Source organism: Streptomyces sp. NPDC089424 (assembly GCF_044749345.1).
Taxonomy (GTDB): Bacteria; Actinomycetota; Actinomycetes; order Streptomycetales; family Streptomycetaceae; genus Streptomyces.
In genome coordinates, this window is record NZ_JBIVHU010000006.1 from 314,156 (window position 1) to 369,455 (window position 55,300).

Here is a 55,300-nt window from a genome sequence, read left to right on the forward strand (position 1 = left end):
TACGCGCCCGGCCGTCGTCCCACCGTCATGTCCGCTCCACCCCGTCCTCCCGCTGCCTGCACGCTTCCCCCCAGGTAACCACCCACTCGCAAGTACGTACTTGAGCAGGCCGTTTCCCCTCACCGAGGCTGAACGCCATGACCGAAGACACCTCTTCCCCGACCCCGCTCACCCTCCTCGGCACGGGCGCCATGGGCACCGCCCTCGCCCGCGCGTGGCTCGCCGCCGGCCACCCCGTCACCGTCTGGAACCGTACCCCCGCCCGCGCCGAGCCCCTCGCCGCCGAGGGCGCCGCCGTCGCCGGCAGCGCGGCCGCCGCGGTGGCCGCGAACAAGCTGGTGATCGCCTGTCTGCTGGACGACGCCTCGGTCGGCGAGGTCCTGGCGGGCGCCGAGCTGTCCGGCCGCGACCTCGTCGACCTCACCACCGGCACGCCGGGCCAGGGCCGCGCCCGCGCCGCCTGGGCGACGGAGCGCGGCGCCCGGTTCCTGGACGCGGGTGTCATGGCCGTTCCGCCGATGGTCGGCGACCCGGCGTCCGGGGCCTACGTGCTGTACAGCGGCTCGTCCGGGCTGTTCGAGGAGCACCGCGACACCCTGGCGGTCCCGGCCGGCGTCCGCTACGTCGGCCCGGACCCGGGCTTCGCCGCGCTGCACGACGTGGCGCTGCTCAGCGCGATGGACGGCATGTTCGCGGGCATCACCCACGCCTTCGCGCTGATCCGCGGGGAGGACATCGCGCCGCGCGAGTTCGCCCCGCTGCTCGTGTCCTGGCTGACCGCGATGGCGCCGGCCGCGCTGGACACCGCCGACAGGCTGGCGGGCGGCGACTACACCAAGGACGTGGTGTCCGGCCTCGCCATGCAGGTGGCCGCCAACGCCACGCTGCTGCGCACCGCCGAGGAGCAGGGCGTCAGCACGGAGCTGCTCACGCCGTTCATGGGACTCATGGAGCGCCGGCTGGCCGCCGGTCACGGCGCCGAGGACACCACGGGGGTGATCGAACTACTACTCACCGGCGACGCGCAGGGCCTGTCCGACAAGCCCTAGGCCAGCCACTGTTCGTAGGCCAGGTTCGCCACCAGGGCGAACACCACCGTCAGCAGCACCACCCGGACGAATCCGCTGCCCTTCTTCAGCGCGGTGCGCGCGCCCAGGGTGCCGCCCGCGAGGTTGAACACGGCCATCACCGCGGCCAGCTGCCACAGCACGGTGCCCTGCCAGGCGAAGGTCGCCAGGGCGCCGGCGTTGGTGCAGCAGTTGACGATCTTCGCCGTGGCGGAGGCGGTGACCAGGTCGAGGTGGAGCACGGCGGTCAGGGCCAGGACCAGGAAGGTACCGGTCCCGGGGCCGACCAGGCCGTCGTAGAAGCCGATGCCCAGGCCCGCGAGGCCGATCGCGGCGAGGACGCGGCGCCGGGTGACCGGGCCCGGCGCCGGGGCGGTGCCGAAGGCGGGCTTGAGGATCACGAAGGCGGCCACGGCGAGCAGCACCACCATGATCAGCGGCTTGAGCACCTCCGTGCTCATCCCGGCCGCGAAGAAGGCCCCGCCGCAGGAGCCCGCGAGCGCGGCCAGGCCGATACGGATCGCCATCGGGACGTCCACGCGGGCCTTGCGGGCGTACGTCACGGCGGCCCCGGTCGTGCCGACGATGGCGACGGCCTTGTTGGTGCCGAGCGCGTACGCGGCCGGGGTGCCGGCGGGGAGCCCCAGCAGCAGGACGGGCAGGAGCACCAGGCCTCCCCCGCCGACCACGGCGTCGATCCAGCCGGCCGCGAGGGCGGCCAGGCACAGGGCGGCGACCATGGCAAGGGGTATGTCGGGCATGATCGCGACCCTATCCCGGGGCTCCCGCCCCACCGGCGGGGCCCTCACAGCCGGGCCCCGCCCCCGCTGAGGGCAGCGTTCCCGGTGGGAAACAGAGGTGATGCCGCCGGGTAACACCCGCCCCGCACGCTGCGAGGCATGACCTCGGATACGCGTGTGGTGGTGATCGGCTCCGGCCTCGCGGGTGCACGGCTCGCCCGGCGGCTCGGTGAGCTCGGCACGCCCGCGCTGCTCGTCGGCGAGGAGGAGCACCGCCCGTACAACCGGGTCCTGCTCGCCGAGGTGCTCGCCGGCCGCTACGAGCCGGACGTGATCGCCCTGCCGGGCCTCACCGCCCCGGCGGAGCCGCTGCGCGCACGGGTGACCGGCATCGACCGCGAGGCGCGGACCGTGCGCTGCGCGGACGGCTCGGTGGTTCCCTACGGCACGCTGGTGCTGGCCACCGGCTCGAACCCGGTGCTGCCGCCGCTACGCGGCCTGTTCACCCCCGGCGGCCGGGAGCTGCCCGAGGGCGTCCACGCGTTCCGCACCATGGACGACTGCCTGGGCCTGTCCAAGGCGGTCCGCCCCTCGGCGCGCGCCGTCGTCATCGGCGGCGGGCTGCTCGGGGTCTCCGCCGCCCGGGCGCTCGCGGTGCGCGGGGCGCAGGTCGTGCTCGCCCAGCAGGCCGAGCGGCTCATGGAGCGGCAGCTCGACCCGGCCGCCTCCCGGCTGGTCGGACGCCATCTGAGGGATCTCGGCGTCGAGGTGCACACCGAGTGCCGGGTGCGCGGCGTGCGGGTCGTCGCCGGTGCCGTCCGCTCCGTCGAGCTGGCCGACGGCTACACCCTCGACGCCGACCTGCTGGTCCTGGCCTGCGGTGTCCGCCCCCGTGTGGGGCTGGCCCGGACGGCGGGGCTCACCGTCGGCGAGGGCGTCCTCGTCGACGACGAGTTGCGCACCTCCGACCCGCACATCCACGCGATCGGCGACTGCGCCCAGCACGACGGCACCCTCTACGGCCTCGCCGCCCCCGCGCTCGACCAGGCCGACACCCTCGCCGCCCTGCTGTCCGGCAGCACCACCGCGCGCTACACCGGCACCCGCGCCCTCACCCGCCTCACCCTCGCCGGCCGGGCCCCCGCGGGCCTGGCCCCCTTCGACCTCGCCGCGTTCGGCGAGACCCAGCCCCGCCCGGGGGACGACGTCGTGCAGCTCGCCGACGCCACCCGGGGCACCTACCGGAAGGTCGTCGTCCGCGACGACCGGCTGGTCGGCGGGGTGCTCGTCGGCGAGCTCGGCACCGTCGGCGCCCTCGCCCGCGCCTGGGAGGGGGCGGAGCCGCTCCCCGCCGACGGCCCCCTGCTCCACCTGCTCACCCACGACGGAGGCTCCTGAATGTCCGCAGACACCCCCACGATCGTGCTCGTCGGCCATGGCATGGTCGGCCAGCGCTTCCTCGAAGCGCTCGCCGAGCGCGGCCTGACCAGGACGCACCGCGTGGTCGTGCTCTGCGAGGAGCCGCGTCCCGCCTACGACCGCGTCCAGCTCACCTCGTACTTCTCCGGCCGCACCCCCGAGGACCTCTCCCTGACCGACGAGGCGTTCCTCGCCGAGCACGGCATCGACCTGCGCCTCGGTGACCCGGCGGAGCGGATCGACCGGGCGGCCCGCACGGTCACGGCGCGCTCCGGCGAGGTCGTCGCCTACGACGTCCTGGTCCTCGCCACCGGCTCCTACCCCTTCGTCCCACCGGTCCCCGGCAAGGACGCGGACGGCTGCTTCGTGTACCGCACGATCGAGGACCTGCTCGCCATCGAGGCCCGCGCCGCGGAGGGGGCCCGGGTGGGCGCGGTGGTCGGCGGCGGCCTGCTCGGCCTGGAGGCGGCGGGCGCCCTCAAGGGCCTCGGCCTGTCCACCCACATCGTGGAGTTCGCCCCGCGCCTGATGCCGGTGCAGGTCGACGACGGCGGCGGCGCGGCGCTGCTGCGCACCGTCGAGGGCATGGGGCTGAGCGTCCACACCGGCACGGGCACGCAGGAGATCGTCACGGACGCCGCGGGCCGCGTCAGCGGCATGAGGCTCTCCGACGGCGGTGAACTCGCCGTCGACCTGGTGGTGTTCAGCGCCGGCGTCCGTCCCCGCGACCAGCTGGCGCGCGACTGCGGGCTGGCGGTCGGCGAGCGCGGCGGCATCACCGTCGACGAGCGGTGCCGGACGGTCAGCGACCCGCGCGTGTTCGCGATCGGCGAGTGCGCCCAGGCGGTGGACGGCCGGGTGTACGGCCTGGTCGCCCCGGGGTACGAGCAGGCCGCGACGGCGGCGGCGACGATCGCCGCCGACGAGGCGTCCTTCGTCGGCGCCGACCTCTCCACCAAGCTCAAGCTGCTCGGCGTGGACGTGGCCTCCTTCGGCGACGCGCACGGCACCACGGCCGACTGTCTCGACGTCGTCTACTCCGACTCCCGCAGCGGCCTGTACAAGAAGCTCGTCATCGGCCGCGACGGCACGCTGCTCGGCGGTGTCCTCGTGGGTGACGCGGAGGCGTACGGCACCCTGCGCGCCCTCACCGGCTCCGTCCCGCCCGTCGCCCCCGAGTCCCTGGTGCTGCCGGCCGGTTCCGGCGGCGGTGCCCAGCTCGGCCCGTCCGCGCTCCCCGACGACGCGGTGATCTGCTCCTGCCACAACGTCACCAAGGGCGCCGTGCGGGGCGCGGTGACGGACCACCGGTGCGTGACGGTCCCCGAGGTGAAGAAGTGCACCAAGGCCGGGACAGGTTGCGGCAGTTGCGTCAAGGTGCTCGGCCAGCTGGTCACCGCCGAGCTGGAGGCGAGCGGCGTCGAGGTCGACAAGGGGCTGTGCGGCTGCTTCGCGCAGACCCGCGAGGAGCTGTACGAGATCGTGCTCGCGCTGCGCGTCACGTCGTACCAGGACCTCCTCGACCGCCACGGCAGGCAGGGCGCCCGGGGTGGCGACGGCTGCGAGGTCTGCAAGCCCGCGGTCGCCTCGATCATCGCCTCGCTCGCCCCGGCGATCGGCGCGAGCGGCCATGTCCTGGACGGCGAGCAGGCGGCCCTTCAGGACACCAACGACCACTTCCTCGCCAACCTCCAGCGGAACGGCTCGTACTCCGTCGTGCCCCGGATCCCCGGCGGTGAGATCGCCCCGGAGAAGCTGATCGTCATCGGGGAGATCGCCCGGGACTTCGGGCTCTACACCAAGATCACCGGCGGCCAGCGCATCGACATGTTCGGCGCGCGCGTCGAGCAGCTGCCGCTGATCTGGACACGCCTGGTGGACGCGGGCTTCGAGTCGGGCCACGCGTACGGTAAGTCGCTGCGCACGGTGAAGTCCTGCGTGGGGCAGACCTGGTGCCGCTACGGCGTGCAGGACTCGGTCCGGATGGCGATCGACCTGGAGCTGCGCTACCGGGGCCTGCGCTCCCCGCACAAGCTCAAGTCGGCGGTCTCGGGCTGCGCCCGGGAGTGCGCCGAGGCCCAGTCGAAGGACTTCGGCGTGATCGCCACGTCGAACGGCTGGAACCTCTACGTCGGCGGCAACGGCGGGGCGACGCCGCGCCACGCGGACCTGCTGGCGCAGGACCTGTCGGACGCCGAGCTGATCCGCCTGATCGACCGCTTCCTGATGTTCTACATCCGCACGGCGGACCGCCTGGAGCGCACCTCGACATGGCTGGAGCGCGTCCCCGGCGGCCTCGGCCACGTGCGGGAGGTGGTGGTCGAGGACTCCCTGGGCATCTGCGAGGAACTGGAGCGCCTGATGGCGGCGCACGTCGCGCACTACCGCGACGAGTGGGCCGAGACCATCGCCGATCCCGAGAAGCTGGCCCGCTTCGTCTCCTTCGTGAACGCGCCCGACACCCCCGACCCGGTCGTCGCCTTCGTTCCCGAACGCGACCAGATCAAGCCCGACCTGCCGCTGTTGTCGATCGGCCTGCCCCGTGCGGCAGACGTCCTGGAAGGAACCGCTCAGCGATGACCCTGGCACCCGAGACGACCGACCTCGTGATCCAGCTCCAGCTGGCCGACGGCTGGTTCGCGGTCTGCGACCTGCGCCGGCTCCTGCCCGGCCGGGGAGTGGCGGCGCTGCTGCCGGACGGGGACCAGGCCGCCGTCTTCCGCGACCGGGCGGGCGGCCTGTACGCCCTCGGCAACCGCGATCCGTTCACCGGCGCGGCGGTCCTCTCCCGCGGCCTGACCGGCACCCACCAGGGGCGCCCGTTCGTCGCCTCCCCTCTGCTCAAGCAGCGCTTCGACCTGCTGTCGGGGCAGTGCCTGGACGACGAGACCGTACAGGTGCGCACGTACGAGGTGCGCGCGGCCTGAGCGCAGGGGGCGGGGCCGCTCCCGCCCGCCGCCTCACCGCTCCAGCCACGCCTCGGTGACCGCAAGGGCGGCGGCCATGATGCTCAGCTGCGGGTTCACCTCGGGGCAGCTCGGCAGCACGGACGCGTCGGTGATCAGCACTCCCGTCACGCCCCGGAGCCGTCCCACCGGGTCGGCCGGGGCCCGCCGCGCGTCGGCGCCCGCGGCCACCGTGCCGGTGGGGTGGTAGGCCGACAGATGCAGGCTGCGCGCGCTCACCCGGGCGAGGACGGCGTCCAGTTCGGCGAGGGTGCGGGCGCGCGGAGCGGCGGGGATGCCGGTGAGGACCTCGCGCGCGCCCGCGGCGAGCAGCAGCTCGCCCATGGCGCGCACGGCCCGGGTCAGCCGGCCCGCGTCACGGGGGTCCAGGTCGTAGCGGAGCAGCGTGCGCTCGCGGCCCATGACCCGGCCGGAGGGGCGGTCGGCGATCATCGCGCCGAGCGTGGCGAGGTGCCCCGCGTCGGCCAGCTCACCGCGCAACCGCCTGCCCAGGCCCGGCAGGACGAAGGACCCCATGCCCGGCGGGGTGGCCGTGGCCTCGATCAGGATGCCCTCGCCGTGGTGCTCCTCGACGCCGGCGCTCTGCAGTACGCCCTCCCAGGCGAGGACCGGCTCGGCGAACCGCCCGGCGACGCTGGTGGCCGGGTGGACGCTGAGGTTGCGGCCGAGCCGTGGGTGGCCGCCGAGGCCGGAGCGCCGCAGCAGCGGCGGCGACTGGAGGGCGCCGGCGGCCACCACCACGAGCGGCGCCAGGATCTCGAACTCCCCGCCGCCGTCCCGTCGCACCCGCACGCCCGCCGCACGCGGCCCGCCGGGCCGGTCGCCGTCCACGAGGACCCGGCGTACCCGGGCGCCGGTCACGATGCGTGCCCCGGCGGCACAGGCGTCGGGCAGGACGGAGAGCTGGACGCTCTGCTTGGCCCCGGTGGGACAGCCCACCACGCACTGGCAGGACCCCTTGCAGCCGGGCGCGTTGCGCCGCAGCGGCGCGGCCCGCCAGCCGAGCCTCTCGGCACCGGCCAGCGCGAGCCGCCCGTTGGTGCCGAGCACGTCGAGGGGCTGACGGGCGACGCGCAGGGTGCGTTCGGCCTCGTCGAGGCAGGGCCCGAGGCGCTCGGCGAGCGCGAAGCCGAAGTCGTCGCGCCAGCGGGCCACTACGTGGCCGGGGGTGCGGTAGCAGGTGCCGGAGTTGACCACGGTGGTGCCGCCGACCGCCCGGCCGACGGGCAGCAGCAGCGGCGGGTCACCGAGGGCGACGGTGGCGCCGCCGTCGCGGTACAGCTCGGCGAACCGGTCCAGCGGGGCCCGTCCGCCGAACGAGGCGGTGGAGTGGTGGTGCCCCTCCTCCAGTACGACGACGTCGAGTCCGGCGCGGGCCAGGGTGCGGGCCGCGACGGCGCCGCCCGCGCCGGAGCCTACGACTACGGCGTCCGCGGTGGAGCGGGCGGGCCAGGCACCGGCGGGCGTGCAGTCGAGCGGGGGGTCGGGGGGCGCCGGCGCGACGGGCTTCGCCCCGTCCTGGAGCAGGCGTTCGGTACCGGCCGCCAGCAGGACGGGCACCTTGAGCACGTCCAGGAGCGGGAGCAGCGCACGGTGCCCGCCCAGGCCCGCGAGGACCGACTCCCGCTCGGCGGGGGTGAGGCGGGCGAGTCCGCGTCCCGTGCGGGCCACGGCGTAGGCGTCGACGGCGAGCGCGGCGGCCCGTACGCCGGAGCGGGCGGGCAGCGGCATCGCGTCGAGGACGCGGTCGAGGCGGGCGGGCACCCGGGCGGGCCAGGGCTCGGTGCCGTCGTCGGCGAGCAGCGCGGCCACGAATCCGGTCAGGCTCATCGGGTGCCCACCTCCGCGTGGGCCGTGCCGTCCAGGTGCCACTCGGCCTCGGTGCGCCAGCCCCCGGGCCACCACTTGCGCTCCAGCAGGACGTGGGCGTCGGCGCGTTCGCTGTTGCGGCACAGTGCGGGGGTGCCGTCCGGGTCGGTGTAGTCGAGGGCGAGGGTGCGCTCCGCGGGCTGGGTGACCTGGACCCGGATGCGGCGCAGTCCCGCGCGGCCGGTCACGGTCCAGGTGGGCAGTGCGACGTCGGCGCGGAACCGGCCGAGGCCCGCCCAGCCGATCGCGCCGCGCTCCGCACGCCGCGGCCAGGTCTCGCCGCCGCGGCGCAGCCGCAGGAACACCAGCGGGGGCAGCCGGCGCAGCACGGGCCGCATGGACACCGCGGCGACCACCTCCAGGACGTCTCCGTCGCCGAGGTCGGCGTGCAGCCAGGCCCAGCGGCGGGCGTTGCCGTGCCCGTAGATGCGGGCCGAGCCGCCGGGGGCGCCGTCGAGGGTCAGGGTGGTGCCCTCGTAGGTGAAGGTCCCGTCGTAGGCGGCGCGCGCGGCGGGCAGGATCTGGGCGGCGGGGAGCAGAGGGCGGCGCCATGACCAGCGGGGGAAGGTGAACAGCGGCTCGTCGGCGGCCCGTTCGGTGAGGTCCCAGTGGAAGGTGTCCGCCGCTCCGGTGAGCCGGCCGGGGCCGGCCGCGACGCCCGCCGCCGCGAATCCGTCGCCGGGCCGGTCCCACGGCGCCGGGCCGAAGCGGGCGTGCCGCACGGGTCCCCGCGCGGGAAAGGCGGCGGCCCAGCCGTGCGCGTACGGCGGGGATCCGTCGGCGGGCGCGGTGAGTTCGTGGTGGAGCCAGACTCCGGTGCCGGTGGCCGGGTCGGTGAGGGTGGTGTACCAGACCTCGGTGCGTCCGGGCTCTCCGTTCCAGCGGGGCGCCATGAGCGCGTGCGCGTCCTGACGGCGGGGGAAGCGGAAGCTCGCGAGGAACGGCGCGAGGCCGGTGGTGAGGGGGAACCGCAGGGTGCCGGTGCCCGCCCGCGTCCCGTTCTCGTACAGGGTGAACGGCAGCACGGTCATCGAGGTGAGCGGGTGGCGCGGGGTCAGCGACTTCCAGCCGTCGAGGGTGAGGTGGCGGCCGTCGGCGGTGAAGCTCAGGCGGTAGCGGATCCGGCGCCTGGCGAGGGGGGAGATCTCCAGCTCGCCCCGGGTCCCGGGGTCGTCGGCGAGGCCCGCGATCCGCAGGCGTCCGGTGGCGGCCGCCCGGGTCGTGGCGAGGAGCCGCAGCACCCGGTCCGCCGTCACGCGCAGGTCCAGGCGGATCCGGCGGGTGCGGTCCTCGCCGTCGAGCCGGACCGTGCCGAGCATCGTCTCGCGGAACGCCGTGCCCCGTGTCCCCGGTGTCCGCCGCGCGCCGGCGCCCGGCCCGGCGGGGGTGTCCGTCCCGGCCGTCACGCGAGTCCCTCCAGCATGATCCGCTCGGTCGCGGTGAGATAGGCCTCGGCCGCCTGCCGCGCGCCGTCCTCGTCACCGGCCATCACGGCGTCCACCACCGGTGCGAGCCGCGCGTGGGCGGCCTCCGGGTCGGTGAAGGGCCCCACCAGGGCGGCGCGCACCGGCAGATAGGCGTTGAAGAGGGTGTTGGTCAGCAGGACGTAGACGCGGTTGCCGGTCGCGCGGGCCAGGGCCCGGTGCACCTCGATGTCCGCGAGCTGGACGTCCGCGCCCCCGTCGGCCTCGCGCACGGCGCCGAGCAGGGCGCGCAGGTCGGCGCGGTCGCGCGCGGTGGCCCGCGCCGCGGCCCGGCCGGCGATCAACCCGCCGACGGCGCGGCGCACTTCGAAGACCTCGCCCACCCAGTCCGGGCTGTGCCGCACCAGCATGGGCAGCAGGTCGGCGCCGCCGAGGCGCGCGAAGTCCCGTACCCGGGTGCCCACTCCGTGCTTGGTCTCCAGCAGGCCCGCCTGGACGAGCCGGCCGAAGGCGTGCTTGAGGGTGGTGCGGTTGACGCCGTAGCCGTCGGCGAGCCGGCGTTCCGGTGGCAGATAGCTGCCGACCGGGTGCCGCCCGGCGAGGATGTCCTCGCGCAACCGCCCTTCCAGGACGTCGACGACGGTGTCGCGGGGCAGTGCCTCCATGCGGTTCCTCCGTGGTGCGCCTCGGTGACCCGGTGACTCAGTGGATGAGCCACCCAACCAACGCGACAGCGGGAAGTCAACAGGTCGTGCACACACGGCACTTGAAGAAGGACCGGGCGGACGGGCGCCGCGCCGCCTGCCCGTGTGCACGCCGCCGACGCGTCACGGGCCGTCCACGGCGTGTCCACCCCGCTCGCCTAGCGTCCCTGACCGCACGACCCCGCCGCCGACCGGCGGCGGGGCCGGTCACGGCACCTCTTGGAGTGACAGTGGAACGTCGTAACCTCCTGCGTGCGGCCGTCCTCGGCGGCTCGACGGCAGCGCTCGGCGGCAGCCTGTGGCGCGGCGCCGCGTACGCGGCCCCCGCCCAGCCGGGCACAGGCCCCTACGGTGCGCTCGGTTCCCCCGACGCCAACGGCATCAGACTCCCCAGCGGCTTCACCAGCAGGGTGATCGCCCGTTCCGGACAGCGTGTCTCCGGCACGTCCTACACCTGGCACAACGCCCCTGACGGCGGCGCCTGTTACGCCGACGGCAGCGGCTGGATCTACGTGTCCAACTCGGAGATCAACCCCTCCGGCGGCGCGAGCGCGGTCAAGTTCTCCTCGACGGGCGCGGTCACCGGGGCGTACCGCATCCTCTCCGGCACCCGCACCAACTGCGCGGGCGGCAAGACCCCGTGGAACACCTGGCTGTCCTGCGAGGAGGTGTCCCTCGGCTACGTCTTCGAGACCGACCCGTGGGGCGTGAAGGCGGCGGTGCGCCGTGACGCCATGGGCCGCTTCAAGCACGAGGCGGCGGCCGCCGACCCCGTCCGCAAGGTGGTCTACCTGACCGAGGACGAGACCAACGGCCGCTTCTACCGGTTCGTCCCGGCGACCTGGGGCGACCTGTCCTCGGGCACGCTCCAGGTGATGGTCGCGGGCTCCGCCACGTCCGGCTCCTTCACCTGGGCGAACGTGCCCGACCCGGACGGCTCCCCGACCGCCACCCGCTCCCAGGTGTCCGGCTCGAAGTCCTTCAACGGCGGCGAGGGCTGCCACTACGCCGACGACACGGTCTGGTTCACCACCAAGGGCGACAACCGCGTCTGGCAGGTCAACCTGACCAACAACACCTACGAACTCGCCTACGACGACTCCCTCGTCAGCTCCGGCACGGCCCCGCTCACCGGCGTCGACAACATCACCGGCAGCTCCTCCGGCGACCTGTTCGTCGCGGAGGACGGCGGCAACATGGAGATCTGCGTGATCACGCCCAACGACGTGATCGCCCCGTTCCTGCGGATCGACGGCCAGTCCGGCTCGGAGATCACGGGACCGGCGTTCTCCCCCGACGGGCGGCGCCTGTACTTCTCCAGCCAGCGCGGCACGAGCGGCAGCTCCTCCGGCGGCATCACGTACGAGGTGACGGGTCCCTTCCGCGCCTGACGCGCCCTGACGGGCTGGTGAGAGGTCGGTGGGGCACGGTCACGCCCCGGGAGGGCGGCCCGTCGGGTCGCTGTCGAGTTCCTGTCGAGTTCGCCGAGGCGGTCGAGCCCGGCCGGAACGAGAGGTTTCATCGAGTCCCACCGACTCTTCCTGCCCCACCCTCACGGAGGCGCGATCCATGACTCGGAACCATCCCCAGCCGTCCCGGCGCGCCGTGCTCGGCGGCGTGGCCGCCGCGCTCACGGTGGCCACCGCGGCCGGCCCGGCACGGGCGAGCACGAAGGGCAGGTGGCCGACGGAGTTCCCGCTCCCCGACGGCTTCCTCCCCGAGGGCATCACCATCGGCGACAGGCCGTACGCGTACATGGGCTCCCGCGCCGACGGCGCCGTCCTGCGCACGGACCTGCGCACCGGCGCCTACGAGACCGTCCACCCCGGCGCGGCAGGCACCGCGTCCATCGGCCTGAAGCTGGACCGCGACGGCCTGCTGTACGTGGCCGGGGGCGGCGGCGGGACGGCTCGCGTGCTGCACGCGCACACCGGCGAACTCCTGCGGACCTACCAACTGACCGCCACCTCGGGTCAGTTCGTCAACGACGTCGTCCTGACCGGCGACCGGGCCTGGTTCACGGACTCCCGCGCGGCGGTCCTTCACGGCGTCCCGCGCGGCGGCCGCGGTGGGGTGCGCGGAGGGGGCCGCGAAGAGGTCCGCGCCCTGCCCCTGACGGGCGACTGGACGCAGACGCCCGACGTCAACAACGCCAACGGCCTCGTGGCGACCCCCGACGGGCGTGGCCTGATCGTCGTGAAGAGCACCCCGGGCGAGCTGTACCACGTGTCGCTGCGCACCGGGTACGCCACGAGGATCCGCCTGCGCGGCGCGGAATCGGTCGTGAACGGCGACGGCCTGGTCCGCGTCGGCCACACCCTGTACGTCGTCCAGAACCGCCTCAACCTGATCAGCGTCTGGTCGCTCTCCCGCGACCTGCGCAGCGCCTCCCTGACCCGCACGATCACCGACCCCCGGTTCGACGTGCCCACCACCGCGGCCCGCCACGGCGACCGCCTCTACCTGGTCAACGCCCGCTTCACCAGCCCGCAGACGCCGCAGACGACGTTCAACGGGGTGGCCGTTCGGCTCTGACGCCGGGCCACCCGGGTCCGCCGCGTGGCACGGTGGACGTATGAGGCTCTCCCCCGCCGACGCCAGGCGGCGATTCGTCACCGCGCCCGTGGCGCGGCTGGCGACGGCCGGCGCCGGCGGGGTGCCGCACCTGGTGCCGGTGACGTTCGTCGTCGTCGCCGAGGTCGTGTACTTCGCCGTGGACCACAAGCCCAAGAGCACCTGGGACCTGCGCCGGTTGCGCAACATCCGGGAGAACCCTGCTGTAGCGGTGCTGGCCGACCACTACGACGAGGACTGGTCGGCACTGTGGTGGGCCCGCGCCGACGGCCGGGGGGAGATCCTTCAGGACGGGGCGGAACGCCGGCACGCCCTCGCGTCGCTGCGCGGCAAGTACGCCCGGGACGACCAGTACGGCGACTCCCCTCCCCCAGGGCCCGTGGTCGCCGTCCGGGTCACCCGGTGGAGCGGCTGGACCTCCACCTGACGCCCACAAGTGTCACGAAATGGCCACATCGCCCGTGTGCCACGCGACCCGGCATTACGTTCATCCCCTCACGTAACACGTCTGGGGGGACGAGATGACCAACCCGTACATCCCACCGCCACCACCCGCCGTTCGCCCCGCCCCCGGGTGGGCCCGCAAACGGTACGTAATGCCCGCGCTGGCCCTGGCCCTCTTCCTCGGCGCCGGCATCGGAGCGGGCGGCGGCGACGGCGAGAAGACGACCGACGCGAAGCCGGCGGCCGCCGCGCCGGCACCGACGCAGACCGTCACCGCGACGGCGACCGCGACGGTGACGCGGACCCCCGAGGCCGCACCGGCGCCCACGGTGACCGTCACGAAGACGGTCACCGCGACCCGGACGGTCACCGCCGAGCCCGCGGCCGGCGGCGGCTCGGACGACTCGTCCGGCGCCGGCACGGTCTACTACGGCAACTGCACCGAGGCACGGGCGGCCGGTGCCGCCCCGATCCATCGCGGTGAACCCGGCTACGCCTCGCACCTGGACCGGGACGGCGACGGCGTCGCCTGCGACGCGTGACTCAGTGGCCGGTGAGGCCGTTGGGGAGGATCGTGTTCAGGGAGGTGACCGGGTGTCCCACCTCCAGCGCGCCGAGCACACCGCTCAGCAGGGCGGTGGCGGGCACCTCCTGGGTCGGGTCGGGAGCCGGGGCGGCCTGGGCGGCGGGGGCGGCGGCCACGAGCGCGGTGGCCATGACGGAGACACAGACGAGCTTCTTGATCATGTCCCGCCTAACGACGCACGCCGGTCCCGGGCAACAACCGTCACCCGGTTGCCCCTCGCCCGGACCCGGGCCGCGAGCGGCGTTCCTCCACGCCACGGGCATGCGCAGTCCCTCGGCGGTACACGTCCGGGTGGAAGACTCACCGCCACCACATCCCGTTCCTCGACACCCACTTCCGCCTCTGGGGGCTCCATGGCCACGACCATCCGCAGGGCAGTCATTCCCGCCGCCGGCCTCGGTTCCAGGCTTCTGCCGCTGACCAAGGCCACGCCCAAGGAGATGCTGCCCGTCGGCGACAAACCCGTCATCGAGCACACCGTCCGGGAACTCGTGGCGTCCGGCATCACCGACATCACCATCGTCGTCTCGGGCGGCAAGGGCCTGATCCAGGACCACTTCCGGCCCAACCCCGCGCTGGTCGCGCAGCTGCGGGCCGACGGCAAGGCGGCGTACGCGGACGCCGTGGAGGAGGTCGGCGAGCTGTCCCGGCTCGGCCACATCACCTACCTCGACCAGCACGGCCCGTACGGCAACGGCACGCCCGTGCTCAACGCCGCCCGCAACTTCGGCGACGAGCCGATGCTCGTGCTGTGGCCGGACGACGTGTTCGTCGCCGAGGTGCCGCGGGCCCAGCAGCTGATCCGGGCCTACGAGGCCACCAGCTGCCCGGTCCTCGCGCTGATGCCGATGGACCCGGGCGACTCCCAGCGCTACGGCGTGCCCGTGGTCAGGGAGGATCTGGACGAAGGGCTGCTGCGCATCACCGGCCTGGTGGAGAAGCCCAAGCCGCAGGACGCGCCCTCGGCCTACGCGGCCATCGGCGGGTACGTCGTCACCCCGGGGATCGTGGACGAGCTGCGGGAGCAGACCAAGCGCTGGTACGAGCACCGGACCGGCGAGATCTACCTGACCGACGCCATCAACGCCTACGCCGGCAGCCGCGCGGTGTACGGGCAGGTCATCCAGGGCCGCTGGTACGACACCGGCAACCCGCTCGCCTACCTCACCGCCCAGTTCGCCGCCGCCCTGGCCGACCCCGAGTACGGCCCCCCGCTGCGCCGCCTCGCCGCGGACCTGGACGACCCCGCCGAGGTCCGGTAGCGCGCGCGGCCCGGAGTCCCCGGCACGCCGAAGAGGGCGGCACCCCCGCACAAGGGTGCCGCCCTCTCCCGGTACGCCGGAGCCGCCGCCGGATCGTGAGGGTCGGGGATCAACGGCGGTTCCGGGGCCCTGGGTCAGCGGTGGTCGCTGCCCGTCGACTGCGAGGCCGCGCGGCCCGCCTCCAGCCGCGCCACCGGGATGCGGAACGGCGAGCAGGAGACGTAGTCCAGGCCGACCTCGTGGAAGAAGTGCACCGACTCCGGGTCACCGCCGTGCTCGCCGCAGACGCCGAGCTTGAGGCCGGGGCGGGTCTCGCGGCCGGCCTTCGCGGCGGCGGCGACCAGCGAGCCCACGCCGTCCTTGTCGATCGTCTCGAACGGGGAGACGCCGAAGATGCCCTTCTCCAGGTACGCGGTGAAGAACGAGGCCTCCACGTCGTCCCGGCTGAAGCCCCACACCGTCTGCGTCAGGTCGTTGGTGCCGAAGGAGAAGAACTCCGCGGCCTCGGCGATCTGAGCGGCGGTCAGCGCGGCGCGCGGCAGCTCGATCATGGTGCCGATCGCCAGCTTCAGCTTCGTGTCGGTCGCGGCCTCGACCTCGGCGATGACCTGGTCGGCCTCGTCGCGGACCAGTTCGAGCTCCTGCACCGTGCCGACCAGCGGGATCATGACCTCGGCACGCGGGTCGCCCTTCGCCGCCTTGCGCGCGGCCGCCGCCTCGGCGATCGCCCGGACCTGCATCGTGAACAGTCCGGGGATGACCAGGCCGAGCCGGACGCCGCGCAGGCCCAGCATCGGGTTCTGCTCGTGCAGCCGGTGGACGGCCTGGAGCAGGCGCAGTTCGTTCTCGTGCGGCTCCTGGCGGGACTCCGCGAGGGCCACACGGACCGACAGCTCGGTGATGTCGGGGAGGAACTCGTGCAGCGGCGGGTCGAGCAGCCGGATGGTGACCGGCAGGCCGTCCATCGCCTCGAAGAGCTCCACGAAATCCTGCTTCTGCAGCGGCAGCAGCTCCTTCAGCGACTCCTCGCGCTCCGTCTCCGTGTCGGCCAGGATCAGGCGCTCGACCAGCTCACGGCGGTCACCGAGGAACATGTGCTCGGTACGGCACAGGCCGATGCCCTGCGCGCCGAAGCGACGGGCCCGCAGCGCGTCCTCGGCGTTGTCCGCGTTGGCCCGCACCCGCAGCCGGCGCTTGCGGTCCGCGAACGCCATGATGCGGTGCACCGCCTCGACCAGTTCGTCGGCGTCGTCCGCGCCCGCGTGCATCCGGCCCTCGAAGTACTCGACGACCGGGGACGGGACCACCGGCACCTCGCCGAGGTACACCTTGCCCGAGGAGCCGTCGATGGAGATGAGGTCGCCCTCCTCCACCACCCGGCCGCCCGGCACCGTCATCCGGCGGCGCTTGGTGTCGACCTCCAGCTCCTCCGCGCCGCAGACACAGGTCTTGCCCATGCCGCGCGCGACCACGGCCGCGTGGGAGGTCTTGCCGCCGCGCGAGGTCAGGATGCCCTCGGCCGCGATCATGCCGTCCAGGTCGTCGGGGTTGGTCTCCCGGCGGATCAGGATGACCTTCTCGCCGGAGCGCGACCACTTCACCGCGGTGTACGAGTCGAAGACCGCCTTGCCGACCGCCGCGCCCGGCGAGGCCGCGATGCCCCGGCCGACCTGCTCGACCTTGGCGCTGTCGTCGAAGCGCGGGAACATCAGCTGGGCGAGCTGGGCGCCGTTGACCCGCTGGAGGGCCTCGGCCTCGTCGATCAGGCCCTGGTCGACGAGCTGGGTCGCGATCCGGAAGGCGGCTCCGGCGGTGCGCTTGCCGACGCGGGTCTGGAGCATCCACAGCTGACCGCGCTCGATCGTGAACTCGATGTCGCACAGGTCCTTGTAGTGGTTCTCCAGCGTCTCCATGATCTGCATCAGCTGGTCGTACGACTTCTTGTCGATCTGCTCCAGCTCCGCGAGCGGCACGGTGTTGCGGATGCCCGCCACCACGTCCTCGCCCTGGGCGTTCTGAAGGTAGTCGCCGTAGACGCCCTGGTGGCCGGAGGCGGGGTCGCGGGTGAAGGCGACGCCGGTGCCGGAGTCGGGGCCGAGGTTGCCGAAGACCATCGAGCAGACGTTGACGGCGGTGCCGAGGTCGTGCGGGATGCGCTCCTGGCGGCGGTAGAGCTTGGCCCGGTCGGTGTTCCAGGAGTCGAAGACCGCGTGGATCGCGAGGTCCATCTGCTCGCGCGGGTCCTGCGGGAAGTCCCGGCCGGCCTCCTTCTTGACGATCTTCTTGAAGGCGGTGACCAGCTTCTTGAGGTCCGCGGCCTCCAGCTCGGTGTCGACCGTGACCTTCTTGGCCTGCTTGGCCTTCTCCAGCGCCTCCTCGAACAGCTCCCCGTCGACGCCGAGGACGGTCTTGCCGAACATCTGGATGAGGCGGCGGTAGGAGTCCCAGGCGAAGCGGTCGTCGCCGGCCTGCTTGGCCAGCCCCTGGACGGACTTGTCCGACAGACCGATGTTGAGGACCGTGTCCATCATGCCGGGCATGGAGAACTTGGCACCGGAGCGGACCGACACGAGGAGGGGGTCGTCGGCCTGTCCGAGCTTCTTGCCCATCGTCTGCTCCAGCGCGTCGAGGTGCGCACTCACCTCGTCACGCAGTGCCGCGGGCTCCTCGCCGCTGTCGAGGTAGACCTTGCAGGCCTCGGTGGTGATGGTGAAGCCCGGGGGGACGGGAAGGCCCAGGTTGGTCATCTCGGCGAGGTTCGCGCCTTTGCCGCCGAGGAGGTCCTTGAGGTCCTTGTTGCCCTCGGTGAAGTCGTAAACGAACTTCACGCCCTCAACGCTGGTGCCGGATTCGGCTACCTGGGGATCTTTGTTTTCCGACACGGTCTCGACTCCTCGAGGACGCGGTGGCTGCCCTGACGGCGAGGAACATACCCAGATCGAAGGCGCCTGGGTACGTCCACTTACGCGTCATGCGCCTGTAACCACTCGTCCGCCACCGGATCGAAAGTCAAGGCTTGGTATGCGGTGACGGGCCCATGTTTTCACTTCTTGAACGCGGCGGCCTCAGCAGGCCAGGAAAACCGCTCATTTGAGCGGCATCCGCCACGCCTGATTTCGATCGATGAACGATCAAGGGGTGGCACTCAGTGCCACCCCTTGGAGAAGTGCAGTCGCCCAAGATCCGCTCATCTGAGCGCAACCCTTATCAGGGGTGGCGAGAATCACGCTGCCACAGGCGGCGGGATTTCACCATGCGGACGTGGTCGGGAGACGGAAACGTGCCTGTCACACGCCCAGCGCCCGCAGTCGCTCCTCCACCCGCTCCGGCGCGTACAGGTGCTCCACGACCAGCGCACCGGCCCCCACCAGCCCGGCCCGCTCCCCGAGCCGTGAGGTCACGATCTCCAGCCGGGCCGTGGAGCGCGGCAGCGCCCGCTCGTAGAGCAGTTCCCGCACGCCGGTCAGGAAGGGAGTTCCGGCCAAATCCCCGGCCACCATCAGCACCCCGGGGTTCAGCAGCGTCACGACGGTCGCCAGCACCTCGCCGACCCGGCGCCCGGCCTCCCGTGCCAGCCCCACCGCCTCGGGGTGTCCGGCCGCCAGCAGCTCCCGCACGTCCGAACCGGACGCCGCCGGCACACCCGCCTCGGCCAGCCGCCGGGCCACTGCGCCTCCGCTCGCGACGGCGGCCAGACAGCCGTGGGAACCGCACCGGCACAGCGCGTCCGCGCCCTCCGGCACCCGGATGTGCCCGATGTCCCCCGCGCCGCCGTCCAAGCCCCGGTAGACCGAGCCGTCGACGACGACGCCCGCGCCGATGCCCGTGGAGACCTTCACGAGGACGAACGCCGAGCAGCCGGGGTGAGCGGTGCGCTGTTCGCCGTAGGCCATCAGGTTCGCGTCGTTGTCGACCAGGACCGGGACGGGCCCGGCGCCCGAGTGCTCGGAGAACGCCCCGGCCAGCCGGCCGCGGATGTCGTAGCAGTCCCAGCCCGGCATGATCGGGGGCTGGACCACCCGGCCGGTGTCGGTGTCGACGGGGCCGGGGACCGCGAGGCCGATGCCGCAGACCTGGTCGGCGCGGTGGCCGCCCTCCCGCAGCATCCGCGCGAACCACCGGCCGAGTTCGCCGAGGACCGGCTCCGGGCCGTCCTCGATGACCAGGGTGCCGGTGTGCTCGGCGAGTATCTCCCCGGTCAGGGAGAGGATCGCCGCGCGGGCGTGGCGGGTGTCGAGGTCGGCGGCGAGGACGACCGCGTGCGCGTCGTCGAACTCCAGGGTGATGGCGGGGCGTCCGCCGAGCGGGGAGTCCACCGGGCCGCCGGCGCCCTCGCGCAGCCAGCCGGCGCGGAAGAGGCGGTCGAGGCGCTGGCCGACGGTCGCCCGGGACAGGCCGGTGGCCTGCTGGAGCGCTCCGCGTGTGGTGGCGCGGCCGCTGCGGACCAGTCCGAGCAGCTCCCCCGCGCCGGCCTGGGCCGTGTTGCGTCCGGTCATGCGCACCCCCTTGTGTTTCCCAACCCTGCATTACGCGATGAGTTTTGCGTGGTGAAGAGACGTAACTCTACGGTAGCCGGGGCGGACCGGCCGACCCACCGGTCGGCGGTGATATTTCGGTGTGCACTGAACGCGACGGGGCGGCGGGCCGTACGTGAGGGTGGCGGACCCGTTCCCCCACGCCGGGTCCGCCACTTTTCGGCGCTTTCGTACGGAGGGACCCAGGGGTGGCTGTCTTCACGCGTCAACCGCGAACGACCGAGGACGCGCCGGAGACCGCTCCGGACGGCCCTCCGGACAGCCCGTCGCAGAGCCCGTCGGACACCGCTGCGCAGACCCCCGAGGCCGACGCCCCGTCCGGCCGCCTCACGCGGTGGCGTGCCGCGCATCCCACCGCCGTGCGCGTACTGCGCCACCTCGCCACCGCCGTCTCCGTGCTGCTGGTGCTGGGCGCGTTGCTGCTGCCGAACACCCTGCACACCCTCACCCCGGGCAAGTTCCTGCGCCTTCCGGTCGAGGCGATCATCGGCGCCGCCGTCCTGCTGGTGCTGCCGCGCCGCCCCCGGCTGGTGGCGGCCGTCCTGGGCGGTCTCGGGCTCGCCGCGCTGACCGCCCTGAACGTGCTCGACATGGGCTTCTACGAGTACCTCGGCCGGGGCTTCAACCTGGTCCTCGACTGGGGCCTGCTGGACGACGCCCAGGCGTACATGGAGGACGCGATGGGCAGCGCGGGCGCCACGGCGCTCGCCGTCGGCGCGATCCTGCTCGCCGTCCTGGTGTTCGCGGCGATGATCCTGGCCACGGTCCGGCTGAGCAGTGTGCTCGCCCGGCACCGCGCGGTCGCCGTCCGCTCCACGCTCGCCGCCGCCGTCGTCTGGACGCTGACGTCCGCGCTGGGCCTCCAGACGGGCTCGCTGCCGCTCGCGACCGACCACGCGTCGGTGCTGGTGGAGGTGCAGGTGCGGCGGGTGCAGGCGACGCTGCGGGACGAGGCGGCGTTCGAGCGGGAGGCCCGCACGGACGTCTTCGGCGGGACGCCGGGCGAGCAACTCGTGCCGGGCCTGCGGGGCAAGGACGTCATCTTCGCCTTCATAGAGAGCTACGGCCGCAGCGCGATCGAGGACCCCCGGATCGCCCCCGGCGTCCGCCGGACCCTGGACTCCGGCACCGAGTCGCTCACCGAGGCCGGCTTCGCCTCGAAGAGCGGCTGGCTGACGTCGGCGACCTACGGCGGCAGCAGCTGGCTCGGCCACTCCACGTTCCTGTCCGGTCTGTGGATCGACAGCCAGCAGCGCTACCGGACCGTCACCTCCGGCGACCACCTCACCCTGACGAAGGCGTTCCAGAAGACCGGCGACTGGGAGACGGTCGGGGTGATGCCGGGTGTGCGCAAGGGCTGGCCGGAGGCGAAGTTCTACGGGCTGGACAGCGTCTACGACGCCTTCGAACTCGGCTACAAGGGTCCGAAGTTCAGCTGGTCGACCATGCCGGACCAGTACGCCCTGGAGGCGTTCCAGCGCCTGCAGCACGGCAAGAAGCGCGACAAGCCGCTGATGGCGGAGATCATCCTGACCTCCAGTCACCAGCCCTGGTCGCCGCTGCCGAAGATGGTCGACTGGGAGGACCTGGGCGACGGCTCGCTCTTCGGGCCGATCCAGCAGGCGGGCACGAAGCCGTCCGACATCATCGCGGACAGCGACCGCTCCAAGGAGGAGTACGGCAAGTCCGTGCAGTACTCCGTCACCAGCCTCACCCAGTGGCTGGAGCGGTACGGCACCGAGGACACCGTCATGGTCTTCCTCGGCGACCACCAGCCCATCGCCCGGGTCAGCGGCCACCGCGCCAGCCGGGACGTGCCGGTGACGGTCGTCGCCAAGGACCCGAAGGTGCTGGACAAGATCGCGAGCTGGGGCTGGACGGACGGGCTGCGGCCGGCGCAGGACGCCCCGGTGTGGAAGATGAGCGACTTCCGGGACCGCTTCCTGACGGCGTACGGCTCGACGCCGTCCCGGAAGACCGGCTGATCAGCCGCCGGAGGTGTCCAGTTCGGCGTCCTCGCCGATGCCCGCGCAGTCGTAGGGGTCCTTCAGCCAGCCGTCCGGCAGCACCACCCGGTTGTTGCCGGACGTACGGCCGCGGGGCCCGTCGGCGCCGGTCGGCCAGGGCTGGTCGAGGTCCAGTTCGTCCAGCCCGGCGCGCAGTTCGGCGAGCGAGGACGTGACGGCGAGGCGCCGGCGCATCTCGGAGCCGACCGCGAAGCCCTTCAGGTACCAGGCGACGTGCTTGCGGAAGTCGATGACGCCGCGCGCCTCGTCGCCGATCCACTCCCCGAGCAGGGTCGCGTGCCGGACCATCACGTCGGCGACCTCGCGCAGGCCGGGCCGGGCGAGGTCCTGATCGCGCCCCTCGAAGGCGGCCACCAGATCGGCGAACAGCCACGGCCGCCCCAGGCAGCCGCGCCCGACCACGACGCCGTCGCAGCCGGTCTCCCGCACCATCCGCACCGCGTCCTCGGCCGACCAGATGTCGCCGTTGCCGAGCACGGGGATCTCCGGAACGTGCTCCTTGAGCCGGGCGATGGCGTCCCAGTCGGCCGTGCCGCCGTAGTGCTCGGCGGCGGTGCGGCCGTGCAGGGCGACGGCGGTCACGCCCTCCTCCACGGCGATCCGGCCGGCGTCGAGGTAGGTGATGTGGTCGTCGTCGATGCCCTTGCGCATCTTCATCGTGACCGGCAGCTCACCGGCGCCGCTGACCGCCTCGCGCAGGATGGCGCGCAGCAGGTTGCGCTTGTACGGCAGTGCGGAGCCGCCGCCCTTGCGGGTCACCTTCGGCACCGGGCAGCCGAAGTTCAGGTCGATGTGGTCGGCCAGGTCCTCCTCCGCGATCATGCGGACGGCCTTGCCGACGGTCGCCGGGTCCACGCCGTACAGCTGGATCGACCGCGGCCGCTCGCTCGCGTCGAAGTGGACCAGCTGCATGGTCTTCTCGTTGCGCTCGACCAGCGCGCGGGTCGTGATCATCTCGCTCACGAACAGGCCCTTGCCCCCGCTGAACTCCCTGCACAGGGTGCGGAAGGGCGCGTTGGTGATCCCGGCCATGGGGGCCAGGACGACGGGCGGCTGGACGGTGTGCGGACCGATCTGCAGGGGCGTGGGCATTCCTCCATTGTGCCGTGCAATGAGTTCGTAAAATTCGTTAGTTAACCGCACTATCGAAATCGGCGTACGATGGACACCATGCCCGAGCTCAGCCCACGCCGACGTCTGCTGGTGCTCGCGATCTGCTGCATGAGCCTGCTGATCGTGAGCCTGGACAACACCGCCCTGAACGTGGCCCTGCCCTCCATGCAGGAGGACCTGGACACCGGGACGTCGGGGCTCCAGTGGGCGATCGACGCGTACACCCTCGTCCTCGCCTCCCTGCTGATGCTCGCGGGCTCCACCGCCGACCGGATCGGCCGCAAGCGGGTGTTCATGGCGGGCCTGGTGATCTTCACCATCGGCTCGGCCCTCTGCTCGGTGGCGCCCGGCCTGGACACGCTGGTGATCTTCCGCATGGTGCAGGCGGTCGGCGGCTCGATGCTCAACCCGGTCGCCATGTCGATCATCACCAACACCTTCACGGACCCGCGCGAGCGGGCCCGCGCGATCGGCGCGTGGGGCGCGGTGGTGGGTATCTCGATGGCCATGGGCCCGCTGGTCGGCGGCCTGCTGGTGGAGGCGGTGAACTGGCGGGCGATCTTCTGGGTCAACCTGCCGGTGGGCGCCGCCGCCCTGCTGCTGACCCTGCGGTTCGTCCCCGAGTCACGTGCCCCGAAGGCCCGGCGGCCCGACCCCGTGGGCCAGTTGCTGGTGATCGCGCTGTTCGGGGCGCTGACCTACGCGATCATCGAGGCGCCGAGCGCCGGGCTCGCGACGGTGCTGCCGTTCGCGGCGGTGGCCCTCGCCGCCCTGCTGGGGCTGCTCGCCTACGAGCCCCGGCGCGCCGAGCCGCTGATCGACCTGAGGTTCTTCCGTTCGGCGCCGTTCAGCGGGGCGACCGTGATAGCGATCAGCGCGTTCGCGGCGCTGGGCGGCTTCCTGTTCCTGTCGACGCTCTACCTCCAGAACGTCCGGGGGCTGGACGCGCTGCACGCCGGGCTGTGGATGCTGCCGATGGCGGTGCCGACGTTCCTGTGCGCCCCGCTGGCCGGCCGGCTGGTGGGCAGCCGGGGGCCGCGGATACCGCTGCTGATCGCGGGGCTGGCGATGACCGCGAGCGCGGTGCTGTTCGCCGGGTTCGAGGGCGAGACGTCCGACGCCACGCTGTTCGCCGGGTACCTGCTGTTCGGTGTGGGCTTCGGGTTCGTGAACGCGCCGATCACCAACACGGCGGTCTCCGGGATGCCGCGGGCCCAGGCCGGCGTCGCCGCCGCCGTCGCCTCCACCAGCCGCCAGCTCGGTCAGACGCTGGGGGTCGCGGTGGTGGGCGCGGTGCTGGCGGCGGGGATCGGGACGTCCTCGTACCGGGAGGCGTTCGTCACGGCCGCCCGGCCGGGGTGGTGGGTGCTCGTGCTGTGCGGCGCGGCGGTGCTGTTCCTCGGGGTGCTGACCAGTGGCCGGTGGGCCCGCAGGACGGCCGAACGGACCGCCGAACGCCTGGAGTCGGGCGAGGTCCGGCAGGCGGTGGGGGCCGCCGAGCGGGCCTGAACCCGCTCGGCGGCCCCGCACCGCAGGGCACAGCTTGGCCAACTCGACGTGAAGAGATCCCCGTTGATGTTGATCCTGCTGCACACTCCTTGCTGCGCGAGGAGACAGCCGGACGAACAGGTCGCCGGACCGGACGCGGGAGGCGTCATGTCGCAGATCGACACGAGCAAGGTCAGCCGGTGGGATCAGCACGGACGTGAGCACGTGGTCCGCGTGCAGCGCACCGGGGTGCAACGCACGATCAGCTGCGACACGTGCGGCTGGCGCCGCGGCGCGCAGTTCCTGCCCTGGCTGAAGGCGCAGGAGCACCTGGAGGAGGCGCACCAGGCGACGGTCGACCCGGGGGCGTGACCCGCCGGGCTCAGGCGCGCAGCCCCCGCACCACCAGGTCCACCACCGCCGCGAAGTCCGCCTCCACGCCGGGCAGCGCCCACTCGGAGGCGTAGCAGGGGTCGTGGAAGCGCCCGGTGGCCTGGAAGACCGCGCTCGCGGTGATCTCCGGGTCGGCGGCGGTGAAGGCTCCTGCCGCCACCCCCGCCTCGACTATCCGGGCCAGTTGGGCGGTGAGCTCCGCGATGTGCTCCGGGACCGCCTCGCCGCTCTCCCCGGTCAGCACCATGTACGTCGCGAAGAGCTCCGGGTCGTCGCCCGCCTTGCGGCGCTTGGCGTCGAACAGCCCCCGCAGCCAGTCCCGCAGCCGGCTCTCCGCGTCCCGGTCCTCGGCGACGATCCCGGCCAGCGCCTCGGACGTGCGGTCCAGCCACCGCTTGGTGACCGCCTCCCGCAGTGCCGCCTTGGTGCGGAAGTGCCGGTAGACACTGCCGTGGCTGACGCCGAGCGCGCGGGCCACGTCGACCACGGTGGCCTTGGCCGGGCCGTGGCGGCGCAGCACCTCCTCGGTCGCTTCGAGGACGCGCTCGGCGGTCAGGGTCTCGCTGGTCGGGGACATGAGGTGACCGTACCCTGAGCCCGGATCAGCGTTCGCTGTCGAGGTGCGCCATCTGCTGCGACGAGTAGCGCTCGCCCGCGGCGGCGTCCGCCGGGACGGCCTCCTCGATCGCCCGCAGATCGGCCTCGTCCAGCAGCACGTCCAGCGCGCCCAGCGACTCGGCCAGCCGGTCCCGGCGGCGGGCGCCGACCAGCGGCACGATGTCCTCGCCGCGCGAGAGCACCCAGGCGATGGCGATCTGTGCGACGCTCACGCCCTTCTGCTCGGCGATCTTGCGCAGCGCCTCCACCAGGTTCAGGTTGTGCTGGAGGTTCTCGCCCTGGAACCGGGGCGAGACGGCCCGGAAGTCGCCTGCCGCGAGCTGCCGGTCGGCGGTGAAGTGCCCGGAGATCAGCCCGCGGGAGAGCACGCCGTACGCGGTGACGCCGATGCCGAGCTCACGGGCGGTCGGCAGGATCTCCGCCTCGATGCCCCGGGAGATCAGCGAGTACTCGATCTGGAGGTCGGAGATCGGGGCGGTGGCGGCGGCCCGGCGGAGGGTGTCGGCACCGACCTCGCTGAGGCCGATGTGCCGGACGTACCCCTGCTCGACCAGCTCGGCGATGGCGCCGACCGTCTCCTCGACCGGCACGTCCGGGTCGAGCCGGGAGGGCCGGTAGACGTCGATGTGGTCGACGCCGAGGCGCTGGAGGGTGTAGGCGGCGAAGGTCTTCACGGTGGCCGGGCGCGCGTCGAAGCCGAGCCAGTCGCCGGCGGGGCCGCGCAGGGCGCCGAACTTCACGCTGATGCGCGCCTGCTCCCGCAGGGCGGCGGGGGCGGACCGCAGGGCCTCGCCGATCAGCATCTCGTTGTGGCCCATGCCGTAGAAGTCGCCGGTGTCCAGCAGGGTGACGCCGGCGTCCAGGGCGGCATGGATGGTCGCGAGGGATTCGGCCCGGTCCGCTTCTCCGTAGAGCGCGGACATGCCCATGCAGCCGAGGCCGAGGGCGGACACCTGGGGGCCGGTGGATCCGAGAGTGCGTGTGTGCATCGTCATGGCTCCACCTTGGCATGACAGCTGACAGATTTCAATATCTGTCAGCTGTCATTTGTCAGAAGCATCGCAGGACCGCTCCTCGGGCGCGGCCCGCCTTCTGGTCCAGACCTCTTGACGAATGGTCTGGACCGCGCGCACTGTCATGTCTACGACACCCCGCGCGCACCCGCCCCGACCCCCACCGGGAGGCCTCGCATGATCCGCCGCGCCCTGCGCCTGCTGGCCGCCGCCCTGGCGACCGCCTGCCTCACCCAGCTCCCCGTCGCGACCCCCGCCGCGGCGGCCGACACCTGCGCCGTGAAGTCGAAGCCCGGCGGCAAGGTCCTGCAGGGCTACTGGGAGAACTGGGACGGAGCCGCAGGCGGGGTCCACCCGCCCTTCGGCTGGACCCCGATCACCGATTCCCGGATCGGCGCGCACGGCTACAACGTGATCAACGCGGCGTTCCCGGTGATCCGCTCCGACGGCACCGCGCTGTGGGAGGACGGCATGGACACGGGCGTGAAGGTCGCGACGCCCGCGGAGATGTGCGCGGCGAAGGCCTCGGGCAAGACGCTGCTGCTCTCCATCGGCGGCGCCACCGCCGGCATCGACCTCAGCTCGACGGCGGTCGCCGACCGCTTCGTCGCGACGATCGTGCCGATCCTGCAGAAGTACAACTTCGACGGCATCGACATCGACATCGAGACCGGCCTGGTCGGCAGCGGCAACATCAACCAGCTGTCCCCGTCCCAGGCCAACCTGATCCGCATCATCGACGGGGTGCTGGCGCGGATGCCGTCGAACTTCGGCCTGACCATGGCCCCGGAGACCGCGTACGTCACCGGCGGCAGCGTCGTCTACGGCTCGATCTGGGGCGCGTACCTGCCGATCGTCAAGAAGTACGCCGACAACGGCCGCCTGTGGTGGCTCAACATGCAGTACTACAACGGCAGCATGTACGGCTGCTCCGGCGACTCCTACGCCGCCGGCACCGTCCAGGGCTTCGTCGCGCAGACCGACTGCCTCGACCGGGGACTCGTGATCCAGGGGACGACCGTCCGCGTGCCCTACGACAAGCAGGTTCCCGGCCTGCCCGCACAGCCCGGCGCGGGCGGCGGCCACATGTCACCGAGCCTGGTCGCCCAGGCCTGGCGGCACTACAACGGCGGCCTCAAGGGCCTGATGACCTGGTCGATCAACTGGGACGGCTCGAAGAACTGGACCTTCGGCGACAACGTCAGGTCGCTGCAAGGACGGTGAGCCGTCCCTAGCGGGCAGTGAAGGCCAGTTGGGCGCCCAGCGCGACGAACGAGCCCGCGAACGTCCGGCGCAGCCAGGTCATCACCCGCGGCCGGGACACGACATGGCTGCGCACGGACGCCGCGAGCAGCCCGAAGGCGGCGAACACCACGAAGGTCACCAGCATGAACACCCCGCCCAGCGCCAGCATCCGGGGCACGGCGTGCGGCTCGGCCGGGCTCACGAACTGCGGCAGGAAGGCCAGGAAGAAGATCGTCACCTTCGGGTTGAGCAGATTGATCAGCACGGCCCGTACGATCACCCGCCCCGGGGTGAGGGGCGCCGCGCCCTGCTCGCCGAGGTCGATCGCGCCCTTCTCCCGCACCGTGACCCAGGCCATGTGCAGCAGATAGGCGACCCCGGCGTACTTCAGCACCTGGAAGGCGGTGCCGCCGGCGTGCAGCAGCGCGGCGACGCCGGTGACGGTGGCCAGTACGTGCGGGACGATCGCGAGCGTGCACCCGAAGGCGGCCGCGACGCTCGCCCGCCGCCCCCGGGACAGCCCGGCGGCGAGCGTGTAGACGAGGCCGGTGCCGGGGGTGACGACGACAACGAGGGTGGTCAGCAGGAATGCGAGGGTCATGGACCCCAGCCTGCCGACGCCGTGGCCCCCGATACAGGACCACTCGGGCACCTGTATCGGGGGCCAATGACGACCTCGCGGACGGAACCTAGCTGCCGATGAGGCGCGTGGCCAGGTACCCCTCGATCTGGTCGAGGGAGATCCGCTCCTGCTTCATGGTGTCGCGCTCGCGCACGGTGACCGCGTTGTCGTCCAGGGTGTCGAAGTCGACCGTCACGCAGTACGGCGTACCGATCTCGTCCTGGCGGCGGTAGCGGCGGCCGATGGCGCCGGCGTCGTCGAACTCGATGTTCCAGTTCTGGCGCAGCGCCTGGGCGAGACCCTTGGCCTTCGGCGACAGCTCGGGGTTGCGGGACAGCGGGAGCACCGCCACCTTCACCGGGGCGAGGCGGTGGTCGAGGCGCAGCACGGTGCGCTTCTCCATCTTGCCCTTGGCGTTGGGGGCCTCGTCCTCGACGTAGGCGTCGAGGAGGAAGGCCAGCATCGCCCGGCCGACACCGGCCGCGGGCTCGATGACGTACGGCGTCCAGCGCTCCTGGGCCTCCTGGTCGTAGAAGGAGAGGTCCTGGCCGGAGGCCTTGGAGTGCGCGTTCAGGTCGTAGTCGGTGCGGTTGGCGACGCCCTCCAGCTCGCCCCACTCGCTGCCGCCGAACTGGAAGCGGTACTCGATGTCAGCGGTGCGCTTGGAGTAGTGGGAGAGCTTCTCCTGCGGGTGCTCGTACCACCGCATGTTCTCCTCGCGCAGGCCCAGGCCGGTGTACCAGTTCCAGCGCTGCTCCATCCAGTACTCCTGCCACTTCTCGTCCTCGCCCGGCTTGACGAAGAACTCCATCTCCATCTGCTCGAACTCGCGGGTGCGGAAGATGAAGTTGCCGGGCGTGATCTCGTTGCGGAAGGACTTGCCCATCTGCGCGATGCCGAACGGCGGCTTGCGGCGCGAGGTGGTCTGCACCTGGGCGAAGTTGGTGAAGATGCCCTGCGCGGTCTCGGGGCGCAGGTAGGCGACGGAGCCGCTGTCCTGGGTCGGGCCGAGGTGCGTCGACAGCAGACCGGAGAACTGCTTGGGCTCGGTGAACTGGCCCTTGGTGCCGCAGTTCGGGCAGTTGATGTCGGCGAGGCCGTTCTCGGGGGCGCGGCCCTTCTTCTCCTCGTACGCCTCCTCCAGGTGGTCCGCGCGGAACCGCTTGTGGCAGGAGGTGCACTCGGTGAGCGGGTCGGTGAAGGTGGCGACATGGCCGGAGGCGACCCAGACCTCGGGGGCCAGGATGACGGACGAGTCGATACCCACGACGTCCTCGCGCGACGTCACCATGTAGCGCCACCACTGACGCTTGAGGTTCTCCTTGAGCTCGACACCCAGCGGTCCGTAGTCCCAGGCGGCCTTCTGGCCGCCGTAGATCTCACTGCAGGGGAAAACGAAGCCACGGCGCTTGCTCAGGCTGACGATGGTGTCGATCTTGTCGGCGGCCACGGTGCTCTCTTCATTACGACGACGGGCGACGAAGCGAGATGCTTCCAGCGAATGATTCAGGTTACCGGCGCGCACTCCCCCTGAACCAAATCGGGGCTCCCCAGGAACCGGATCAGCAGGTTGTTGACAACGGTTTCCAATTTTGTTGAAAATGACTCTCATGAACATACGACGACGTCTCATACCGACGGCCGCGCTGGCCGCACTCAGCCTCACCGCCGTCTCCGCCTGCTCCGGCGACGGCGCGGCCGCCGGCGGCACGGACAAGTTCGACGTCGTCGCCTCGTTCTATCCGATGCAGTTCCTCGCCGAGCAGATCGGCGGGGAGCACGTGGACGTCACCACCCTGACCGAGCCCGGCCAGGAGCCGCACGACCTGGAGATCAGCGCCAAGCAGACCGCGCAGCTCCAGGAGGCGGACGCCGTGCTCTACCTCAAGGACCTCCAGCCCACCGTCGACGAAGCCGTCGCCCAGGCCGACGTGGACCCGAAGATCGACGCCGCCTCCCTGACCGCGCTGGAGGACCACGGAGACGTCGAGCACGAGCACGAGGGCGAGCAGGGGCACGAGGGCGAGGAGCACGCCGAGGAGGGCGAGCACCCCCTCGACCCGCACGTCTGGCTCGACCCGGTGAAGTACGCCGAGATCGCCGAGGGCGTCGGCGCCGCCTTCGAGAAGGCCGACCCGGACCACGCCGCCGACTACAAGGCGAACACGGAAGCTCTGGTGGGCAAACTGAACTCGCTCGACGCGAAGTTCGAGGACGGCCTGCGCAACACCCGTTCCAAGGTCTTCTTCACCAACCACGCCGCCTTCGGCTACCTCGCCGAGCGCTACGGTCTGACCCAGGAGGCCATCTCCGGCATCAGCCCGGAGTCCGAGCCGAGCCCGGCCCGGATCAAGGAACTCCAGTCGGAGGCCAAGGCCGACGGCGTGACCACCGTGTTCTACGAGACACTGGTGAGCGACCGGACCGCCAGGACCCTCGGCAAGGACGCCGGACTGCGGACGGACGTGCTCGACCCCCTCGAGGGCATCACCGACAAGTCCAAGGGCGACGACTACTTCCAGGTCATGGAGTCCAACCTCGGCGCGCTGAAGACCGCCCTCGGCGCCAAGTGATCGTTACGGAGGCCGCATCGTGAGCGAGTCCGTCATATCCCTGCGCGGCGTCCGCGCGGAACTGGGCTCGCGCCCGGTGCTGCGCGGCATCGACCTGGACGTCGGCCGCGGCGAGGTCGTCGCGCTGCTCGGCGCGAACGGCTCGGGCAAGTCGACCGCGGTGCGCAGTGTGATCGGGCAGGTGCCCGTCGCCGCCGGGACGATCGAGCTGTTCGGCATGGCGCGGCACCGGTTCCGTGACTGGGCCCGGGTGGGGTACGTGCCGCAGCGCACCACGGCCGCGGGCGGTGTGCCGGCGACGGTGACGGAGGTCGTCCTCTCCGGCCGGCTGTCCAGGGCCCGCTTCGGCCTGCTGCGCAAGGCGGACCACGTGGCCGTGCGCCGGGCCCTGGAGCTGGTCGGGATGGCCGACCGGGCCAAGGACTCGGTGGACGCCCTCTCGGGCGGCCAGCACCAGCGGGTGCTGATCGCCCGCGCCCTCGCCTCCGAACCCGAACTGCTGATCATGGACGAGCCGATGGCGGGCGTCGACCTGGCCAGCCAGGAGGTGCTCGCGCGGACCCTGCGCGAGCAGGTCGCCGCCGGGGCGAGCGTCCTGCTCGTCCTGCACGAACTGGGCCCGCTGGAGCCGCTGATCGACCGGGCCGTCGTCCTGCGCGACGGCTGTGTGGCCCACGACGGCCCGCCCCCGAAGGCGGTCGGCCAGCACGCGCTGCCCGGCCACGACCACGTCCACCCGCACGCGGCGCACGACGCCGGCCCGATCCGCACAGGACTGCTGAGCTGATGGATTTCCTCGACTACGCCTTCATGCAGCGGGCCCTGCTCGCCGCGGTGCTGGTGGGCGTCACGGCCCCGGCGATCGGCATCTACCTCGTGCAGCGCCGCCAGGCCCTGATGGGCGACGGCATCGGCCATGTCGCCATGACCGGCGTGGGCCTCGGCTTCCTGCTCTCCTGGTCGCCGGTGTGGATGGCGACGCTGGTCTCCGTGCTCGGCGCGGTGCTCATGGAGCTGATCCGCTGGTACGGCCGCACCCGCGGCGACATCGCCCTCGCCATGCTCTTCTACGGCGGCATGGCCGGCGGCGTGATGTTCATCAACCTCGCGCCGAACGGCTCCAACGCGAACCTCACCTCGTACCTCTTCGGCTCGCTGTCGACGGTCAGCGAGTCGGACGTGACCGCCATCTGCCTGCTCGCGGCCTTCGTGGTCCTGGTCACGATCGGGCTGCGCCGGCAGCTCTTCGCGGTCAGCCAGGACGAGGAGTTCGCGCGGGTCACCGGGCTGCCGGTGCGGGCCCTGAACCTGCTGACGGCGATCACCGCGGCGGTGACGGTGACCGTGGCGATGCGGGTGGTCGGCCTGCTGCTGGTGTCGGCGCTGATGGTGGTCCCGGTGGCCGCCGCCCAGCAGCTCACCCGCAGCTTCGCGGCGACCTTCGCGATCGCGGTCGCCCTGGGTGTGACCGTCACGCTCGGGGGCACCGTCACCTCGTACTACCAGGACGTTCCGCCCGGCGCGACCATCGTGCTGCTGACCATCGGCGCGTTCGTCGTGCTGACCGGGCTGGCCGCGCCGCTGGCCCGGCGGCGCGCGCGGGCACTGGCCGCGGCGCAGCCGGCCGGGGATCCGGCGGAGTGCGCGATTCCGGCCACGCGTGGGGCCGGCGACGGGATCGGCGTCTGACCGCGCGGGGTCCGGGCTGGCACAATGGCCCGGCAGACGCAGAGGCAAGGAGGCAACCGGTGACCACCGCAGGACCGCCCGTGAAGGGCCGCGCCACCCGGCAGCGCGCCGCTGTGTCGGCTGCCCTGGAAGAGGTCGAGGAGTTCCGCAGCGCTCAGGAGCTCCACGACATGCTCAAGCACAAGGGCGACTCCGTCGGGCTCACCACGGTCTACCGCACCCTGCAGTCCCTCGCCGACGCCGGCGAGGTCGACGTCCTGCGCACCTCCGACGGCGAGTCCGTCTACCGCCGTTGCTCCAGCGGCGAGCACCACCACCACCTCGTCTGCCGCGGCTGCGGAAAGGCCGTCGAGGTCGAGGGCCCCGCGGTGGAGACCTGGGCGGAGGCCATCGCCGCCGAGCACGGCTACGTCAACGTGGCCCACACGGTGGAGATCTTCGGCACCTGCGCGGACTGCGCGAACTGCCGGGCGGCCGAGCAGGACTGAGGCCGGGACGCCGAGCGCCCCGGCCCCTCGCCCGCCGCGCTACGGCTGCTTGCCCTCCATGGCGAGCAGCTCCTCGTTCGGGATCGCGCCGCCGAAGCGGCGGTCCCGGGACGCGAACTCCACGCAGGCCCGCCACAGGTCACGGCGGTCGAAGTCCGGCCACAGGACGTCCTGGAAGACCATCTCCGCGTAGGCGCTCTGCCAGAGCAGGAAGTTCGAGGTGCGCTGCTCCCCGCTGGGACGCAGGAAGAGGTCCACCTCCGGCATGTCCGGGTAGTAGAGGTACTTCGCGACGGTCTTCTCGGTCACCTTGGACGGGTCCAGACGCCCGGCCCGCACGTCCTCCGCGATCGCCTTCGCCGCGTCGGCGACCTCGGCCCGGCCGCCGTAGTTCATGCAGAAGTACAGCGTCAGACGGTCGTTGTCCTTCGTCTGCTCCTGGGCGATCTGGAGCTCCTTGGCGACCGACTTCCACAGCTTGGGCATCCGCCCCACCCAGCGCACCCGGACACCGAGCCCGTCGAGCTGGTCGCGGGTCTTGCGGATGAAGTCGCGGTTGAAGTTCATCAGGAAGCGCACCTCGTCCGGCGAGCGCTTCCAGTTCTCGGTGGAGAAGGCGTACAGCGAGATCGCGCCGACGCCCATCTCGATCCCGCCCTGGAGCACGTCCAGCACCCGCTCGGCGCCGACCTTGTGCCCCTCGGTGCGCGGCAGCCCGCGCTCCTTGGCCCAGCGGCCGTTGCCGTCCATGACGATCGCCACGTGGCGGGGGATCAGCTCACCGGGCAGCCTCGGCGGGCGGGCACCGGACGGATGCGGTTCGGGCGTCAGGTACTCGCGCCGCTGGCGCCCCAGGAACCCGCGTACGGCCATGTGCTTCTCGTCTCCCTCAGCTCTTACTTTTCCACGTACCGAAGGGAGCGCAGCCCGCGCTCCAGATGCCAGTGCAGGTAGGCGGAGACCAGCCCGCTGCCCTCCCGCACATGCCGCGGCTCGCACGCGTCCGCGGTCTCCCAGTCTCCCGTAAGCAGTGCCCCGAGGAGTTCCAGGGTCTGCGGCGAGGGTACGACGCTGCCGGGAACCCGGCAGTCGACGCAGACGGAGCCGCCGGACGCCACCGAGAAGAACCGGTTGGGTCCGGGCATTCCGCACCTGGCGCAGTCGCCGAAACTGGGGGCGTAGCCGTTCACGGCGAGGGAGCGCAGCAGGAATGCGTCCAGCACGAGGTGGGGGGCGTGCTCGCCGCGGGCGAGGGTGCGCAGGGCGCCGACCAGCAGCAGGTACTGCTGCACGGCCGGCTCGCCCTCGTGGTCCGTGAAGCGTTCCGCCGTCTCCAGCATCGCCGTGCCGGCGGTGTAGCGCGCGTAGTCGGTCACGATGCCGCCGCCGTACGGAGCGATGGTCTCGCTCTGCGTGCACAGCGGCAGCCCGCGTCCGATCAGCTCGCTGCCCCGCGCGAAGAACTGCACGTCGACGTGGGAGAAGGGCTCCAGCCTGGCCCCGAACTTCGACTTCGTCCGCCGCACGCCCCGTGCCACGGCCCGCACCCGCCCGTGCCCCCGCGTGAGCAACGTGATGATCCGGTCGGCCTCACCCAGCTTCTGGGTGCGCAGCACGATGCCGTCGTCGCGGAACAGGCTCATGCCGACATTGTCCCCTACGCCGGCGAGGCCTCCTTCAAGGGACCTCGCCCCGGCTGCGGGCGTTCGCGTAGGCCGTCGCCGCACTGAGCCGCTCGGCCGCGGTCGCGGTGCGCAGGGCGTCCGGATCGCAGTCCCACTCCTTCCCGCCGCCCACGGCTCTCAGCTGCACGTACGGCCCCTCGTGCCCCATGACGATCCCCACCTTTCCGCTGTGGGTGTCCACGACGTACGAGCCGATCGGCGGCTGCGGCGGCTTCTTCGACTTCATCGGCTTCCGGCCTTTTCCCGTGCGGTGTGCCAGTGCATCACCGTGTGGCTCCCCGACCCCGTCGGGTTTCACTCTTTGCGACTCCCCGGCCACGCGCCGGCCCTACACTCGGCAGGCTCCCGGCGCCGCTCCGCGGATTCCGCGGCCTCCTGGACCGCCCAGCCGTTGCCGTCCGGGTCCTGGAAGAAGAGGAAGCCGTTCCCCTGCTCCTCGCCCAGGCCGGGCGCCCAGCCCGAGTCGGTCACGTGCAGGACCGGGGTCACCTCGACCCCGCGTCCGGCCAGCTCGGCGCGGGCCGCCTGGATGTCGGTGACGCACAGCTGGAGTCCCTGCAGGGCACCGGGGGCCATCCGGGCCTGTCCCGGCGAGTCGGGCACGCCGGACTCCAGCACGATCGAGCAGCGGGAGCCGGGCGGGGTGAGCCGGACGAAGCGGCCGACACCCTCGGAGGACTGCGCGTCGACGTCGGCGCGGAATCCGCACCGGTCCCGGTAGAAGGCCTTGGCCCGGTCCAGGTCGGTGACCGGCACGACGATCACCTCAAGGGTCCATTCCATGCGCGCACCTCCTCGCCCATGGTCACCCCGCGCCCCACGCCCCGCCCGCCGACCGCCTCGGCGCCCTCGCCGCGCGGGGTGGGCGGGACCTCACCGTGCGCCGAAGCCGCGCACGTACCGCCGCTGCCAGGGCGTCTCCACCGCCCGGCGGTCGTAGCCCGCCCGGACGTACGCCACGGCCTCCTCCGGCGGTACGCCGTCCAGGACCGCCAGGCAGGCCAGCGCCGTCCCCGTGCGCCCGCGTCCGCCGCCGCAGGCGATCTCGACGCGCTCACCGCCGGCCCGCCGCCAGGCGCCGGCCAGGGCCGCCCGCGCGTCGGCCCGGTCCCGGGGAAGACGGAAGTCGGGCCAGGAGATCCAGCGGGACTCCCAGGGGAAGGCGGGCGGTGGCTCGCCGAGGAGGTACAGGCCGAACGACGGCGCGGGCGCCGCCGGGTCGAGGGGGCGCCGCAGGCCCCGGCCCCGGACCAGCCGGCCCGAGGGCAGCCGGAGCACACCCGGCATCCGCTCGTCCCACCCGCCCGCCGTCGTCATGGAGTCATTCGAACCTCTTCGCCTCCCCGGGGGCAACCGGTTCCGGGCGAGTGGTGGTCCGCGGGACGTGATGGCCCTGAACGGCGGCCGGTGCCCGGTCGCCGGCCCTCTCCGCCACGGAAGTGAACTGCCGTCACGCGCTGCGCGCCCTCCACGTCACGGGCGCGCGGCGCGGTGATGATGGCGCGATGACGGTGACCGGTGAGCGCGGGGGGCGGTCCGTCCGGGCCCTCGCGGGCGCCGGGCGGGCCGGTCGCGGTGTGCGCCGCGTCGCGTCAACTCCCCCTGTTGTGCGCCGCCATGGGCGCGGCCGAAGGCGGATACCCCATTCGTGTGCGCTCTCTTGACCGCCTCCACGGCCCCTCCTATCGTCGCGCACACCGCAGGACGTAGGACGTCGTATCTCCCCCTCATCCGACGCGTCGTCCGACCCGTCGTCCGAGTGACGCGGACTCGTCCGACCGCCTCCCCCCACACTCTTCGGAGGACCCGTGCGCGACGTGACCCACGACGTGCCGGCGCCGCACCGCCGGTCGTTCCTGAAGCACTCCGGCGCCCTCGCCGCCGCCTGCGCCCTCCCGGCGTCGCTGGCGGCCTGCTCGGCGGGCCCCGAGTCGACGAACGACACCGGTGACGGCGGCGAGGGCCCGAACCGGACCCTGACGGCGGTCATCGGCTACGGGAACGACGGGACCTGGGACCCGACGCAGACGGCGTCGGCGTTCTGCATGGCGGCCAACAACCACATCTACGAGGGGCTGCTCGACACCGACCCGATCTCCCGGGAGCCGTACCCCGCGCTGGCGACCCGGGTGCCCGCGGACCTCGGTGCCACCACCTGGAGGTTCACCCTGCGCCCGGGCGCCACGTTCCACGACGGCAGGCCCGTCACCGCCGACGACGTGGTCTTCGTCTTCGACCGGATCCTCGACCCGGACACCCAGACCCTGGCCAAGGGGTTCTTCGAACCCTGGCTGAAGGGCGTACGGAAGATCGACGAGCGCGACGTCGAGCTGCTGCTGAAGTTCCCCTTCCCGGAAGGCGCCGCCCGGCTCACCCTGGCGAAGGTCATGCCCAAGCACGTCTTCTCCCGGCCCGGCGCCTGGAACGACGCGATCGCGGGGCTGGCCGTGGGTTCCGGGCCCTACCGGCAGAGCGCGCACCACCCGAAGTCCAACACCACCTTCGAGGCGTACGCGGGCTACAACGGGCCGCGCCGGGCGGCCTTCAAGAAGATGAACTGGCTGACGATCGTCGACGCCGCGCCCCGGGTGGCCAAGATCTCCGGCGGCAGCGCGGGCGCGCAGATCGCGGACAACATCCCCTACGCCAACATCGGCGTGCTGGAGAGCGGCGGCCTGACGGTGGCCGGCGGATTCGGGATGAACAACCTCTTCCTGATGTTCAACACCGCGCGGGGGCCGTTCGACGACGTACGGGTCCGGCAGGCGCTGCACTACGCCATCGACTCCGAGCAGATGGTCGAGGTCGCGCTCAAGGGGCACGGCAAGCCGTCCTCGTCGTTCCTCAACGAGGCCAATCCCGCGTACCGGCGGGCCAGGACCGTCTACGACCACGACCCCGACAAGGCGCGGGCGCTGCTGAAGGCGGCCGGGGTCAGCGGGCTGCGGATCGAGATCCTCGCCGTGAACGTCAGCTGGATCGTCGACTGCCTGCCGACGATCAAGTCGTCCTGGGACGCGATCGGGGTGCGCACCACGCTGTCGCCGCAGGAGACCACGGCCGTCTTCACCAAGATGGACCAGAAGCAGGACTACCAGGTGGTGGCCGCGGCCTCGAACCCCAACCAGTTCGGTCTCGACGCCGACCTGATCATGCGTTACAACTACGGGCCCCAGAACCTCTGGATGGGGTACGCCCGCTGGGCCGGCGACCCGGTCGCCCGGCAGCTCTTCAAGGACATGGACCGGGCCACCAGGGAACCGGACGCGGCCCGCAAGAAGGCGATGATCCAGGACTACGTCGACGTCGTCGCCGAGCAGGCGGTGCTCTACCCGGTCGTCCACAACGAGCTGATGACCGCCTGGGACCCGAGCGACCTGGCCGGGATAAGGGCCCAGCCGTACCCCGGTATCAACGTCCTCCAGGCCAGGTGGGCCTAGCCGGTGGCCGCCGTCGTCAGGATCCTGGCCCGCCGCGTCCTGCTGCTCGTGCCCCTGGTGCTGGGCATCGTGCTGTTCGTGTTCCTGGTGATGCGGTTCTCGGACGTCGACCCGGCGTCCGCGTTCTTCCAGGGCGCGAACCCCACGGCCCAGCAGCTGAACGACTTCCGTGCGGAACACGGCCTGCTCGACCCGCTGCCGGTGCGCTACGTCGCCTTCCTCGGCGATCTGCTCCACGGCGACCTGGGCACCAGCGCGCTCACCCGGAGCGAGGTCGTCGACCAGGTGATGACCGCGCTGCCGCTCACCATGCAGCTCACCTTCCTGGGCCTCGGCATCGCGGTGGTGCTGTCGCTGGTCGGCGGGGTGCTCGCCGCGATCTACCGCGACCGGCTGCCGGACCAGATCATCCGGGTGGTGTCCCTGACCGGCGTCGCCGCGCCCGGCTTCTGGCTGGCGCTGCTGATGATCCAGTACCTGGCCGTCGACCTGGGCTGGTTCCCGACCGGCGGCTACATCAACCCGCGGGACTCCGTCACCGGCTGGCTGAAGACCATGACGCTGCCCGCCCTCGCGCTGTCCCTGCCGGTCGCCGCGCAGCTGACCCGGATCGTGCGGACCGCCGTCGTCGAGGAACTGGACAAGGACTACGTCCGCACCGCCGTCGGCAGCGGGCTGCCGCCGCGGGTGGTGGTCGGCCGCAACGTGCTGCGCAACGCCCTCATCAACCCGCTGACCGTGCTCGGGCTGCGCGTGGGCTACCTGCTCGGCGGCGCGGTCGTCATCGAGACGATCTTCTCGCTGCCCGGCATGGGCAAGCTGATGATCGACGCCGTGAAGAACGGCGACCCGGCAGTCGTCCAGGGCGTCGTCCTGACCACGGCGATCGGATTCGTGGTCGTCAACCTCGTCATCGACATCCTCTACCTGCTGGTCAACCCGCGACTGAGGGATGCCGCCTGATGTTCTCGCGCAAGAGCCTCACCGAGGCGCTCTCCCGCCCCGGCGTCCGGCTGCGCGGCTGGCGCCGGCTGCCACTGCTGTCGAAGGTCGCCGTCTGCTTCCTCGCGCTGGTCGTGCTGGTGGCGGTGTTCGCACCGCTGGCGGCCCCCTACGACCCGCTGGAGCAGCTGCCGCCCGTCGACGGCACCGGGCACCCCTCCGCCGCGCACTGGATGGGCCAGGACAGCCTCGGCCGGGACATCCTCAGCCGGCTGATCCACGGCGCCCGCTGGTCCCTCGCCATCGGGCTCGGCGCCACCACGCTGGCGCTGCTGGTGGGCTCGCTGATCGGGGCGGTCGCGGCGACCTCGCGCAAGGCGGTGGACGAGACGCTGATGCGCTGCCTGGACGTCGTGATGGCGTTCCCGGGGATCGCGCTGGCCGCCGTCCTGGTCGCCGTGTTCGGCGGCGGGATCACGGTGCTGATCTGCGCGATCGCGTTCCTGTTCACCCCGCCGGTGGCCCGCGTCGTGCGGGCGAACATCCTCGACCAGTACGGCGAGGACTACGTGACGGCCGAACGGGTCATCGGCGCCCGCACCCCGCACATCGTCATCAGGCACGTGGCCGTCAACTGCGCGGCGCCGGTCCTCGTGTTCTGCACGGTGCAGGTCGCCGAGGCCGTCGTCTTCGAGGCCTCGCTGTCCTTCATCGGCGCCGGCGTCCGGCCGCCCGACCCCTCGTGGGGCAGCGTCATCGCGGACGGCAAGAACATGGTGCTGACCGGCGGCTGGTGGGCCACCGTGTTCCCCGGGCTGCTGATGCTGGTGACCGTGCTGTCGCTGAACATCCTGTCCGAGGGGGTGTCGGACGCGTGGGCGGCTCCGGCCCCCCGCGAGGTCGAGACCCCCCAGGACCAGCTGGAGGCACCCGAGCCCGGCAGCGGCAAGGTCACCCCGCTCCCCGGCCTCACCGAGGCGGCCCTGCGGCTGCGCTCCCGCGCCCGCCCGCTGCCCGGCGGCGGTCCGGTGCTCGCCGTCGAGAACCTCGCCATCGGCTTCCCCGCCCGGCACCACGGCGTGGACATCGTCGACGGCATCAGCTTCGAGGTGCGCGCGGGCGAGGTGCTCGGCCTGGTCGGCGAGTCCGGCTGCGGCAAGTCGCTGACCGCGCTCACCGTCATGGGACTTCAGCCGAAGGGCGCCCGGGTGCGCGGCGAGGTCCGCTTCCACCAGCGGCCCCTGCTCAGCGAGCCGATGCGGGTCCGGCGCAGGCTGCTCGGTCACGAGATGGCCATGGTCTACCAGGACGCGCTGTCCTCGCTGAACCCGGCGATGACCATCCGCGCCCAACTGAAGCAGCTCGTACGGCGCGGGGGCCGGCGCAGCCCCGCCGAACTGCTGACCCTGGTCGGCCTCGATCCCGACCGCACCCTGCGCAGCTATCCGCACGAGCTCTCCGGTGGCCAGCGCCAGCGCGTCCTGATCGCCATGGCCCTGTCCCGCGACCCGAAGCTGATCGTCGCCGACGAGCCGACCACCGCGCTCGACGTCACCGTGCAGGCGCAGATCATGGAACTGCTGCTGCGGCTGCGCGAGGAGCTGGGCTTCGCCCTGATCCTGGTCTCGCACGACCTGGCGCTCGTCGCGGCCGTCACCGACCGGGTGGTGGTGATGTACGGCGGGCAGATCGTGGAGACCGGCGTGACCGCCGACGTCGTCGAGGCGCCGGCCCACCACTACACGCGCGGACTGCTCGGCAGTGTGCTGTCGCTGGAGGGGGCGGCCGAGCGGATGACGCAGATCAAGGGCGTCGTGCCGTCCCCGGCGGACTTCCCGGCGGGCTGCCGGTTCGCGGACCGCTGCCCGCTGGCGAGCGAGATCTGCCGGAGCACGGCCCCCGCTCTGACGGGCACCCGGACGCACACGGCCGCCTGCCACCATCCGGCGATCCAGCTGGTGAACAGCGGCGAGGCGGAGAGCGAGGTCGTCACGTGAACGCACTGGTGGAACTCGCCGACGTGCACGTCGTGCACAAGGCCCGCAGCGGCGGGCTGCTGAGCCGCGACAAGGTGTACGCCCTGACCGGTGCCGACCTGTCCGTCGCGCCGGGCGAGACGGTCGGCGTGGTCGGCGAGTCCGGCTGCGGCAAGTCGACGCTGGCGAAGGTGCTGGTGGGCGTCGAGCCTCCGACGTCCGGGACGGTGTCCTTCCAGGGCCGTGACCTGTGGGCCATGGCGCCCGGCGAGCGCCGCACGGCCGTCGGCAGCCACACCGGCATGATCTTCCAGGACCCCTCGACCGCCCTGAACCGGCGGCTGACGGTACGGCAGATCCTGCGCGACCCGCTGGACGTGCACGGGCGCGGCACGGCCGCCGGGCGCGAGGAGCGGGTACGCGAGCTGATGGCGCTGGTCGGACTGCCGAAGGCCCTGGCCGACGGGCTGCCGGGACAGCTCTCCGGCGGCCAGCGCCAGCGCGTCGCCATCGCCCGCGCGCTCGCCCTCGACCCCGAGCTGGTGGTCGCCGACGAGCCGACCAGCGCGCTGGACGTCTCGGTGCGCGCCCAGATCCTCAACCTGCTGCTGGACCTGAAGGAGCGGCTGGGGCTGGCCCTGGTGTTCGTGTCGCACGACATCCAGACGGTGCGCCGGATGAGCGACCGGGTGATCACCATGTACCTCGGCCGGATCGTGGAGGTGGCCCCGGCCGGCCGCGTCACCGACCACGCCCGGCACCCGTACACCCGGGCGCTGTTCTCGGCGACACCCGGCCTGCTCGACCCGGTCGACCCGATCCCGCTGGCCGGCCCGGTCCCCTCGGCGACGCGGCCGCCGAGCGGCTGTCCGTTCCGCACCCGCTGCTGGAAGGCGGACGAGGTGTGCGCCGGGTCGATGCCCGAATTTTCCGCGGCCGCCACTCCGACGCATCGTTTCCGGTGCCACCATCCGGTGGGAGAGGAAGAGTCGACCCGAGAACTCGTCGGCCAGGCCCAGGCACCAAAGGAACCCGCATGACCTTCCCCTCTCCGCTCACCGGTGTCGTCCCGCCCGTCTGCACGCCCCTGACACCGGAGCGCGAGGTGGACGTCCGCTCGCTGCTCAGGCTGGTCGACCATCTGGTGGCCGGTGGCGTGCACGGGTTGTTCGTCCTCGGCTCGACCTCCGAGGCCGCCTATCTGACCGACCGGCAGCGCGCACTCGTCGTGGAGACCGTCGCCGGTCACCTCGGCGGGCGGCTCCCGCTGCTGGCCGGCGCCATCGACATGACGACCCCACGCGTCCTGGACCACGTCCGGGCCGTCGCGGCGGCGGGCGCGGACGCCGTCGTCGTCACCGCGCCCTTCTACACCCGTACCCACCCGGCGGAGATCGCCCGCCACTACCGGCTCGTCGCCGCCGCCTCCCCCGTCCCCGTCCTGGCCTACGACATCCCGGTCGCCGTCCACAGCAAGCTGCCCGCGGAGCTGGTCCTGGAGCTGGCCGCCGACGGGGTGCTGGCCGGGCTGAAGGACTCCAGCGGGGACATGACCGGCTTCCGCCAGGTCCTCACCGGGCTGCAGGCGCACGCCGGCGCCTCCGGCTTCAGCGTGCTGACCGGCTCCGAGACCGTCGTGGACGCGGCCCTGGCGATGGGCGCGGACGGGGCGGTGCCCGGCCTCGCGAACGTCGACCCGCACGGCTACGTCCGGCTCTACCGGCTGTGCCGGGCCGGCGACCAGGAACGCGCCCGTGCCGAACAGGACCGGCTGTGCGCCCTGTTCGGCCTCGTCGGCGTCGGTGCGCCCGCCCGGATGGGCGGGAGCTCCTCGGGGCTCGGCGCGTTCAAGGCGGCGCTGCATCTGCGCGGGATCATCGACTGCCCGGCGACGGCGGAGCCCCAGGTGCCGCTGTCGCCGGAGGAGGTGGAGCGGGTGGGCAAGTTCCTCGCGGCGGCGGGACTGCTGTGACGGCGGGTCCGAGGGCCTGTCCGGCAGCCGGGAACGGGCCCTAGAGACCCGCCAGGTCGGCGAGCGGCACCGTCCGGAACTCGATGCGCTCGTGTGTTCCCTGTGCTCCCGTCTCGTACAGCACGCCAAGGGTGTCCGGGCCGACCTGCACCAGGTCGGAGTAGGCGGCCGGCTGCCCGGACAGGGTCAGCGCCTTGGTGAAGGTCGCGCCGGCGTCCGTGCTGCGCCACACCGCCATGGCCTGGCGTGCGGTGGGCACGGACGGGCCGGAGAAGAGCAACGGGGCGTTCGGGGCGTCGGGCTGGAGGACGCTCGCCTGGACGATGGGCACGTCGCTCAGGGTGGGCTGGGCGGCGTAGGGCCGGGCGAGGGTGCGGCCGCCGTCGGTGGAGCGGCTGTCGAGGCGGTGGCCGGCGTTGGTGCCGTGCTGGTCGCGGGCGGAGAAGTAGAGCGTGCCGTCGGGCAGTTCGGCGGCCGTGCTCTCGTTGGCGTTGTCCAGGCCGTCGTAGGAGTCGTCCACGAAGCCCAGCCGCCAGGTGGCGCCGCCGTTGTCGCTGTAGAGGGCGTGGGCGCCGTAGTAGCGGGGTTCCTGACCGGTGTCGGGGGAACCGGCGGGTGGGGCGACGGAGTGGTTGGCGGGGACCACCAGGCGGCCGGCGTGCGGTCCGCGCCTGAGGGCGACGGCGTGCCCGGGGCCGGTGGCGTACCAGCGCCAGTCGGCCCGCTTCACGGAGCCGGTGATCTCCCGCGGGGCGCTGAAGGTGCGGCCGTCATCCGTGCTGCGCTGCACGAACACCCGGCGGCTCTGCGCGGGCGTCACCTCGCCCCGCATGATCTGCGCCTCCGTCACGGCGCCGCTGTTGTAGGAGGTGAGCAGGACGACGGCACCGGTGCGGGGATCGACGACGGGCGCCGGGTTGCCCCGGGTGTCCCCCTTCCCGGCGGCGACGACCGTGAGCGGCCCCCAGGTGCAGCCGCCGTCCAGGGAGCGGCGTACGAGGACATCGATGTCGCCGGAGTCGCTCGAACCGCCGCGCCGGCCCTCCGCGAAGGCCAGGACGGTGCCCTCGCGGGTCGACACGGCCGCGGGGATGCGGAAGGCCGCGTAGCCGCCCGTCCCGGCGGTGAAGGGCACCGAGGAGGTGCAGCGGGCGGCGGAGGCCGGCAGGGTGACGGTGAACGGGCTGAACACGAGCGGGACGAGGACGGCCGCGGCGGTCAGGAAGGCACGTCGGGGAGGTCTCATCGGGTGGGCCCCTCGGGGTCGGTGACGGGATGCCGATCACATCGTCCCCAATGTCACCGCCCCGCTCGCGCACGCCACGATGAGCGGCGCGGGTGTCAGGAGGGCGTGCGGGCCGTCGCCAGGAGGCGGGTCACCTCGTCCGAGGTGATCGTGAGGGCCGCGCCGACGGTGGCGAGGACCTCGCGTTCGGCGGCCGTGTAGGGGCCGTCGGCAAGGGCGATGCGGGCCCCCTGGAGGAGGATCGACTCCCGTCCCGCCGGGGCGAGATGCGGGGCGAGCGGGTCGAGCGCCTCGTGCAGCTCTATGGCCAGGCCCGGACCGCAGGGCGCGCCGGCGACCCGGCCGGTGTCCGCGGCCAGCGCCTCCACGAGCGCGTTCAGCTGCTCCTCGGTGCAGTCCTCGAACCCGGCCGCGCGGACCGTCCCGGCGGCCGCGGTGAGCGACGGGCGGGTGCGCGTGCCGCCCGCGGCCAGCACCGCGAGGGCGACGGTGTGCACGGCGTCGCGGAGCATCGCGGAGAAGCGCGTCGTGGTGGGGTGGTCGAGGACGTCGGTGCCGAAGTGCCGGCGGCAGGCCGCGCACTCGACGACGGGCCCGGTGTCCCCGCGGGGCAGCACGGGCAGGCCGAGCAGTGTGAAGCGCCGACGGCCGGTCAGCCGCTGGTAGTTGCGGTCGCCCCCGCAGCCGGGGCAGAAGAACTCGCCGTCCCCGACGGCCGTCCACGCGGTGCGGGTGCCCAGTACGCGCGCACGCCTGGCGGCACGGCCGTTTCGTCCCCGGACTGGCAGCACGTCGCACCTCCGTAACCCCACGGCAACATCGCCGCGCTGGCGTGATGTTAGCCACATCCGTGAGGTGGAGTCAGCACCCCGGACGAGACCTCTCCGTGACCTGGCTGGTAAACGACGGGGTCCCGCCCGCCACGAAATCGGCGGACGGGACCCGAAACGCCCGGTCAGAGGGGTCAGCGAGCCGCCCGGTTGACGGCCGAGACGACCGCCTTCAGCGACGCACGTGTCGTGTTCGCATCGATGCCGATCCCCCAGAGGATCTTGTCCTCGATCGCGCATTCGATGTACGAGGCGGCCTGCGCGGAGGCGCCCTCGCTCATCGTGTGCTCCTGGTAGTCCAGCAGCCGGACGTCGATGCCGATCGACTGCAGGGCGTCGAAGAACGCCGAGATCGGGCCGTTGCCGGTACCCGACAGGACCGTGTCCGCGCCGTCCACGGTGGCCTCGACGGTGAGCTTGTCCACGCCGTCCGTGTCGGTGGTCGACTGGCCGGTCCTGACCTGGATCCGGCCCCACGGGTTGTCCGGGTTCGGCAGGTACTCGTCCTCGAAGATGGCCCAGATGTCCTTCGGGGTGACCTCGCCGCCGTCGGCGTCCGTCTTCGCCTGGATGATCTTCGAGAACTCGATCTGCATCCGGCGCGGCAGGTCCATCTTGTGCTCGTTCTTCAGCACGTACGCGACGCCGCCCTTGCCGGACTGCGAGTTCACGCGGATGACCGCCTCGTAGGAGCGGCCGACGTCCTTGGGGTCGATCGGCAGGTACGGCACCGCCCACTCGATGTCGTCGACGGTGACGCCCTTGGCCTTCGCGTCGGCCTCCATGGCGTCGAAGCCCTTCTTGATGGCGTCCTGGTGGGAGCCGGAGAAGGACGTGTAGACCAGGTCGCCCACGTACGGGTGGCGCGGGTGGACCTCCATCTGGTTGCAGTACTCCCACGTACGACGGATCTCGTCGATGTCGGAGAAGTCGATCTGCGGGTCGACGCCCTGCGAGAACAGGTTCATGCCCAGGGTGACCAGGTCGACGTTGCCGGTGCGCTCGCCCTGCCCGAACAGACAGCCCTCGACCCGGTCGGCGCCGGCCATCAGCGCCAGCTCGGCCGCCGCCACGGCCGTACCGCGGTCGTTGTGCGGGTGGATGGACAGACAGACGTGCTCACGGCGGGACAGGTGACGGCCCATCCACTCGAAGCGGTCGGCGTGCGTGGAGGGCGTGGAGCGCTCGACGGTCGCCGGCAGGTTGAGGATGATCTCGCGGCCCGGGCCGGGCTGCCAGACGTCCATCACCGCCTCGCAGACCTCCAGCGCGAAGTCCAGCTCGGTGTCGGTGAAGATCTCCGGGCTGTACTGGTAGCCGAACTCGGTCTCCGGGTCGAGCAGCTTCTCCGCGTACTCCATCACCAGCCGGGTGCCGTCGACGGCGATCTGCTTGATCTCTTCCTTGGAACCGCGGAAGACCACCCGGCGGAAGACCGGCGCCGTGGCGTTGTACAGGTGGACGGTGGCGCGCCTGGCGCCCTTGAGGGACTCCACGGTCCGCTCGATCAGGTCCTCACGGGCCTGGGTCAGTACCGAGATCGTGACGTCGTCCGGGATCGCGTCCTCGTCCTCGATGATCGACCGCACGAAGTCGAAGTCCGTCTGGCCGGAGGCGGGGAAGCCGACCTCGATCTCCTTGTAGCCCATCCTGACCAGCAGGTCGAACATCGCGCGCTTGCGCGCCGGCGACATGGGGTCGATCAGGGCCTGGTTGCCGTCGCGCAGGTCGGTGGAGAGCCAGCGCGGGGCTGTGGTGATCCGGTTCTGCGGCCAGGTGCGGTCCGGGATGTCGACCTGGTCGTACCGGCCGTACTTGTGGATCGGCAGGGAACTGGGCTGCTGGCGGTTTGCCATGTGGCGTGGGCTCCTCGAGAAATCCGGTGGGAATCCGGTGTCCGGAAGGACGGCCGACGACGCAACGCCAAGCTCCGCGGGGAGGGGGTCGGCCTCGACTACAGGCCCTCGCCGCGGCAGCTAAGAAGAAGCAGCCCGAAACGCATGATGCGCAGCATGCTAGCCGAGCCCTTCCGGATCGCGCGGTCCTGTATCAGTATGCGGGACCGCGTGCCCGAAACGGGGGCGGGGAACCGCGCGAGAACCCCCACACCGCCGCACGGAATAACACAGCGCGACCGGCCTCGGCCGCCACATCCCCATATTTCACCAATCGAGGTTGCGGATGGTGACAGGCCGCTGACTCGGTGCAATGGTGCGGGCATGACCGCGACCTTCTGCACCATCGTCCCGCCGCACGTCCTCGACCAGCTCGCCCGCTCCGAGGACCCGGCGCTGTCCGGCCCGGCCCGCCAGACCCTCCAGCGCGACGCCTACGAGCGCACCCACCGCCGCCTCACCACGGTCATCGGCGCCCCCGCGGTCGCCCAGCCCGCCGGGGCCGCCGAAGGCACCCCGCACCGCACGGTCTACGACGCCCGGCACCGCACGGACCTGCCCGGCCTGAAGGTCCGCGCCGAGGGCGACGAGCCCGGCCGGGACGCCACGGTCAACCGCGCCTACGCGGGCCTCGGCGCCACCTTCGAGCTGTTCCTGGCGGCCTACGGCCGCGACTCGATCGACGGCGCCGGACTGCCGCTCGACGCGACCGTGCACTACGACGAGCAGTACAACAACGCCTTCTGGAACGGCGAGCAGATGGTCTTCGGCGACGGGGACGGCGAGATCTTCCTCGACTTCACCCTCCCGATCGACGTCATCGGCCACGAGCTCGTCCACGGCGTGACCCAGTACACGGCGAACCTGACCTACTTCGGCCAGCCCGGCGCCCTCAACGAGTCCGTCTCCGACGTCTTCGGCGCGCTGATCAAGCAGTACACGCTCGGCCAGACCGCCGCCGAGGCCGACTGGCTGATCGGCGCGGGGCTGCTCGCCCCGCGCGTGTCCGGAGTGGCCCTGCGCTCGATGAAGGCCCCGGGCACGGCGTACGACGACGACGTCCTCGGCAAGGACCCGCAGCCGGCGACGATGGACGACTACGTCCGCACCGGCCGCGACAACGGCGGCGTCCACATCAACTCGGGCATCCCCAACCACGCCTTCTACCTGGCCGCCACCGCCCTCGGCGGGCACGCCTGGGAGCGGGCGGGGCAGATCTGGTACGACGTGCTGACCGGCGGAGAGCTGAAGGAGGACGCGATGTTCGCCGAGTTCGCCACGCTGACCGCCTCCGCCGCCAGGGCGCGGTTCGGCGACGGCAGCGAGGAACTGCGAGCGGTGGCCAAGGCCTGGGAGCAGGTCGGGGTGCGGACGCTGTAGGCCCCGCCGTTTCCCGCCGGGCAGGTTCGTACTAGACAGGGACCCATGCGTATTCAGGTGCGGCGCACGGGCGGGTTCGCGGGCATCGAGCGGCGGGCCGAGGTGGACACCTCGGGGCGGCCCGACGCGCACGAGTGGCACGCCCTCGCCGAGCGGGCGCTCACGGCGGGCGGGAACACACCGCCCACCGGGGTGCCGGACGGCTTCAGCTACCGGATCACGGTGGACGGCAGGACGGTGTACTGCGCGGACCCCCGGCTGACCGAGGAACAGCGCAGGCTGATCTCCCGGGTCCTGAAGGAGGGCGCGTAACTCCGGCTTCGGGCCGGGCCGTTGACTTGGATCGCCGCCGGTGCCGATGATCCGCGCATGGCGACGAACCCCGTACCCCCGTTCCCGGCCGGATTCCTGTGGGGCGTCTCGACGTCCGCGCACCAGATCGAGGGCGCGACCGAGCTGCGTGAACCGTCCGTGTGGGACGCCTTCACGGCCGGGCCGGGGCGGGTGAAGGACGGGTCCACCGCCACGGTGGCCTGCGACCACTACCACCGCTACCGCGAGGACGTGGCGCTCCTGGCGGACCTCGGGGTGGACGCGTACCGCTTCTCGATCTCCTGGCCCCGGGTGCGCGCAGCCGGGGGCCTCGACTTCTACGACCGGCTGGTGGACGAGCTGTGCGGGGCGGGCGTGCGGCCGGTCCCGACGCTCTTCCACTGGGACCTGCCGGTGGGGCTCGACTGGCTGGAGCGGGACACGGCGGCCCGGTTCGCGCAGTACGTGGGGGTGGTCGCGGAGCGGCTCGGCGACCGGGTCACGAAGTGGATCACGCTCAACGAGCCCGCCGAGCACACCCTGCTGGGCCACGCGCTCGGCGTCCACGCACCGGGCGGACGGCTGCTGTTCGACGCGCTGCCGGTGGCCCACCACCAGCTGCTGGCGCACGGACTGGCCGTACAGGCACTGCGCGCGGCCGGCGCCGCCGACATCGGGATCGCCAACTCGCACGGACCGACCTGGCCCGCGTCGGCGGAGCGCGCGGACGTCGAGGCGGCGGACTTCTACGACGTCCTGCTGAACCGGCTGTTCGCCGACCCGCTCCTGCTGGGCGAATACCCGGCGGGGCTCGGCGAGTTGATGCCGGGGGACGTGGCCTGCGACCTGAAGGTGATCGCCGAGCCGGTCGACTGGTACGGGATCAACTACTACGCGCCGACCAGGGTGGGGGCGCCGGAGGGCGCGGAGATCGAGTTCGGCGGGGTCCGGCTGCCGGCCGAACTGCCCTTCTCGGTGCGGGAGATCGAGGGCGTGCCGGTGACGGACTTCGGCTGGCCGGTGGTGCCGGAGGGGCTGACCGAGCTGCTCACCGGCTTCCGGGACCGCTACGGCGACAGGCTGCCGCCGGTGGTCCTCACCGAGAACGGCTGCTCCTACGAAGGGCTCGACGACCAGGCGCGGATCGCCTATCTGGACGGCCATGTGCGCGCCCTGCACGCGGCGCTCGCCGCGGGGGTCGACGTACGCGGGTACTTCGTGTGGTCGCTGCTGGACAACTTCGAGTGGGCCGAGGGGTACGCGCGCCGGTTCGGGCTGGTGCACGTGGACTTCGCGACGCTGGAGCGGACACCGAAGGCCTCGTACCACTGGTACCGGGAGCTGCTCCGCGCCCGGCGCTGAAGCACGCCCCGCGGCCGACGGCTCAGAAGCCCAGCTTGCGCAGCTGCTTCGGGTCGCGCTGCCAGTCCTTGGCCACCTTCACGTGCAGGTCAAGGAAGACGGGGGTGCCGAGCAGCGCCTCGATCTGGCGGCGGGACTTGATGCCGACCTCCTTCAGGCGCTTGCCCTTGGGGCCGATGATGATGCCCTTCTGGCTGGGACGCTCGATGTAGACGTTGGCGTGGATGTCGAGGAGCGGCTTGTCCGCCGGGCGGTCCTCGCGCGGGAGCATCTCCTCGACGACGACGGCGATGGAGTGCGGCAGCTCGTCGCGCACGCCCTCCAGCGCGGCCTCGCGGATAAGTTCCGCGATCATGACCTGCTCGGGCTCGTCGGTGAGGTCGCCCTCGGGGTAGAGGGCCGGGCCCTCGGGGAGCAGCGGGACGAGGAGGTCCGCCAGCAGTTTCACCTGCTTGTCCCCGACCGCCGAGACCGGCACGATCTCGGCCCACTCCATGCCCAGCTCCTTGCCGAGCTGGTCGATCGCGATCAGCTGCTCGGCCAGGGTCTTGCTGTCGACCAGGTCGGTCTTCGTGACGATCGCGACCTTCGGCGACTTCTTGATCCCCGCGAGCTCCTTGGCGATGAACCGGTCGCCGGGGCCGATCTTCTCGTTCGCCGGCAGGCAGAAGCCGATCACGTCGACCTCGGCCCAGGTCGTGCGCACCACGTCGTTGAGCCGCTCGCCGAGCAGGGTGCGCGGCTTGTGCAGCCCGGGGGTGTCCACCAGGATCAGCTGGGCGTCGGGCCGGTGCACGATGCCCCGCACCGTGTGCCGCGTGGTCTGCGGCTGGTTCGCGGTGATCGCGACCTTCTGCCCGACCAGTGCGTTCGTGAGGGTGGACTTGCCCGCGTTGGGGCGGCCCACGAAGCAGGCGAAGCCGGCCCTGTGGACAGTCTCGGCCGGCTGCTCGGATGACGGGGTACGAACGCTCATGGCGCCCATTCTCCCTGATCGCCGGAGCCGTGGCGCACAGCGTGACCCCGGCAGCGGCCGGGCCGGGGTCACGACAGCGCGTGGATCAGTCGAACACGAACGGTCCCGGCGACTGCGGTCCCGTCGCCGTGCAGGTGATGGTGATGCCGAAGACCGTCATCCGCAGCGAGCCGCCGAAGGCCTCCAGGCTGTCGCCGGAGGCGACGGTGCCGCTGAGCGGGCCCACGGTGACGGGGTCGCCGGCCGCCATGGCCGGGTTCTTCGTGCCGGTGAAGGCGGTGGTGCCGCCGCCGCCCTTGACCAGGGTGAGCGTGGAAGCGATCGAGTCCGCCCCGAGACCGAGGGGCGCGGTGATCGCGGTGGACGTGAGGGTCATGGTGGCCGCGGTGCCGTCCTGGGTGGCGGTGAGGGTGCCCTCGCCGCCGCCGAAGCTGCCGCAGTCGGCGGTGAGGGTCGCCGACTCCGGCGTGACGGCCAGGGCCGTGGGTGCGAGGAGGACTCCGGTCACCGCGACGGCGCCGATCGTCAGTGCCGCACCGGACGCAATGCGCTTGCCTCTCATGGGGGCTCCCTTCCCGGGTGGGGAATGCCATGTGGGGGGATGGGCGGGAGGTGCACCGGCGGACCACCCGCACCGCGGGGTGCGGACACGCGAGCGGGACAGGATCTGACGGTCCGTCGGAACTTACGATTCCATTGATACGCCGGAGGCGCACGGCGGCAAGGCGTGATTCCGGCCTTCGACGAGAGGCCCTGGGCCCCCTCAGCTCGCGGGCACGGTCAGCCGTACGGTCCCGTCGAGTCCGGCGACGAGCACCGGCGTCCCCGGGCCGCCCAGGTCCCGCACGGCCGCCAGGTCCTCCGCGGACGCGGACGCGGCCTCCGTGACGACCGCCGCCGCCTCCAGCGACCTGGCGCCCGACGCCACCGCCATGGCCACGGCGGTCCGCAGGGCGCTGAGGCTCAGCGAATCCAGGTCGACGGTCCCGGCGACATACGTACGCCCCGTCTCGTCCCGTACGGCGGCACCCTCCGGGACGCCGTTGCGGGCCCGGGCCGAGCGGGCCAGGGTGACGATCTTGCGGTCCTCGGGATCCAGCGCGTTGCTCTCGGTCATGTCCCGAGCATACGGAGGCCGGCGGCCGGGTTCAGGGGCGGTCCAGGCGCAGCCGCTCGGCCCGCGGCAGGCCCGCCACCACCAGGTCGTAGGAGTCCTCGACCAGCTCCCGGACCAGCCGGCGGGGCAGCGAGCCGTCCACCGTGACGGTGTTCCAGTGCCGCTTGTTCATGTGCCAGCCGGGAGCGATCAGACCGGGATGGTCGGCGCGCAGGCGCACCGCGTCCTCGGGGTCGCACTTGAGGTTCACCGTCAGCGGGCGGGCGTCCAGGGAGCTCAGCGCGAACATCCTGCCCGCCACCTTGAACACCGAGGCCTCCGGTCCGAACGGGAACTCCTCGACGGCGGCGTCGAACGTCAGGCACAGGGCGCGCAGCTCCTGGGGCGTCACTCCGGCTTCGCCTCCTGCGGTGGATCCGCTGCGGCCACCGGCTCCACGAGCACGGTCACGATCTTGTTCCGGCGGCCGGCGGCGGCCTCGGCGGTGAGCCGCAGCAGCCGGCCGTCCGGCAGTTCGACCACGGACGTGGCCCCGGCGATCGGGACCCGGCCCAGCGCCTTCGCCAGCAGCCCCCCGACCGTCTCCACGTCCTCGTCGTCGTACGCCTCCAGCCCGTACAGCTCGCCGAGGTCGCCGATGTCGAGGCGGGCGGTGACGCGGTGGCGGTCCTCGCCGAGCGGCTCCACGGGCGGCAGCTCGCGGTCGTACTCGTCGGTGATCTCGCCGACGATCTCCTCCAGGATGTCCTCGATGGTGACGATCCCGGCCGTGCCGCCGTACTCGTCGATGACGACGGCGACGTGGTTGCGCTCCTTCTGCATCTCGCGCAGCAGGTCACCGGCGTTCTTGGTGTCCGGCACGAAGACGGCGGGCCGCATGGCCGTCGACACCAGCTCGGTCTCGGCCTCCCGGCTGATGTGCGTCTTGCGGACCAGGTCCTTCAGATACACGATGCCGACGATGTCGTCCTCGCTCTCCCCGGTCACCGGGATGCGCGAGAAACCGGACCTGAGGGCGAGGGTCAGGGCCTGGCGGATGGTCTTGTAGCGCTCGATGACGACGAGGTCGGTGCGCGGGACCATCACTTCGCGTACGAGGGTGTCGCCGAGCTCGAAGACCGAGTGCACCATGCGGCGCTCGTCGTCCTCGATCAGGGACTCCGCCTCGGCGAGGTCGACCAGGGCGCGCAGCTCCGCCTCCGAGGCGAACGGTCCGCGCCGGAAGCCCTTGCCGGGGGTGAGGGCGTTGCCGATGAGGATCAGCAGGGACGGGATCGGGCCCATGATCCGGGCCAGCGGGACCAGGACGTAGGCCGCCGCGGTCGCCGTGTTCAGCGGGTGCTGGCGGCCGATGGTGCGCGGGGAGACACCGACCGCGACGTAACTGACGAGGACCATGACCGCGATGGCGATCAGGAGCGCCTCGGTGGTGCTGCTGAACTCGTTCAGGCAGGCGTAGGTGACAAGCGCCGCGGCGGCCATCTCGCAGGCGACGCGGACCAGCAGCGCCACGTTGAGATAGCGGGTGGGGTCGGCGGCGACCTGGGCGAGCTTCGCGCCCCCGCGCCGGCCGGAGCGGACCGCCTCCTCGGCACGGAAGCTGGAGACGCGGGCGAGGCCCGCCTCCGCGCAGGCGGCGAGCCAGGCGACGACGACCAGTGCGACGGCGCCGGTGACCAGCGGGAGGCTCATGACACGGTGGGCGCCGGGGAGGGGCCGGTGAGGCCCTTCTCCGCACGCCAGCCGTCCACGATGGCCGCCTGCAGGCCGAACATCTCGGCCTTCTCGTCGGGCTCCTCGTGGTCGTACCCGAGCAGGTGCAGCACCCCGTGGACGGTGAGCAGCTGGAGCTCCTCGTCCATGGAGTGCTGCGTCGGGGCCTCGGCCCCCTGCTTGGCGGCGACCTCCGGGCACAGCACGATGTCGCCGAGCAGACCGTTCGGCGGCTCGTCGTCGTCCTTCGCCGGCGGGCGCAGCTCGTCCATGGGGAAGGACATGACGTCGGTCGGACCGGGCAGGTCCATCCACTGGATGTGCAGCTGCTCCATGGCGTCGGCGTCCACGACGATCACCGAGAGCTCGGAGAGCGGGTGGATGCGCATCCGTGCGAGCGCGTAGCGGGCGATGTCGAGGATCGCCTGCTCGTCGACCTCGGTTCCGGACTCGTTGTTGACGTCGATCGACATGGTCGTGCTGGTCTACTTCCCCTTGGTGCCCTTGGCGCCGGTCCTGCCACGGCCCTGGTGCGTGCCGTTCTCCGTGCCGTTCAGGCTGTCGAACTTCTCGTACGCGTCGACGATACGGCCCACCAGCTTGTGCCGGACGACATCGTGGGACGACAGCCGGGAGAAGTGGACGTCCTCGACGCCCTCCAGGATCTCCTGCACCTGGCGCAGACCGGACTTGGTGCCGCCGGGCAGGTCGACCTGGGTCACGTCACCCGTGATCACGATCTTCGACTCGAAGCCGAGACGGGTGAGGAACATCTTCATCTGCTCGGGGCTCGTGTTCTGGGCCTCGTCCAGGATGATGAAGGCGTCGTTGAGCGTGCGGCCGCGCATGTAGGCGAGCGGCGCGACCTCGATCGTCCCGGCGGCCATCAGACGGGGGATGGAGTCCGGGTCGATCATGTCGTGCAGCGCGTCGTAGAGCGGGCGCAGATAGGGGTCGATCTTCTCGTAGAGCGTGCCGGGGAGGAAGCCGAGGCGCTCTCCGGCCTCGACCGCCGGGCGGGTCAGGATGATGCGGTTGACCTGCTTGGACTGCAGGGCCTGCACCGCCTTGGCCATGGCGAGGTAGGTCTTGCCGGTGCCGGCGGGGCCGATGCCGAAGACGATCGTGTGCTTGTCGATCGCGTCGACGTACCGCTTCTGGTTGAGGGTCTTGGGGCGGATCGTGCGGCCGCGCGAGGACAGGATGTTCTGGGTGAGCACCTGCGCCGGCGTCTCTTCCGCGCCCTCACCGTTCTCCGTCGCGCGGAGCATGGCGATCGAGCGTTCCACTGCGTCCTCCGTCATCGGCTGCCCGGTGCGGAGCACCAGCATCATCTCGTCGAACAGGCGCTGGATGAGGGCGACTTCCGCCGCGGGCCCGAGCGCGCTGATCTCATTGCCCCGGACGTGGATGTCGGCCGCCGGGAAGGCCTTCTCGATCACGCGCAACAGGGAGTCGCCGGACCCCAGGACGGTGACCATGGGGTGCTGGGCGGGGACGGTGAACTGTGCTCTCGCCTGCCCCTGCGCGGGGGTGTGAGCTGTGGGTGTCTGAGTCATGGGCCGGCGCTTAAGGCCTGCTCGTCCTCCTCGATA

53 protein-coding genes (1 of these 53 only partly in view) are annotated in these 55,300 nt (G+C 72.3%); 25 read left to right on the top strand and 28 right to left on the bottom strand.

Going from position 1 to position 55,300, the window contains the following annotated elements; genetic code table 11:
- Positions 1 to 29, bottom strand: partial view of a winged helix-turn-helix transcriptional regulator gene (locus ACIP2X_RS26290; RefSeq protein ID WP_401676970.1) — the start only. Its footprint begins 328 nt before the window's first position; the window shows 29 of its 357 coding nt (coding positions 1-29); the start codon lies at positions 27 to 29; its stop codon lies beyond the left edge, outside the window.
- Between the two features lie 108 nt (positions 30 to 137).
- Here ACIP2X_RS26290 and ACIP2X_RS26295 point away from each other — a divergent pair, with 108 nt between their 5' ends.
- Complete coding sequence (locus tag ACIP2X_RS26295) at positions 138 to 1,049, top strand: NAD(P)-dependent oxidoreductase (RefSeq protein WP_401676972.1); 912 nt, start codon at positions 138 to 140, stop codon at positions 1,047 to 1,049.
- Here ACIP2X_RS26295 and ACIP2X_RS26300 read toward each other — a convergent pair.
- Positions 1,046 to 1,828, bottom strand: a complete 783-nt coding sequence (locus tag ACIP2X_RS26300; protein WP_401676974.1) for a sulfite exporter TauE/SafE family protein — start codon at positions 1,826 to 1,828, stop codon at positions 1,046 to 1,048. The two genes, ACIP2X_RS26295 and ACIP2X_RS26300, sit on opposite strands and share 4 nt — an antisense overlap.
- 138 nt (positions 1,829 to 1,966) lie before the next feature.
- Here ACIP2X_RS26300 and ACIP2X_RS26305 point away from each other — a divergent pair, with 138 nt between their 5' ends.
- From ACIP2X_RS26305 to nirD, 3 genes are read left to right on the top strand one after another with little or no spacing between them, the layout of a single operon-like run.
- A complete protein-coding gene (locus ACIP2X_RS26305) occupies positions 1,967 to 3,205 on the top strand; it encodes an NAD(P)/FAD-dependent oxidoreductase (RefSeq protein WP_401676975.1) in 1,239 nt (412 codons plus the stop codon).
- Positions 3,206 to 5,806 (top strand): nitrite reductase large subunit NirB, encoded by a 2,601-nt coding sequence (nirB, locus tag ACIP2X_RS26310; RefSeq protein ID WP_401676977.1) that lies wholly within the window; start codon positions 3,206 to 3,208, stop codon positions 5,804 to 5,806. It abuts the gene before it with no gap.
- A complete protein-coding gene (nirD, locus tag ACIP2X_RS26315) occupies positions 5,803 to 6,153 on the top strand; it encodes a nitrite reductase small subunit NirD (RefSeq protein ID WP_401676979.1) in 351 nt (116 codons plus the stop codon). Before nirB ends, nirD begins: the two co-directional genes overlap by 4 nt.
- Before the next feature lie 33 nt (positions 6,154 to 6,186).
- Here nirD and ACIP2X_RS26320 read toward each other — a convergent pair whose 3' ends face one another.
- Genes ACIP2X_RS26320 through ACIP2X_RS26330 form a run of 3 tightly spaced genes read right to left on the bottom strand, consistent with a single transcriptional unit; the run spans position 6,187 to position 10,150 of the window.
- Positions 6,187 to 8,022: a GMC family oxidoreductase N-terminal domain-containing protein gene (locus tag ACIP2X_RS26320; protein WP_401676980.1), complete on the bottom strand. Its 1,836-nt coding sequence runs from the start codon at positions 8,020 to 8,022 to the stop codon at positions 6,187 to 6,189.
- Positions 8,019 to 9,467 carry a hypothetical protein gene (locus ACIP2X_RS26325; protein WP_401676983.1) on the bottom strand — a complete coding sequence of 483 codons (1,449 nt, stop codon included), beginning with the start codon at positions 9,465 to 9,467 and terminating at the stop codon, positions 8,019 to 8,021. The genes ACIP2X_RS26320 and ACIP2X_RS26325 overlap by 4 nt, the downstream gene beginning before the upstream one ends.
- Positions 9,464 to 10,150, bottom strand: coding sequence for a FadR/GntR family transcriptional regulator (locus tag ACIP2X_RS26330; RefSeq protein WP_401676985.1), 687 nt, complete (start codon positions 10,148 to 10,150; stop codon positions 9,464 to 9,466). Before ACIP2X_RS26330 ends, ACIP2X_RS26325 begins: the two co-directional genes overlap by 4 nt.
- 269 nt (positions 10,151 to 10,419) lie before the next feature.
- Here ACIP2X_RS26330 and ACIP2X_RS26335 point away from each other — a divergent pair, with 269 nt between their 5' ends.
- From ACIP2X_RS26335 to ACIP2X_RS26350, 4 genes are all read left to right on the top strand, one after another.
- The gene (locus ACIP2X_RS26335) at positions 10,420 to 11,580 is read left to right on the top strand and encodes an alkaline phosphatase PhoX (protein ID WP_401676987.1); all 1,161 of its coding nucleotides are present in this window, start codon (positions 10,420 to 10,422) and stop codon (positions 11,578 to 11,580) included.
- Positions 11,581 to 11,758: 178 nt separating this feature from the next.
- The gene (locus ACIP2X_RS26340) at positions 11,759 to 12,724 is read left to right on the top strand and encodes a superoxide dismutase (RefSeq protein WP_401676989.1); all 966 of its coding nucleotides are present in this window, start codon (positions 11,759 to 11,761) and stop codon (positions 12,722 to 12,724) included.
- 40 nt (positions 12,725 to 12,764) lie between these two features.
- Entirely contained in the window at positions 12,765 to 13,190 is a 426-nt protein-coding gene (locus ACIP2X_RS26345) for a TIGR03668 family PPOX class F420-dependent oxidoreductase (RefSeq protein WP_401676991.1), read from the top strand.
- A 94-nt stretch (positions 13,191 to 13,284) separates the two neighbouring features.
- A complete protein-coding gene (locus ACIP2X_RS26350; RefSeq protein WP_401676993.1) occupies positions 13,285 to 13,749 on the top strand; it encodes an excalibur calcium-binding domain-containing protein in 465 nt (154 codons plus the stop codon).
- A gap of 1 nt (position 13,750) precedes the next feature.
- Here ACIP2X_RS26350 and ACIP2X_RS26355 read toward each other — a convergent pair whose 3' ends face one another.
- Positions 13,751 to 13,954 (bottom strand): hypothetical protein, encoded by a 204-nt coding sequence (locus tag ACIP2X_RS26355; RefSeq protein ID WP_401676995.1) that lies wholly within the window; start codon positions 13,952 to 13,954, stop codon positions 13,751 to 13,753.
- Positions 13,955 to 14,146: 192 nt separating this feature from the next.
- Between ACIP2X_RS26355 and ACIP2X_RS26360 the strand changes: the two genes are divergently transcribed.
- On the top strand, positions 14,147 to 15,055 hold the full coding sequence (locus ACIP2X_RS26360) for a UTP--glucose-1-phosphate uridylyltransferase (RefSeq protein ID WP_401676997.1): 909 nt from the start codon (positions 14,147 to 14,149) through the stop codon (positions 15,053 to 15,055).
- Positions 15,056 to 15,189: 134 nt separating this feature from the next.
- Here the strand turns inward: ACIP2X_RS26360 and ppdK are convergent, their stop codons facing one another.
- A complete protein-coding gene (ppdK, locus tag ACIP2X_RS26365) occupies positions 15,190 to 17,937 on the bottom strand; it encodes a pyruvate, phosphate dikinase (protein WP_401676999.1) in 2,748 nt (915 codons plus the stop codon).
- A 405-nt stretch (positions 17,938 to 18,342) separates the two neighbouring features.
- Entirely contained in the window at positions 18,343 to 19,551 is a 1,209-nt protein-coding gene (locus ACIP2X_RS26370) for an ROK family protein (protein WP_401677001.1), read from the bottom strand.
- Positions 19,552 to 19,778: 227 nt separating this feature from the next.
- On the opposite strand from ACIP2X_RS26370, the gene ACIP2X_RS26375 reads away from it, so the two are divergent.
- Positions 19,779 to 21,575, top strand: coding sequence for a CDP-alcohol phosphatidyltransferase (locus ACIP2X_RS26375; RefSeq protein WP_401677003.1), 1,797 nt, complete (start codon positions 19,779 to 19,781; stop codon positions 21,573 to 21,575).
- Here the strand turns inward: ACIP2X_RS26375 and dusB are convergent, their stop codons facing one another.
- Positions 21,576 to 22,709 carry a tRNA dihydrouridine synthase DusB gene (dusB, locus tag ACIP2X_RS26380; protein ID WP_401677005.1) on the bottom strand — a complete coding sequence of 378 codons (1,134 nt, stop codon included), beginning with the start codon at positions 22,707 to 22,709 and terminating at the stop codon, positions 21,576 to 21,578. It lies immediately after the preceding gene.
- A gap of 78 nt (positions 22,710 to 22,787) precedes the next feature.
- On the opposite strand from dusB, the gene ACIP2X_RS26385 reads away from it, so the two are divergent.
- Together ACIP2X_RS26385 and ACIP2X_RS26390 are read left to right on the top strand one after the other, a co-directional pair.
- Entirely contained in the window at positions 22,788 to 24,239 is a 1,452-nt protein-coding gene (locus ACIP2X_RS26385; RefSeq protein WP_401677006.1) for an MFS transporter, read from the top strand.
- 147 nt (positions 24,240 to 24,386) lie between these two features.
- Entirely contained in the window at positions 24,387 to 24,590 is a 204-nt protein-coding gene (locus ACIP2X_RS26390) for a hypothetical protein (RefSeq protein WP_401677008.1), read from the top strand.
- Positions 24,591 to 24,600: 10 nt separating this feature from the next.
- Here the strand turns inward: ACIP2X_RS26390 and ACIP2X_RS26395 are convergent, their stop codons facing one another.
- Both ACIP2X_RS26395 and ACIP2X_RS26400 read right to left on the bottom strand, forming a co-directional pair.
- Entirely contained in the window at positions 24,601 to 25,188 is a 588-nt protein-coding gene (locus ACIP2X_RS26395) for a TetR family transcriptional regulator (RefSeq protein ID WP_401677010.1), read from the bottom strand.
- Positions 25,189 to 25,213: 25 nt separating this feature from the next.
- Entirely contained in the window at positions 25,214 to 26,224 is a 1,011-nt protein-coding gene (locus ACIP2X_RS26400) for an aldo/keto reductase (protein WP_401677012.1), read from the bottom strand.
- A gap of 195 nt (positions 26,225 to 26,419) precedes the next feature.
- On the opposite strand from ACIP2X_RS26400, the gene ACIP2X_RS26405 reads away from it, so the two are divergent.
- Entirely contained in the window at positions 26,420 to 27,466 is a 1,047-nt protein-coding gene (locus tag ACIP2X_RS26405; RefSeq protein ID WP_401677014.1) for a chitinase, read from the top strand.
- Positions 27,467 to 27,473: 7 nt separating this feature from the next.
- On the opposite strand, the gene ACIP2X_RS26410 is transcribed toward ACIP2X_RS26405, so the two are convergent.
- Together ACIP2X_RS26410 and ACIP2X_RS26415 are read right to left on the bottom strand one after the other, a co-directional pair.
- The gene (locus ACIP2X_RS26410; RefSeq protein ID WP_401677016.1) at positions 27,474 to 28,088 is read right to left on the bottom strand and encodes a LysE family translocator; all 615 of its coding nucleotides are present in this window, start codon (positions 28,086 to 28,088) and stop codon (positions 27,474 to 27,476) included.
- Between the two features lie 88 nt (positions 28,089 to 28,176).
- Positions 28,177 to 29,559, bottom strand: a complete 1,383-nt coding sequence (locus tag ACIP2X_RS26415) for a glycine--tRNA ligase (RefSeq protein ID WP_401677018.1) — start codon at positions 29,557 to 29,559, stop codon at positions 28,177 to 28,179.
- A gap of 160 nt (positions 29,560 to 29,719) precedes the next feature.
- Between ACIP2X_RS26415 and ACIP2X_RS26420 the strand changes: the two genes are divergently transcribed.
- The 4 genes from ACIP2X_RS26420 to ACIP2X_RS26435 are packed head-to-tail and all read left to right on the top strand — an operon-like array spanning position 29,720 to position 32,859.
- Entirely contained in the window at positions 29,720 to 30,682 is a 963-nt protein-coding gene (locus ACIP2X_RS26420; RefSeq protein ID WP_401677020.1) for a metal ABC transporter solute-binding protein, Zn/Mn family, read from the top strand.
- A gap of 16 nt (positions 30,683 to 30,698) precedes the next feature.
- The gene (locus tag ACIP2X_RS26425; RefSeq protein WP_401677251.1) at positions 30,699 to 31,469 is read left to right on the top strand and encodes a metal ABC transporter ATP-binding protein; all 771 of its coding nucleotides are present in this window, start codon (positions 30,699 to 30,701) and stop codon (positions 31,467 to 31,469) included.
- Positions 31,469 to 32,371 carry a metal ABC transporter permease gene (locus ACIP2X_RS26430; protein WP_401677022.1) on the top strand — a complete coding sequence of 301 codons (903 nt, stop codon included), beginning with the start codon at positions 31,469 to 31,471 and terminating at the stop codon, positions 32,369 to 32,371. Before ACIP2X_RS26425 ends, ACIP2X_RS26430 begins: the two co-directional genes overlap by 1 nt.
- Positions 32,372 to 32,430: 59 nt before the next feature.
- Positions 32,431 to 32,859 carry a Fur family transcriptional regulator gene (locus tag ACIP2X_RS26435; protein ID WP_401677024.1) on the top strand — a complete coding sequence of 143 codons (429 nt, stop codon included), beginning with the start codon at positions 32,431 to 32,433 and terminating at the stop codon, positions 32,857 to 32,859.
- Positions 32,860 to 32,898: 39 nt separating this feature from the next.
- Here ACIP2X_RS26435 and ACIP2X_RS26440 read toward each other — a convergent pair whose 3' ends face one another.
- The 5 genes from ACIP2X_RS26440 to ACIP2X_RS26460 form a co-directional block, all read right to left on the bottom strand.
- Positions 32,899 to 33,732 carry an isoprenyl transferase gene (locus tag ACIP2X_RS26440; RefSeq protein WP_401677026.1) on the bottom strand — a complete coding sequence of 278 codons (834 nt, stop codon included), beginning with the start codon at positions 33,730 to 33,732 and terminating at the stop codon, positions 32,899 to 32,901.
- A gap of 23 nt (positions 33,733 to 33,755) precedes the next feature.
- Positions 33,756 to 34,502 carry a DNA repair protein RecO gene (gene recO, locus ACIP2X_RS26445; protein WP_401677028.1) on the bottom strand — a complete coding sequence of 249 codons (747 nt, stop codon included), beginning with the start codon at positions 34,500 to 34,502 and terminating at the stop codon, positions 33,756 to 33,758.
- A 34-nt stretch (positions 34,503 to 34,536) separates the two neighbouring features.
- A complete protein-coding gene (locus ACIP2X_RS26450) occupies positions 34,537 to 34,770 on the bottom strand; it encodes a hypothetical protein (protein WP_401677029.1) in 234 nt (77 codons plus the stop codon).
- Positions 34,771 to 34,838: 68 nt separating this feature from the next.
- Positions 34,839 to 35,327: a VOC family protein gene (locus ACIP2X_RS26455; protein WP_401677031.1), complete on the bottom strand. Its 489-nt coding sequence runs from the start codon at positions 35,325 to 35,327 to the stop codon at positions 34,839 to 34,841.
- Between the two features lie 90 nt (positions 35,328 to 35,417).
- Positions 35,418 to 35,861 (bottom strand): protein phosphatase, encoded by a 444-nt coding sequence (locus ACIP2X_RS26460; RefSeq protein ID WP_401677033.1) that lies wholly within the window; start codon positions 35,859 to 35,861, stop codon positions 35,418 to 35,420.
- A 491-nt stretch (positions 35,862 to 36,352) separates the two neighbouring features.
- On the opposite strand from ACIP2X_RS26460, the gene ACIP2X_RS26465 reads away from it, so the two are divergent.
- From ACIP2X_RS26465 to ACIP2X_RS26485, 5 genes are read left to right on the top strand one after another with little or no spacing between them, the layout of a single operon-like run.
- Positions 36,353 to 37,984, top strand: a complete 1,632-nt coding sequence (locus ACIP2X_RS26465; protein ID WP_401677035.1) for an ABC transporter substrate-binding protein — start codon at positions 36,353 to 36,355, stop codon at positions 37,982 to 37,984.
- A 3-nt stretch (positions 37,985 to 37,987) separates the two neighbouring features.
- On the top strand, positions 37,988 to 38,947 hold the full coding sequence (locus ACIP2X_RS26470) for an ABC transporter permease (RefSeq protein ID WP_401677037.1): 960 nt from the start codon (positions 37,988 to 37,990) through the stop codon (positions 38,945 to 38,947).
- The gene (locus tag ACIP2X_RS26475; RefSeq protein ID WP_401677039.1) at positions 38,947 to 40,923 is read left to right on the top strand and encodes a dipeptide/oligopeptide/nickel ABC transporter permease/ATP-binding protein; all 1,977 of its coding nucleotides are present in this window, start codon (positions 38,947 to 38,949) and stop codon (positions 40,921 to 40,923) included. The genes ACIP2X_RS26470 and ACIP2X_RS26475 overlap by 1 nt, the downstream gene beginning before the upstream one ends.
- Positions 40,920 to 41,942, top strand: coding sequence for an oligopeptide/dipeptide ABC transporter ATP-binding protein (locus ACIP2X_RS26480; RefSeq protein WP_401677041.1), 1,023 nt, complete (start codon positions 40,920 to 40,922; stop codon positions 41,940 to 41,942). Before ACIP2X_RS26475 ends, ACIP2X_RS26480 begins: the two co-directional genes overlap by 4 nt.
- Positions 41,939 to 42,874 (top strand): dihydrodipicolinate synthase family protein, encoded by a 936-nt coding sequence (locus ACIP2X_RS26485; RefSeq protein ID WP_401677043.1) that lies wholly within the window; start codon positions 41,939 to 41,941, stop codon positions 42,872 to 42,874. Before ACIP2X_RS26480 ends, ACIP2X_RS26485 begins: the two co-directional genes overlap by 4 nt.
- Before the next feature lie 40 nt (positions 42,875 to 42,914).
- Here ACIP2X_RS26485 and ACIP2X_RS26490 read toward each other — a convergent pair whose 3' ends face one another.
- The 3 genes from ACIP2X_RS26490 to leuA all read right to left on the bottom strand — a co-directional run bounded on the left by ACIP2X_RS26490 (position 42,915) and on the right by leuA (position 46,806).
- Complete coding sequence (locus ACIP2X_RS26490; RefSeq protein WP_401677045.1) at positions 42,915 to 44,120, bottom strand: exo-alpha-sialidase; 1,206 nt, start codon at positions 44,118 to 44,120, stop codon at positions 42,915 to 42,917.
- Positions 44,121 to 44,215: 95 nt separating this feature from the next.
- Positions 44,216 to 44,911, bottom strand: a complete 696-nt coding sequence (locus ACIP2X_RS26495) for a TerB family tellurite resistance protein (protein WP_401677047.1) — start codon at positions 44,909 to 44,911, stop codon at positions 44,216 to 44,218.
- A 173-nt stretch (positions 44,912 to 45,084) separates the two neighbouring features.
- Positions 45,085 to 46,806, bottom strand: a complete 1,722-nt coding sequence (leuA, locus tag ACIP2X_RS26500; protein ID WP_401677049.1) for a 2-isopropylmalate synthase — start codon at positions 46,804 to 46,806, stop codon at positions 45,085 to 45,087.
- Between the two features lie 363 nt (positions 46,807 to 47,169).
- On the opposite strand from leuA, the gene ACIP2X_RS26505 reads away from it, so the two are divergent.
- Genes ACIP2X_RS26505 through ACIP2X_RS26515 form a run of 3 tightly spaced genes read left to right on the top strand, consistent with a single transcriptional unit; the run spans position 47,170 to position 49,899 of the window.
- Positions 47,170 to 48,225: a M4 family metallopeptidase gene (locus tag ACIP2X_RS26505; protein WP_401677050.1), complete on the top strand. Its 1,056-nt coding sequence runs from the start codon at positions 47,170 to 47,172 to the stop codon at positions 48,223 to 48,225.
- 45 nt (positions 48,226 to 48,270) lie between these two features.
- Positions 48,271 to 48,537 (top strand): protealysin inhibitor emfourin, encoded by a 267-nt coding sequence (locus ACIP2X_RS26510; protein WP_401677052.1) that lies wholly within the window; start codon positions 48,271 to 48,273, stop codon positions 48,535 to 48,537.
- A 57-nt stretch (positions 48,538 to 48,594) separates the two neighbouring features.
- On the top strand, positions 48,595 to 49,899 hold the full coding sequence (locus ACIP2X_RS26515; RefSeq protein WP_401677054.1) for a GH1 family beta-glucosidase: 1,305 nt from the start codon (positions 48,595 to 48,597) through the stop codon (positions 49,897 to 49,899).
- Positions 49,900 to 49,921: 22 nt separating this feature from the next.
- On the opposite strand, the gene era is transcribed toward ACIP2X_RS26515, so the two are convergent.
- The 7 genes from era to ACIP2X_RS26550 form a co-directional block, all read right to left on the bottom strand.
- Positions 49,922 to 50,875 (bottom strand): GTPase Era, encoded by a 954-nt coding sequence (era, locus tag ACIP2X_RS26520; RefSeq protein WP_401677056.1) that lies wholly within the window; start codon positions 50,873 to 50,875, stop codon positions 49,922 to 49,924.
- An 85-nt stretch (positions 50,876 to 50,960) separates the two neighbouring features.
- A complete protein-coding gene (locus ACIP2X_RS26525) occupies positions 50,961 to 51,437 on the bottom strand; it encodes a hypothetical protein (protein WP_401677058.1) in 477 nt (158 codons plus the stop codon).
- Between the two features lie 201 nt (positions 51,438 to 51,638).
- On the bottom strand, positions 51,639 to 51,992 hold the full coding sequence (locus ACIP2X_RS26530) for a cytidine deaminase (protein ID WP_401677060.1): 354 nt from the start codon (positions 51,990 to 51,992) through the stop codon (positions 51,639 to 51,641).
- Positions 51,993 to 52,023: 31 nt separating this feature from the next.
- Positions 52,024 to 52,383: an MmcQ/YjbR family DNA-binding protein gene (locus ACIP2X_RS26535; protein ID WP_401677061.1), complete on the bottom strand. Its 360-nt coding sequence runs from the start codon at positions 52,381 to 52,383 to the stop codon at positions 52,024 to 52,026.
- Positions 52,380 to 53,684, bottom strand: a complete 1,305-nt coding sequence (locus ACIP2X_RS26540; protein WP_401677063.1) for a hemolysin family protein — start codon at positions 53,682 to 53,684, stop codon at positions 52,380 to 52,382. Before ACIP2X_RS26540 ends, ACIP2X_RS26535 begins: the two co-directional genes overlap by 4 nt.
- Entirely contained in the window at positions 53,681 to 54,178 is a 498-nt protein-coding gene (gene ybeY / locus ACIP2X_RS26545; protein WP_401677065.1) for an rRNA maturation RNase YbeY, read from the bottom strand. The genes ACIP2X_RS26540 and ybeY overlap by 4 nt, the downstream gene beginning before the upstream one ends.
- A 12-nt stretch (positions 54,179 to 54,190) precedes the next feature.
- Entirely contained in the window at positions 54,191 to 55,264 is a 1,074-nt protein-coding gene (locus ACIP2X_RS26550; protein WP_401677067.1) for a PhoH family protein, read from the bottom strand.
- Positions 55,265 to 55,300 lie beyond the last annotated feature (36 nt).

Excerpts from the sequence above, each read along its gene's own strand:
- ACIP2X_RS26295 (WP_401676972.1), top strand. The coding sequence starts at position 138 with ATGACCGAAGACACCTCTTCCCCGACCCCGCTCACCCTCCTCGGCACG.
- ACIP2X_RS26300 (WP_401676974.1), bottom strand. The coding sequence starts at position 1,828 with ATGCCCGACATACCCCTTGCCATGGTCGCCGCCCTGTGCCTGGCCGCC.
- ACIP2X_RS26305 (WP_401676975.1), top strand. The coding sequence starts at position 1,967 with ATGACCTCGGATACGCGTGTGGTGGTGATCGGCTCCGGCCTCGCGGGT.
- nirB (WP_401676977.1), top strand. The coding sequence starts at position 3,206 with ATGTCCGCAGACACCCCCACGATCGTGCTCGTCGGCCATGGCATGGTC.
- nirD (WP_401676979.1), top strand. The coding sequence starts at position 5,803 with ATGACCCTGGCACCCGAGACGACCGACCTCGTGATCCAGCTCCAGCTG.
- ACIP2X_RS26320 (WP_401676980.1), bottom strand. The coding sequence starts at position 8,022 with ATGAGCCTGACCGGATTCGTGGCCGCGCTGCTCGCCGACGACGGCACC.
- ACIP2X_RS26330 (WP_401676985.1), bottom strand. The coding sequence starts at position 10,150 with ATGGAGGCACTGCCCCGCGACACCGTCGTCGACGTCCTGGAAGGGCGG.
- ACIP2X_RS26340 (WP_401676989.1), top strand. The coding sequence starts at position 11,759 with ATGACTCGGAACCATCCCCAGCCGTCCCGGCGCGCCGTGCTCGGCGGC.
- ACIP2X_RS26345 (WP_401676991.1), top strand. The coding sequence starts at position 12,765 with ATGAGGCTCTCCCCCGCCGACGCCAGGCGGCGATTCGTCACCGCGCCC.
- ACIP2X_RS26350 (WP_401676993.1), top strand. The coding sequence starts at position 13,285 with ATGACCAACCCGTACATCCCACCGCCACCACCCGCCGTTCGCCCCGCC.
- ACIP2X_RS26355 (WP_401676995.1), bottom strand. The coding sequence starts at position 13,954 with ATGATCAAGAAGCTCGTCTGTGTCTCCGTCATGGCCACCGCGCTCGTG.
- ACIP2X_RS26360 (WP_401676997.1), top strand. The coding sequence starts at position 14,147 with ATGGCCACGACCATCCGCAGGGCAGTCATTCCCGCCGCCGGCCTCGGT.
- ACIP2X_RS26370 (WP_401677001.1), bottom strand. The coding sequence starts at position 19,551 with ATGACCGGACGCAACACGGCCCAGGCCGGCGCGGGGGAGCTGCTCGGA.
- dusB (WP_401677005.1), bottom strand. The coding sequence starts at position 22,709 with ATGCCCACGCCCCTGCAGATCGGTCCGCACACCGTCCAGCCGCCCGTC.
- ACIP2X_RS26385 (WP_401677006.1), top strand. The coding sequence starts at position 22,788 with ATGCCCGAGCTCAGCCCACGCCGACGTCTGCTGGTGCTCGCGATCTGC.
- ACIP2X_RS26390 (WP_401677008.1), top strand. The coding sequence starts at position 24,387 with ATGTCGCAGATCGACACGAGCAAGGTCAGCCGGTGGGATCAGCACGGA.
- ACIP2X_RS26395 (WP_401677010.1), bottom strand. The coding sequence starts at position 25,188 with ATGTCCCCGACCAGCGAGACCCTGACCGCCGAGCGCGTCCTCGAAGCG.
- ACIP2X_RS26400 (WP_401677012.1), bottom strand. The coding sequence starts at position 26,224 with ATGACGATGCACACACGCACTCTCGGATCCACCGGCCCCCAGGTGTCC.
- ACIP2X_RS26405 (WP_401677014.1), top strand. The coding sequence starts at position 26,420 with ATGATCCGCCGCGCCCTGCGCCTGCTGGCCGCCGCCCTGGCGACCGCC.
- ACIP2X_RS26410 (WP_401677016.1), bottom strand. The coding sequence starts at position 28,088 with ATGACCCTCGCATTCCTGCTGACCACCCTCGTTGTCGTCGTCACCCCC.
- ACIP2X_RS26420 (WP_401677020.1), top strand. The coding sequence starts at position 29,720 with ATGAACATACGACGACGTCTCATACCGACGGCCGCGCTGGCCGCACTC.
- ACIP2X_RS26430 (WP_401677022.1), top strand. The coding sequence starts at position 31,469 with ATGGATTTCCTCGACTACGCCTTCATGCAGCGGGCCCTGCTCGCCGCG.
- ACIP2X_RS26440 (WP_401677026.1), bottom strand. The coding sequence starts at position 33,732 with ATGGCCGTACGCGGGTTCCTGGGGCGCCAGCGGCGCGAGTACCTGACG.
- recO (WP_401677028.1), bottom strand. The coding sequence starts at position 34,502 with ATGAGCCTGTTCCGCGACGACGGCATCGTGCTGCGCACCCAGAAGCTG.
- ACIP2X_RS26450 (WP_401677029.1), bottom strand. The coding sequence starts at position 34,770 with ATGAAGTCGAAGAAGCCGCCGCAGCCGCCGATCGGCTCGTACGTCGTG.
- ACIP2X_RS26455 (WP_401677031.1), bottom strand. The coding sequence starts at position 35,327 with ATGGAATGGACCCTTGAGGTGATCGTCGTGCCGGTCACCGACCTGGAC.
- ACIP2X_RS26460 (WP_401677033.1), bottom strand. The coding sequence starts at position 35,861 with ATGACGACGGCGGGCGGGTGGGACGAGCGGATGCCGGGTGTGCTCCGG.
- ACIP2X_RS26475 (WP_401677039.1), top strand. The coding sequence starts at position 38,947 with ATGTTCTCGCGCAAGAGCCTCACCGAGGCGCTCTCCCGCCCCGGCGTC.
- ACIP2X_RS26485 (WP_401677043.1), top strand. The coding sequence starts at position 41,939 with ATGACCTTCCCCTCTCCGCTCACCGGTGTCGTCCCGCCCGTCTGCACG.
- ACIP2X_RS26490 (WP_401677045.1), bottom strand. The coding sequence starts at position 44,120 with ATGAGACCTCCCCGACGTGCCTTCCTGACCGCCGCGGCCGTCCTCGTC.
- leuA (WP_401677049.1), bottom strand. The coding sequence starts at position 46,806 with ATGGCAAACCGCCAGCAGCCCAGTTCCCTGCCGATCCACAAGTACGGC.
- ACIP2X_RS26505 (WP_401677050.1), top strand. The coding sequence starts at position 47,170 with ATGACCGCGACCTTCTGCACCATCGTCCCGCCGCACGTCCTCGACCAG.
- ACIP2X_RS26510 (WP_401677052.1), top strand. The coding sequence starts at position 48,271 with ATGCGTATTCAGGTGCGGCGCACGGGCGGGTTCGCGGGCATCGAGCGG.
- ACIP2X_RS26515 (WP_401677054.1), top strand. The coding sequence starts at position 48,595 with ATGGCGACGAACCCCGTACCCCCGTTCCCGGCCGGATTCCTGTGGGGC.
- era (WP_401677056.1), bottom strand. The coding sequence starts at position 50,875 with ATGAGCGTTCGTACCCCGTCATCCGAGCAGCCGGCCGAGACTGTCCAC.
- ACIP2X_RS26525 (WP_401677058.1), bottom strand. The coding sequence starts at position 51,437 with ATGAGAGGCAAGCGCATTGCGTCCGGTGCGGCACTGACGATCGGCGCC.
- ACIP2X_RS26530 (WP_401677060.1), bottom strand. The coding sequence starts at position 51,992 with ATGACCGAGAGCAACGCGCTGGATCCCGAGGACCGCAAGATCGTCACC.
- ACIP2X_RS26540 (WP_401677063.1), bottom strand. The coding sequence starts at position 53,684 with ATGAGCCTCCCGCTGGTCACCGGCGCCGTCGCACTGGTCGTCGTCGCC.
- ybeY (WP_401677065.1), bottom strand. The coding sequence starts at position 54,178 with ATGTCGATCGACGTCAACAACGAGTCCGGAACCGAGGTCGACGAGCAG.
- ACIP2X_RS26550 (WP_401677067.1), bottom strand. The coding sequence starts at position 55,264 with ATGACTCAGACACCCACAGCTCACACCCCCGCGCAGGGGCAGGCGAGA.